Source organism: Sphingomonas sp. BK345, assembly GCF_014193845.1.
Classification (GTDB): domain Bacteria; phylum Pseudomonadota; class Alphaproteobacteria; order Sphingomonadales; family Sphingomonadaceae; genus Sphingomonas.
The window spans coordinates 1-56194 of sequence record NZ_JACHZX010000009.1; the positions used below are offsets into that span (position 1 = coordinate 1).

Genomic DNA, 56194 nt, shown 5'->3' on the forward strand with positions numbered 1-56194 from the left:
CGTGACACCACGTGCCGCGGGGTGGCCACCCCGCGGCACGCTCTCCAGCTCCGACAGCCTACACCACAATCCTGAGAGACAATCCTGAACTCGTTCCAGGATCCACGGATTCGCGAATACTGCACGCTTCGGCTTTGCAGCCCGGTGGATCCTGAAACGAGTTCAGGATGACGCTAAGCAATAGAGGGAAGGAGCGTCTTCGAAACGGACAGGCTATCCCACCTCCTCCTCCAGCCAGGCCAGGTAATCCAGCCCCGCCGCGACGATCGGCTGCGCCAGGATCTCGGGCACGGCGTAGCTGTGCAGCTCGCGGATGCATGCCGCGACCGCGTCGAAGCGGCGCGACAGCGTCTTGGCGGTGAGCAGCACCTCGTCGTCGCGCTGGGTCTCGCCCTCCCAGCGATAAACGCTCTCCACCCCGCAGAGCTGGACGCAGGCGGCGAGGCGGCGGTCGACCAGCACGTTGGCGATGGTCCGCGCCTGATCGCGCCCGGCGCAGGCGCAGCTGATCGTGATCGCCCCGCTCATCGCGCGAACCGCTCCGGCGCGTAGCGCGCCGCGTCGATCGCCGACGGCGGCGTGTCACCGAGCAGCAGCGCTGCGCCGACCGCCGCCGCCGCGGGCGCGGTCTGGATGCCGAAGCCGCCCTGCCCCGCGAACCAGAAGAAGCCGGGCTCGGCGAAGCCATAAACCGGCAGCCGGTCCGGCGCGAAGGAGCGAAGCCCCGCCCAGCTACGCTCGACGCGGCGCACGCGCCAATCGACCGCCGCCTCGAAGCGGTCGATCGCCACCGCCACGTCGAGTTCCTCCGCGGCGACGTCGTGCGGCACCACCGGATGCTCATCGTGCGGGCTAAGCCACAGCCGCCCGCCGGCTTCCGGCTTGAAGTAGAAGCCGCCGCCGGCGTGGATCACGAACGGCGTCGCCGCGGGCACCGGCGGGTCGGTGGCGAGCTGCGCGACGGTGCGACGATACGGGCGGATGTCGAGCGGGCGCGCGCCGGCGAGACGCGCGACCGGATCCGCCCAGGCGCCGGCAGCATTGACCAAGACAGCCGCCCGCATTTCGCGCCCGTCGGCCAGTGTCAGCCGCCAGCCGGCGCCGACCCGCTCCCCCGTAGCGAGCCGCGCCGCAGTCAGCAGCTTCGCCCCCGCACGACGTGCCGCACCGAGGTAATCGCCGTGAAGCCGCGCCGCGTCGATATAGGCGCAGCTCGGCTCGCGCACGCCGAGCGACCAGTCCTCGCGCAGTCCCGGCACGAGCGGGCGCGGGTCGACCGCGGTCAACTCCACGCTGCTGCCCGCGAACTCGGCGAGCAGCGCGTCGATCGCAGCCGCATCCTCGGCACGCCCGACATGGACCGCACCGAGCGGGTCGAGGTAGCCGCCCGCGCGCAGCGCCTCCTCCGACGCGGTGGTGAGCGGCTGGATCGCGGGGCCACCGTAGGTCTCCGACCAGAAAGCGGCGGAGCGCCCCGTGGCGTGATAGCCCGGCTGGTCCTCGCCCTCGAGCAGCAGGACACGCGCCCGGTCGCCGATCGCCGCGGCGAGGCTCGCGCCCGCGATGCCTGCGCCGACGATCGCGATGTCGGCGGTGAGAGCGTCCGCGCTCACGCCGCATGCTCGGCGAGGAAGGAGTCGATCGCGGCGAGCGCCCGGTCGCGCACGGCGTCGCGCTCGCGCAGCAGCTCGTGTGCCGCGCCCTCGCCGAAGCGTACCAGCGTGGCGCGCTTCAGCCGTGCCGCCACGCGACGCGACGCGCGTGCATCGACCAGCCGGTCGCCGTCCGCCACCAGCAGCAACACGGGCACGTCGAGCTTCGCCAGCGCGGGATCGCGCCGCAGGCGGGCGGTCGCAGCGAAGGCCTCGTCGAGCCACGCCCAGCTCGGCGGGCCGAGCCGCAGCGTCGGGTCGTGCTCATACCACCAGGCCTCGTCGGCGTAGCGCGCCGCGTCGCCGGTCAGCAGCCGCTGGCGCTGCGCAAAACCGGGACGCTCGCTCTTCCACGCCGCGCGCGCGGGATCGCCGTGCCGCCGCATCAGGTGCGCGACCCGCCCGCCGAGCCAGGCGCCCACCGGCGAGGCGAGCCCGAGCATCGGTGCCACCAGCACCGCCGCACGCGGACAGATCGCGCCGTCGAGCAGCGCGCGCAGCGCGAGATAGCCGCTCATCGAGTGGCCGACGATCACGCGCGGGCCGGGCAGCGCCGCGACCCAGTCGCGCCACTGTTCGGCAAGGTCCGTCAGCCAGGGCGCGAAATCGTCGCAATGGCCGACCTGCGCGTCGGCGCACAGCCGCCCGGAACCGCCCTGCCCGCGCCAGTCGAACGCCGCGACACTCCACCCCTGCGCGTGCCAGTGCGCGAACGACTCGAGATATTTCTCGAACATGTCGGCGCGCCCGGCCTGGAACAGGATCGTGCCCCGACCATCCCCCGGCCACTCGAAGCGGCGGAGCGACCAGCCGTCCGCGGCGCGCGCGATGGCGACTCGCGCCTCGGCGGGGATCAGGCGGCGGTTCATCGGCTGCAGCATCATCCCGATCATGGTTACGGTTTCTCAAACCCTGTCGTCTAGCACCGCCGATATGGGTCAATCTCTCCTCGCCTGGCTGCTCCCCGCGATCATGGGGGCGCTGCTGCTCTCCGCCGGCGTGGAGGACGCGCGCGTGCGCGAGATCGCCAATTGGAAGAACCTGGCGATCGCACTGCTCGCGCCGATGTGGTGGTGCGTGATCGGACTCTCTCCCTGGCCCGAGATGGCGCTGCAACTCGGTGTCGCGCTCGTGGTGTTCGCGCTGTTCATCGGCGCCTTCGCGATCGGGCAGATGGGCGGCGGCGACGTCAAGCTGATCGGCGCGCTGGCGTTGTGGCTGCCACCGATGCGGCTGCTCGACACGCTGCTGGCCATGTCGGTGCTGGGGGGCGTGCTCACGCTCGTCTTCGTGATCGAGCGCCGCTGGAAGCCGAGCGAGGCCGCGGTCGAGGTGCCGTACGGCGTCGCGATCGCGGTGGCCGGGCTGATCACTTTAGCCGAACCGCTTCTTAACCAATTTCGCCCATAATTTACGTCAAGTTGGCGCCGGCTGGCGCACTCAGAGGATGTTCTCCCCGATGGACAGTCGCAAGCTCATCATGCTGGTCGGCGCGCTGGTGGTCGCGGTGGTGACCGCGGTCGCCGCGCGGACCATGATCGCCGGCGCCGCGGCGCCCGAGGCGGCCGCGATCGCCGCGCCGGCCGTGCCCGCGGTCGACGGCCCCGAGGTGCTCGTCGCCACCCGCGCCCTGCCCGTAGGCACCATCCTCGATGCCACCGCGCTGAAGTTCCAGCCCTGGCCCAAGGAGCTGGTCGAGAACGCCTATTTCCAGAAGGACCAGACCGATCTGGCGAAGCTGCTCGGCACCGTCGTGCGGCTGCCGGTCACCGCCGGTCAGCCGGTGACGCAGGGCCAGCTGGTCAAGCCCGGCGATCGCGGCTTCCTGGCCGCGGCACTCGGCGCGGGCATGCGCGCGGTCACCGTGCCCGTGTCGGCGCAGACCTCGGTTGCGGGCTTCGTCTTCCCGGGCGATCATATCGACCTGATCCTCACCCAGTCGGTCGACGGCGGCGGTGACGGTCCCCCGCTGAAGGCGAGCGAGACGGTGATCCGCAACCTGCGCGTGCTCGCCACCGACCAGCGCACCGGCGACCAGAAGGACGCGAACGGCAACACGGTCGTGCAGACTTTCTCGAACGTCACCGTCGAGGCGACCCCGAAGATCGCCGAGCAGATCGCGGTGGCGCAGACGATCGGCACCCTGTCGCTGTCGCTGCGCTCGATCGCGGACAATGCCTCCGAGCTCGACCAGGCGATCGCCTCGGGCGCGATCAGCCCCGGCGACGCCAAGGATCCCAAGGCCGAGGAGGCGATGCTGAGCCGCCTCGCCAACACGCCGCAGGCGGGCGACAGCACCTATGCGGTCGGCGCTGACGTGTCGCGCTTCCAGCGCCGCACCGTGCCCGCCAAAACGGCCGCGCCGGCTGGGCCGGTCGTCCCCGGCGCCCCGATCGCCGCCGGCGCCGCGCCGTCGCCCGCCACGCCGATGGTGCGGATCGCGCGCGGCAACAATGTCACCGAAGTCTCCGTCGCAGGGAAGAACTGAGATGCGCCTCCACTCCCTCCTCGCGCGCGGTGTCGCGCTGGCCGCGCTGGCCGGCGTCGCGCTGCCCCCGGCGGGCGCCGCCCCCGCGACCCGCCGCACCATATCCGCGAGTGCGGCAGCGACCGGCCGGCCGGCGCGCACCGGCCTGCCCCCCGTCGGCGTCACCAAGCCGACGGTCGAGAAGTGGTTCTCGATCGGCGAGGGCGAGTTGATCACGCTGCCCTCGACCGTGAGCGAGGTGTGGACCTCCAACCCCGAGACGGCCGACGTCTATGTCGCCAATCCGCGACAGATCCACCTGTTCGGCAAGGCGTTCGGCGAGTCGACGGTGTTCGCGACCGATCGCAGCGGCGCCGTGGTGTTCTCGGCGAGCGTCCATGTCGCGCAGAACTCAACCTCGATCGACCGCGTGATGAAGGCGGCGATGCCGGGGGCGGACATCCACATCACCCAGGTCGGCCAGATCGCCGTGCTCAACGGCACCGTCGACTCGCCCGCCGACGCCGAGCAGGCGCAGCGGTTGGTCGCGGGGCTGCTCAACCCGGGCGTCGACACCAGCGCTGACAACGCGGTGCTGAAGATCGGCGTGGTGAACCGGCTGCGTACCGCGACGCCGCTGCAGGTCAATCTGCAGGTCAAGTTCGCCGAGGTGAGCCGCTCGTTCCTGAAGAACTTCGGCAACAACTTCATCACCCGCGACAAGAGCGGCGGCTTCACCTTCGTCGGTCAGTCGGGGCGCAACCCGGGCAGCATCTCCGACCTGGACACGTCCAACCTGCCGACCCTGGACGCCTCGTCGCTCTACGGCCTTCCCGCGGGCTCGATCTCGCTGCCGTTCGACCCGGTCAAGCGCCAGTTCGTCACCGGCGGCACGCAGTTCAGCACCACCAAGGACAATAGCGGCACGCGCACGACCCTGGGCCTCGCCGGACGTCTGCTCGGCATGGACGTGCTGTCCGCGATCGACCTCGGCGAGACGATGGGCCAGGTGACGACGCTCGCCAATCCGAACCTCACCGCGCTCTCGGGCGAGACCGGCACCTTCCTGGCCGGCGGCGAGATCCCGATCCCGGTGAGCCAGGCGCTCGGCACCACCACGATCGAGTACAAGCAGTTCGGCGTCAGTCTCGCCTACACGCCGACGGTGATGTCCGACGGGCGCATCTCGCTGCGCGTCCGCCCCGAGGTGTCGCAGCTCGACTATGCCAATGCCGTGACGGTCGGCAGCGGTCGCGTTCCCGCCCTCACCACGCGCCGCGCCGAGACGACGGTGGAGCTCGGCTCGGGCCAGAGCTTCATGATCGCGGGCCTGATGCAGAACACGCACAACAACACGTACGACAAGACGCCGGGCATCGCCGACCTGCCGGTGATCGGCGCGCTGTTCAAGTCGAACGGCTTCCAGCGCAACGAGACCGAGCTGGTGATCGTGATCACGCCGTATCTGGTGAAGCCGGTCAACGGCAACGACATCAAGCTGCCGACCGACAGCTATCGTGCGCCCAGCGATCTGGAGCGCGTGTTCGTCGGTTCGCTGGAGGGCGGCAACCGCGCCGCCGATCGACCGAAGCCGGTGATGCAGGCGCCGATCCCCGCGGCGGCGCCGACGGTCGGCGCGGTGGCGCCCGCCCCGGTCCTCCCGAGCCCGGCCCCCGCCCCCGCTACGCCGACCGAAGCCCCCGCCGACCGCAAAGCGGTCAAGCCGTCGAACCGCAAGGCCGCGACGCCCGCGCCCGGCTTCTCGATCAACTGAGGTCCCAGACGATGCTTCACCGCCCGCTCCTCCTCGCCGCACTCGCGCTCGCGGTGCCGCTCGCCGGCTGCAACAGCTACCGCGGCGTCGAGTCGATCCACCAGCCGGTGGTCTCGCGCAGCGACTATGCGCTCGACGTGCAGACGACATCCGACGGCCTCGCCCCGGGTGAGCCGGAGCGGCTGCGCGGCTGGCTCGATGCGCTGCGCTTGGGCTATGGCGACACCGTCGCACTCGACCAGGACGGCGCCGAGAACGGCGGCGCGCGCGCCGATGTCGCCGCCATCGCTGGTCGCTACGGCCTGCGCCTCGCCGAGGCGGCGCCGATCGCCGGCGCCGCGATCGCGCCGGGAACCGCCCGGGTGACGGTGAGCCGCACCACCGCGGCGGTGACGAGCTGCACCCCGCAGAGCAACCGCGGCATCCTCAACTTCGACTCGCATACCAGCGGCAATTACGGCTGCGCCGTCAACGGCAACCTCGCCGCGATGGTGGCCAACCCGAGCGATCTGGTGCGCGGCGTCGCCGACAGCAGCGGCTATGACAACGTGACCGGCGGCAAGGCCATCGCCGCGAGCCGCCGCGCCGTGCTCACGGGCGGCGGTGGCGCCGCGGTGAAATCCGAGTCGACGGGAGGCAAGTGAGATGAACGCACCCTGGAAGCCCGGCGTCGCCGGCAGCCGCGCTCCCTTCCTGGCCTTCGCCTGCGACGACGGCTCGGTCGAGGCACTGCGCCCGATCGCGGCCGAACTGGGTTGGCCGACCGAGAACGTCTACAAGGGTGGGCTGCGCAATGCGGTGCAGACGCTCTCGGTCACGTCGAGCCCACACGTGCTGTTCGTCGACCTCGCCGAGTCGAGCGATCCGCTAGGCGACATCAACGGTCTCGCGGAGGTGTGCGAGCCCGGCACGATCGTGATCGCGGCCGGTCAGGTCAACGACGTCCGGCTGTACCGCGACCTGCTCGCCAGCGGCATCCAGGACTATCTGCTCAAGCCACTGCACCCCGACGCGGTGCGTGACGCGCTCGGCCAGGCGCAGGCGATGCTCAACGCGCCCAAGCCAGTCGAGGTCTCGCTCGATCGACCGCACTGCTCGGTGGCGGTGATCGGCAGTCGCGGCGGCGCGGGTTCCTCCACCATCGCCACCTCGCTGGCGTGGCTGATGAGCGAGCGCGGCAAGCGCGCCACCGCCCTGCTCGATCTCGACGTGCATTTCGGCACCGGCGCGCTCGCACTCGATCTGGAGCCCGGCCGCGGCCTCACCGACGCGATCGACAACCCCAGCCGCATCGACGGCCTGTTCATCGAGCGCGCGATGGTCCGCGCGTCGGACAAGCTGTCGGTGCTCTCGGCCGAGGCGCCGATCAGCGCGCCGGTGATCACCGACGGCGCCGCATTCTACCAGCTGCAGGAGGAGATGCGCGCCGCCTTCGAGGCGACCGTGATCGACCTGCCGCGATCGATGCTGGTGCAGCACCCGCACCTGCTCGCCGACGTCAACGCCGCGGTGCTGGTCACCGAGCTGACCCTCGCCTCGGCACGCGACTCGATCCGGCTGCTGTCGTACCTGCGCAGCAACGCGCCGCAAGTGCAGGTGACGGTGCTCGCCAATCGCGTCCACGCCGGCGCGCAGCCCGAGATCTCTCGCAAGGATTTCGAAGGCTCGATCGAGCGCAAGATCGACCTCATCGTTCCTTTCGACCAGAAGCTGGCGGCGCAGGCGGCCAAGCTGGGCAAGCCGCTCGCCGAGGCGGGTAAGTCGAGCAAGACGGTCGCGCCGCTCGCCGAGCTGGCCGACCAGCTGCTGCGCAGCGCCGACGACGGCGAGATGCCGTCGGGGGCGCCGCGCGGCGGCTCGCTGCTGTCCAAGTTCGCCGACCTCAAGGGGCTGATCCCCAAGAAGGCGGCGAAGGCGAAGTGACCGCCTGCCCGATCGCACCGGAGCCGCCATGCCGATCCTGCCGCTGATCCTGCTGTTCGCGGGCGCCGCGCTGACGCTGCTGCTGCTCGTCGCCGCGCTCGCCGGGCCGTCGACGAACAAGGCGACGACGCGCCGGCTCGCCGCGCTGCGCGAGCGCCACACCGCCTCGCCGACCAATGCCATCGAGGCGCAGATGCGCCGGATCACCGGCAAGAGCGCGACCCGCGCCGATCTCGCCGCGATGCGGCTGCTGCCCAACGTGGCGCAGCTGCAGAAGCGGCTGTCGATGACGGGGAAGAGCTGGACGGTCGGCCAATATGGCGGGGCCACGGTCGGCGTCGCCGTGGTGGTGGCGCTGCTGCTGCTCCTCAAGGGCATGCCGCTGCTGCTGGCATTGTTCCTCGGTGTCGCGCTGGGCGGTCTGGTGCCGCATCTCGCCGTCGGCATGCTGATCAAGCGCCGCATCGCCGCCTTCACCGCCAAATTCCCCGATGCGATCGAGCTGCTGGTGCGCGGTCTGCGCTCAGGCCTGCCGATCTCGGAGACGATGCAGGTGGTCGGCGCCGAGATACCGGGGCCGGTCGGCGACGAATTCCGCTCGGTCTCCGACAAGATGAAGATCGGCCGCTCGATGGACGTTGCCTTGCAGGAGACCGCGGACAGGCTCGGGACGCCCGAGTTCCAGTTCTTCGTCATCACCATCGCGATCCAGCGCGAGACCGGCGGCAACCTCGCCGAGACGCTGCAGAACCTCGCCACGGTGCTCCGCCAGCGCGGGCAGATGAAGCTGAAGATCAAGGCGATGTCGTCCGAGTCCAAGGCCTCGGCCTATATCGTTGGCTCGCTGCCCTTCCTCGTCTTCGGCGTGATCTACATGATCAATGCGCCCTACATGCTGAACTTCTTCGTCGATCCCCGGCTGATGGTGGCGGGCGGTGGCGGGCTGATCTGGATGGGGATCGGCGCCTTCATCATGGCCAAGATGGTGAGCTTCGAGATCTGATATGGAACCTGCGCACCCCACCTTCTTCGGCATCGACGTGGTCTGGGCCGCGACCTTGCTCTCCGGCATCGCCGCCGCGGCGGTATTCGTCGCGATCTACGCCGCGCTCGGCGTCCGCGATCCGATGAGCAAGCGCGTGCGCGCGCTCAACGACCGGCGCGAGCAGCTCAAGGCGGGCATCACGGCCTCGACGAGCAAGCGCCGCGCCAAGCTCGTCCAGAAGAACGAGGCCGCCGACCGGATGCGCAACTTCCTGTCGTCGCTGCGCGTGTTGCAGGACGAGCAGCTCAAGATCGCGCAGCACAAGCTGATGCAGGCGGGCATCCGCAAGAAAGAATGGGCGGTCGCGGTCATCTTCGGCCGGCTGGTGCTGCCGATCGTCCTTGGCGGGCTGATGATCGTCTACGTCTACCTGCTCGACGCCTTTCCCGACTGGAGCCCGCTCAAGCGCTACGGCCTGGTCGCCTCGACTTTGGTGCTCGCCTACAAGGCGCCAGACCTGTTCCTGAAGAACAAGATCAACAAGCGCAGCGACGCGATCCGCAAGGGCCTACCCGACGCGCTCGACCTGCTGGTGATCTGCGCCGAGGCGGGCCTCACGGTCGACGCCGCCTTCCACCGCGTCTCGCGCGAGCTCGGCAAGGCCTATCCCGAGCTCGGCGAGGAATTCGCGCTCACCGCGATCGAACTGGGCTTCCTCACCGATCGCCGCCACGCCTTCGAGAACCTCGCCATGCGGGTCGATCTCGACGCGGTGCGCGGCGTGGTCACGACGATGATCCAGACCGAGAAATACGGCACGCCGCTGGCCAGCGCGCTGCGCGTGCTGTCGGCCGAGTTCCGCAACGAGCGCATGATGCGCGCCGAGGAGAAAGCCGCGCGGTTGCCCGCGATCATGACGGTGCCGCTGATCCTGTTCATTCTGCCGGTGCTGTTCGTCGTCATCCTCGGTCCGGCGGCCTGCTCGCTCAACGACTCCTTCATCAACGCCAAGTGACCAGACGCGGTGTTCCGGTGCCATCGAGTGCGCCGGAACACCGTGTCGGCGCCGGTCGTTGCTATGACGTTATGGAGGCACCGCGGGTGTCTCCGACGGCAGGGAGGATGCCATGCTGTTCACGACGTCGACGCAATATATCGCGCTCGCGGTGGCACTGATCGCAGGCTGGCTGTTCGGGCTGGCGAGCCACCCGGGCGGGCGCAAGTGGAAGACGCGCTACACCGCCGAGCGTGACGCGCACGCGGCCACCACCAGGCGCGTGGCCGAGCTGGAGCGCGATCACGGCCGCCTCGCGGAGCTGGAGCGCGACAACGCGCGGATCGGCGAGCTCGAGCGGGAGAACGCGCGCATCGCCGAACTCGAGCGCGAGAACGAGCGGCTGCGCGCGGCGCCGCCCGTCGTGGAGGAGCGCGTTGTGCGCGACGAGCGGCCGGTCCTGGGCGACCGGGCGGGCTACGACGAACGCGTCGTACGCGATGAGCGGGCTTTCCGCGACGAGCGCGACTTTCGCGACGAGGGCGTGGTGCCGCGCTCGTCCGCGGCGCCGGCGCATCCAACCGATCGCCGGATCATCTAAGCGACAGGAAGCTCTACCGTCACCCCGGCCTTGAGCCAGGATCCATGCTTCCGCGGAAGCGACGACGTACGGCTCATGCAGCACGATGGATCCCGGCTTAAGCCGGGATCACGTGAGGGGTTGTCAGGCGCATTGGGACGGCCTCCTCTCCGCCGTAGCCTCTCGCTTGGTCGCAGGGGGCGCTACCGCGCCGCGAGCGCCGCCTGCGCGGCCGCTAACCGCGCGATCGGCACGCGGTACGGCGAGGCCGAGACGTAATCCAACCCGACCTGCTCGCAGAAGGCGATCGAGGCCGGGTCGCCGCCATGTTCGCCGCAGATGCCGAGCTTGATCCCCGGTCGCGTCGCGCGCCCGCGCTCGGCCGCCAGCGTCACCAACTCGCCGACGCCCTCGACGTCGAGGCTGACGAACGGGTCGCGCGCGTAGATGCCCTGCTCCACGTACGCGCCGAGGAAGCGCGCCGCGTCGTCGCGGCTCACGCCCAGCGTCGTCTGGGTCAGGTCGTTGGTGCCGAACGAGAAGAACTCGCCGCTCTCGGCAATCTCGCCGGCCTTTAGCGCGGCGCGCGGCAGCTCGATCATCGTGCCGACGAGATACTCCACCCGCCGCCCGCGCTCCGCGAACACCGCCTCGGCGGCGCGGTCGACCACCGCCTTCATGAGGTCGAGCTCGCGCTTGGTCGCGACCAGCGGGATCATCACCTCGGGGATCGGCGCCTCCCCGCTCGTAGCGGCGACGTCGAGCGCGGCCTCGAAGATCGCGCGCGCCTGGGTCTCGTAGATCTCGGGATAGGTCACCCCGAGCCGGCAGCCGCGATGCCCCAGCATCGGGTTGAACTCGTGCAGCTCGGCGGCGCGGCGCTGGAGCACGTCCACCGCCACCCCGGCCGCCTCGGCGACCTCCGCGAACTCCTTCTCCTCATGCGGCAGGAACTCGTGGAGCGGCGGGTCGAGCAACCGCACCGTCACCGGCAGCCCCGCCATAACCTCAAAGATCGCGGTGAAGTCGGCGCGCTGCGCGGGCAGCAGTTTGTCCAGCGCGGCGCGGCGGCCGCGCTCGTCGCTCGCCAGGATCATCTGGCGCACCGCGGTGATGCGGTCGCTCTCGAAGAACATATGCTCGGTGCGGCACAGGCCCACGCCCTCGGCGCCGAAGTCGCGCGCGGTGCGGCAGTCCGCCGGCGTCTCGGCGTTGGCGCGCACCTTGAGGCGGCGCACCGCGTCCGCCCATTCCATCAGCGTGCCGAAGTCGCCCGCCAGCTCGGGCTGGATCGTCGCCACCGCGCCCGCCATCACCTCGCCGGTGGCGCCGTCGATCGTCAGCACGTCACCCTCGCGCAGCTCGCGCCCGCCGACGCGCGCCACCTTGGCACGGGCGTCGATCGAGAGCGCGCCCGCGCCCGAGACGCACGGCCGCCCCATGCCGCGCGCCACCACCGCGGCGTGGCTGGTCATGCCGCCCCGCGCGGTGAGGATGCCTTTGGCGGCGTGCATGCCGTGGATGTCCTCGGGGCTGGTCTCGGTACGCAGCAGGATCACCGCGCGCCCGTCGGCGGCCCAGCGCTCGGCGGTGTCGGCGTCGAACACCGCCGCCCCCGAGGCGGCGCCGGGCGAGGCGGGCAGTCCCTTGGTCAGCACGTCGCGCACCGCGGCGGGATCGAGCGTCGGGTGGAGCAACTGGTCGAGCGCGCTCGGGTCGACTCGCGCGATCGCCTCGTCGCGCGTGATCAGCCCCTCCTCCGCCATGTCGACCGCGATCTTGAGCGCGGCCTTGGCGGTGCGCTTGCCCGAGCGCGTCTGGAGCATCCACAGCACGCCCTGCTGCACCGTGAACTCGATGTCCTGCATGTCGCGGTAATGCGTCTCGAGCGTGTCGAACACGCGCGCCAGCTCGGCATAGACCGCGGGCAGCGCCTCCTCCATCGACAGCGGCTTGGCGCCGGCCCGCTCGCGCGCCGCGCGGGTGAGATATTGCGGCGTGCGGATACCCGCGACAACGTCCTCGCCCTGCGCGTTGATGAGGAACTCGCCGTAGTAGGCGCGCTCGCCGGTCGAGGGGTCGCGCGTGAACGCGACGCCGGTGGCGCTGGTGTCGCCCATGTTGCCGAACACCATCGCCTGGACGTTCACCGCGGTGCCCCAATCGCCCGGGATGTGGTTGAGCCGGCGGTACACCTTGGCGCGGTCCGACTGCCACGAGCCGAACACCGCGCCCATCGCGCCCCACAATTGATCGTGGACGTCCTGCGGGAAGGGCTTGCCCCAGAGCTGCTCGACCAGCTGCTTATACTCGGCGACCAGCCCGCGCAGGTCGTCCGCCGACAGCTCGGTGTCGAGCGTGTAGCCGCGGTCCTCCTTGGCGATCTCCAGCGCTTCCTCGAATGCGCCGTGATCGAGCTCGAGCACCACGTCGGCGTACATCTGGATGAAGCGTCGGTAGCTGTCCCAGGCGAAGCGCGCGTCGCCGCTCGCCGCCGTCAGCCCCTCGACCGTCGCGTCGTTGAGCCCGAGGTTGAGGACGGTGTCCATCATCCCCGGCATCGACACGCGCGCGCCCGAGCGCACCGAGACGAGCAACGGGTCGGCCGCGTCGCCGAAGATTTTGCCCGTGACGCCCTCAATATGCGCGATCCCGGCGGCGACCTCGGCGCGCAGTGAGTCGGGGAAGCGTTCGCCCTCCTCATAATAGCGCGCGCACATCGCGGTGGAGATGGTGAAGCCCGGCGGCACCGGCAGGCCGATCGAGGCCATCTCGGCAAGGTTCGCGCCCTTGCCGCCAAGCAGGTTCCGGTCGCCCGCCTTGCCCTCCGACACCCCGCCGCCGAAGCGATAGACGTACTGCTCGGTCATGCTTCCAAGTCCTTGTTTCGACGAGGGCGGGCGCGCGAATGTTGCGAAAGTTGAGTCGCTGGCGCGGTGTGACTCAACCTTCGATCTTGGCGAAATCGGCGACCGTATGGACCGCGGCGCGGACGCGCACGAGCAGCGTCAGCCGCGCCGCGCGTTTGGCGGGATCGGGATCGTTGACGGTCACGTTGTCAAAGAAGGCGTCGATCGGGGCGCGGAGCGTCGCGAGCGCTGCCATCGCGCCCTCGAAGTCCTCGCGCGCGACCGCGTCGGCGGCGGCGGGCTCGGCCGAGTCGAGCGCGGCGATGAGCGCGACTTCGTCCTTTTCCGGCGTGTAGGACAGGGGTGCGTTCGCCTTCGCCGGCCCTGCGTCGGCAATGCCCTCCTTCTTGAGAATGTTGGCGGCGCGCTTGTAGCCGGCGAGGAGGTTGGCACCGTCCTCGGTGCCGACGAACGACTGGAGCGCGCGCACCCGCGCGAGCAGCCGGACGAGATCGTCCTCGCCGCCGAGCGCGAAAACGGCGTCGATGAGGTCGTGGCGCACGCCCGCCTCGCGCTGCTGCACCTTGAGGCGGTCGGCGAAGAAGTCGAGCACGTCGCGCGACGCGACCTGGCCGAGCGGCAAGCGCAACCCGTTATCGAGGATCAGCGCGATCACGCCCAGCGCCGAACGGCGCAGCGCGAACGGGTCCTTTGAGCCGCTCGGGCGCAGGTCGGCTGCGAAGAATTGCGTGATGCTGTCGAGCTTGTCGGCGAGGCTCACCGCCACCGTCACCGGCGCGGTCGGCACGTCGTCGCCCTGCCCGACCGGCTTGTAATGGTCGCGCACCGCCTCGGCGATCGCGGCCGGCTCGCCCTGCGCCGCGGCGTAATAGCCGCCCATCAGCCCCTGGAGCTCGGGGAACTCGCCCACCATGCCGGTGACGAGGTCGGCCTTGGCGAGCCGTGCCGCGCGCTCCGCCGTGTCGGCAAGCGTCTTCAGATCCTCCCCCGAAAGGGGAGGGGGACCGCTCGCCGAAGGCGAGTGGTGGAGGGGGGCTTCCACAGGCGCTGCGCCATGAGGCGCGCGCCCTCCACCACCGGCCTGCGGCCGGCGGTCCCCCTCCCCGCGAGCGGGGAGGATCATTCCCTCTTCCACCAACCATCGCGCGAGCTTCGCCACGCGCTCCACCTTGTCGGCCACCGTGCCCAGCTTCTCGTGGAACACGATCTTGCCGAGCTTCTCCGCCTGCTGCGCGAGCGGCACCTTGAGATCGGTCTCGTAGAAGAAGCGCGCGTCGCTCAGCCGCGCCGCGAGCACCTTGCGGTTGCCGTCGACGATCCGAGCGCCGCCGTCGCTCGCGGCGATGTTAGCAGTGCAGACGAACGCGTCGGCGAGTCGCCCGTCTTGGTCGCGGCAGACGAAATACTTCTGGTTCACGCGCGCGGTGAGCTGGATCACCTCGGGCGGCACGTCGAGGAAGGCGGGGTCGAAGCGGCCGAGCAGCGGCACCGGCCATTCGGTCAGCCCGCCATTCTCCGCCACCAGCCCCTCGTCCTCGACCAGCACCAGCCCCGCCTCGGCCGCCAGCGCGGCGGCGTGGTCGCGGATCAGCGCGGCCCGCTCGTCCTGGTCGACGATGACGTGGCAGGCGCGCAGCTTCTCCACATAGTCCGACGCCGAGCCGATCGTGATCGCGCCGGGATGGTGGAAGCGGTGGCCGAGCGTCGCCGCCCCGCTCTCAACACCCGCGACGCTGACCGTCACGACCTGCTCGCCGAACAGCGCGACGATGCCGTGGAGCGGGCGGACCCAGCGCAGGCTCTCGGTCGAGCGCGACTCCGCGCCCCAGCGCATCGACTTGGGCCAGGGGAAGGCGCGGATCACCGCGGCGACCGCCTCGGCGAGCACGTCGGGTGTGGCGCGGCCGGGCCTCTCGCTGATCGCGTAGAGCACGCCGTCGCGCTCGGTGAGCTGCTCGCGGGTGAGCCCGGTCTTGCGCAGGAAGCCCTCGAGCGCCTGCGGCGGGGCGGAGGCGCGCGGGCCCTTGATCTCCTCCGACACGGCGGCGGTCGCCTCGGGCAGACCGCGCGCGATCAGCGCGAGCCGGCGCGGCGTGGCGTAGGTGACGGTCTCGCCCGCGGCGAGCCCGGCGCGCGCGAGCTCGGCGGCGAACAGGCGGGCGAGATCCTCGCGCGCCTTGACCTGCATGCGGGCGGGGATCTCCTCCGAGCGGAGTTCGAGCAGGAAGTCGGTCATATTACTCTCGATCCTCCCCAGCATGGGGAGGGGGACCGCCCGGCACAGCCGGGTGGTGGAGGGGGGTGGCCGCATACGCAGCGATCACCTGTGCCGCGGCGTCAGCGTCACGGAGGATCTCCGCCGCGGGGACGTGGAGAACGCGATAGCCGTTGGCGTATAAGAAGGCGTCGCGGCTCAGGTCGCGCTCAGGCCGCTCACCGCGGCCATGGGCCTCACCGTCGACTTCCACGACGGTGCGCGTGGCGGCGCAGTAGAAGTCGGCGACGTACGGCCCGACTGGGTGCTGACGCCGGAACTTCACGCCGGCCGCGGCACTCCGGACGCGCTGCCATAGCAGCACCTCGGGCAGCGTCATCGCGCGGCGCAGGCGGCGGGCGGTCGCTGACTCGGGGCGGAGCACTCGCGGCGATCCCCCTCCACCACGACGCTGCGCGTCGCGGTCCCCCTCCCCGTGCCGGGGAGGAGTTAATCCTCCCCGCTCGCGGGGAGGGGAACCAGCCGCAGGCTGGTGGAGGGGGGTATCCGCGGGCGACGCGCTCACCGTATCGCCCGGACCATCGCCGCGGGCTCTCACGCCGCCCACCCCTTCTTCTCCATCCACGCGCCGCACGCGCCCTTCGCCAGGTCGCGCACGCGGCCGATATACGCCTGGCGCTCCGCCACCGAGATCACGCCGCGCGCCTGGAGCAGGTTGAACGTGTGGCTCGCCTTGATCGCCTGCTCGTACGCCGGGATCGGCAGTCCGGCGGCGAGGCTGTTCTCGCACTCGGCGGCGGCCTTGCGGAAGGCGTCGAACAGCGCGTCGGTGTCCGCCACCTCAAAGTTCCACGCGCTCATCTGGCGCTCGTTCTCGAGGAAGACGTCGCCGTAGCTCACGCCCGCGTCGTTGAAGCGCAGGTCGTAGACGTTGTCGACGTCCTGGATGTACATCGCCAGCCGCTCGAGCCCGTAGGTCAGCTCGCCCGCCACCGGCTTCATGTCGAACCCGCCCATCTGCTGGAAATAGGTGAACTGGGTCACCTCCATCCCGTCACACCAGACTTCCCAGCCGAGCCCCCAGGCGCCGAGCGTCGGGCTCTCCCAGTCGTCCTCGACGAAGCGGATGTCGTGGACGCCCATGTCGACGCCGATCGCGGCGAGGCTGCCGAGGTACAGCTCCTGCAGGTCGGGCGGGCTCGGCTTCAGGATCACCTGATACTGGTAGTAATGCTGGAGGCGGTTGGGGTTCTCGCCGTAGCGCCCGTCGGTGGGGCGGCGGCACGGCTGGACGAAGGCGGCGTTCCACGTCTCCGGCCCCAGCGCGCGCAGCGTGGTGGCGGGGTGAAACGTGCCCGCGCCCATCTCCATGTCATAGGGCTGAAGGATCACGCAGCCGCGCTCCGACCAATAATGGTGGAGCCGCAGGATCATCGCCTGGAAGCTGAGCGGGCGGTTGGCGCTGGTGTCGGTCACCCTCGGCGCTGTGGCGGAAGCCCGGCGGGGAATCAAGCGAGTGGCGAAGCTCGGCGATGGCGATCGATCCAGTCCCGAACGGTCAAGTCGTTGACGATGTTAGCACAATAACGTCCGCCTCATCGTCAAGGATCAGCAGAGCGGCTCGCGCGGCGCGCAAGTCCAGTCGGCCGCGGTTCAGCCAGCCGCTGCTACCGCTCCTATCACCAGATCAACGAAAGGAGTGATCCTCTTGGCCTATCCCTTTCTTCTCACTGCGCTTCTGCTCGGCGTGTCGGCGGTGCCGTCGCCCTCCACCTCGCCCGTCGCGGCCGAGCGCGCGGCGCGCGCGCTTCCGGCATGTCGCCCGCTCGGGCTCGCCTCCGGCGTCGTGCCGGCGACCTCGGTGCTCGCAACGCGCGCGAACGTGCTCCAGGCGGACATCGCCACGGCGCGCAAGGCGCGCGCGCTGACTCAGCCGCAGGCCGACGCGCTGTGGCAGCAGGCCGACCAGGTGCGGCAGCGTGTCGCGGGCAAGGTGCGCCTCCCGGTCGCCACCCGCGCCGAGGCGCACCGCTCGCTCGAGGCGATCGCGGCTCAGCTCTGCCACCGCTGACGCCGCGCTTGGCGCCGCCGCCGCGCTTGCCCGGTGCGGCGCACGCGCCGATAGCGCACCCTTTCCTTCGCCGGGACGCCGCCGCATGAACGCTGCCATGAAGACCGCTCTTTCCGCCCTCGCGCTGCTGCTCGCGCTCCCCGCCTGCGCGCAGCAGGCCCCCGCCCCCGCCGCGCCGGCCGACGCCGATCCCGCTTTGTGGGTGGTGAGGGACAAGGACACGACGATCTACCTGTTCGGCACGATCCACGTGCTCAAGCCCGGCCTGTCGTGGTTCGACGAGGGCGTGAAGACAGCGTTCGACCGCTCGCAGACGCTGGTGCTCGAGATGGTCGAGCCCGACGCGCAGACCGCGCAGCAGATCGTCGCGGCCAAGGCCTTCGCGCCCGCGGGCAGCGCGCTGACGACGCAGCTGCCGCCCAATTATCGCCCCGCCTTCGCCAAGGCGATGAGCGAGGGCGGCGTCACTGCCCAGGCCTATGACAAGATGCGGCCGTGGTTCGCCGCGGTCACGCTGTCGCTGCTGCCGGTGCAGAAACTCGGCTACCAGGCCGCCAACGGCCCCGAGAAGGTGCTGACCGAGGCGGCGCGCACCGCGGGCAAGCAGGTGGTCGGGCTGGAGACGTTCGAGGGCCAGCTCGGCATCTTCGACACGCTGTCGCAGCCCGCCCAGCTCCAGCTGCTGGAGAGCACGCTCGACGAGCTGCCCACCGCCGAGCGCACCTTCGACCGGCTCGTCACCGCCTGGTCGAAGGGCGATCCCGACGGCGTGGCGAGCGAGATGAACGATTCGCTCAGGGACTCGCCCGAAGTCGCCAAGGCGCTGCTGGTCGATCGCAACAAGCGCTGGGCCGCCTGGATCGCCGAGCGGATGAAGCAGCCGGGCACCGTCTTCGTCGCGGTCGGTGCGGGGCATCTCGCGGGCGCGCAGAGCGTCCAGGCGCAGCTCGGCGCGTACCGGCTCAAGGCGGTGCGGGTGAACTACTGATTGCGTTCCGGGCGCGTCGCGGCTAAGCGCGCGCACTTCCGTCATGGTCATCCCTGGAGGCGTGGCGGGAGCATATCAGTCATCTTACGTTTCGGAGCACCAACATGAGCGATACCATCACGCTCGCGGCCGAGACGCGTGACCGGGTTGGCAAGGGAGCCTCCCGCTCGCTGCGTCGCGAAGGCCGCGTCCCCGCCGTGATCTACGGCCAGAACAAAGAGCCGTCGGCGATCCACCTCGAGGAGAAGGCGCTGGTCAAGGCATTGATGACCGGCCACTTCATGAACTCGGTGATCATGGTCGACGGGCAGCGCACGCTGGCCAAGGACGTCGCCTTCCACCCGGTGACCGACCGCCCGACGCACGTCGACTTCCTCCGCATCGCCGCCGACGCGACCGTCACCGTCGCGGTGCCGGTGGTGTTCGCCGACGAGGACAGCTCGCCGGGCCTGAAGAAGGGCGGCGTGCTCAACGTCGTGCGGCACGAGCTCGAGCTGGTGGTCGACGCCAGCAACATTCCGAGCGAGATCAGCGTCTCGGTCGCGGGCAAGGACGTCGGCGACTCGATCCACATCAGCGAGGTGACGCTGCCCGCCGGTGCGCACCCCGCGATCGAGGACCGCGACTTCACCGTGGCGACGCTGGTCGCGCCGTCGGCGCTGCGCTCGGAAGGCGCCGGCGACGAGGCCGAGGACGCCGCGACGACCGAGGGCTCGGACGAGGCCTGATCGTCTCGCTCCGCGTGAGCCGTACGGGGGCAGGGTGGCGGCGACGCTCCCCTGCCCCTTTCGTTTCTGTGGGGTGAGTGCGCTTATCCCCACATCCGTCATGCCGGGCTCGACCCGGCATCCGTGGTGCCGCGGGTGAACCGATCGCGACGTTTGCGGCGACATGGATCCCGGCTCAGCGCCGGGATGACGGAAGTGCGGACTTGCCGCTCGTTCGCCCCCCGTAGGAGACCAACATCGTGCAACTCTGGGTCGGCCTGGGTAATCCCGGCGCGCAATATGCGATGCACCGGCACAATGTCGGCTTCATGGCGGTGGACTCGATCGCCGAGGTGCACGGCTTCGCCGCGCCGGCCAAGAAGTTCCAGGGCTGGCTCCAGGAGGGGCGCGTCGACGGCGTCAAGGTGCTGCTGCTCAAGCCTGCCACCTTCATGAACGACAGCGGCCGCTCGGTCGGCGAGGCGCTGCGCTTCTACAAGCTCGGCGTCGAGGCGCTGACCGTGTTCCACGACGAGCTCGACCTCGCGCCGATGAAGGTGAAGGTGAAACAGGGCGGCGGCACCGCGGGTCACAACGGGCTGCGCTCGATCGACCAGCATCTCGGACCCGACTTCCGCCGCGTGCGGATCGGCATCGGCCACCCCGGCCACAAGGACCGCGTTACCGGCCACGTGCTCGGCAACTACGCCAAGAGCGAGATCGACCCGCTCAGCGACCTGCTCGGCGCGGTCGCGGGCGAGGCGGGATGGCTGGCTAAGCGCGACGACGTGCGCTTCATGAACGACGTCGCGCTGCGGCTGGGGGGGTGAGCAGGTCCTCCCCGCTCGCGGGGAGGGGGACCGCCGCGCGCCAGCGCGGTGGTGGAGGGGGCGGGCCGCGACGCTGCGTGGAATAAGCTTTCACGAGCGCTGCGCTGCGTGGCGAGCCCCCTCCACCACTCGCCTGCGGCGAGCGGTCCCCCTCCCCGTTCCGGGGAGGATTTCGCGCCGACCCAAGCTAAACTCCTGCCCCACAGCCTAGGACCCGCCATGCCGACCCGCCAGCTCTTCCCGACGCACTTCTACGAGGCGCGGCTCGACCAGCCCGCGCTGCTCGCCGACCTCGCCGACTCCTGCCGCGCGCTCGCCGCGGAGGACATTGCCGGCAAGCGCTGGTCCAAGGCGCACGGCTATCGCGGCTACACCAGCTACGCCTCGCTCGACGACCTGCCGCAGCGCGACCCCGCCTTCGCCGACCTCAAGCGCCTGCTCGACCGTCACGTCGCCACCTTCGCCACCGAGGCGGGGCTTGAGCTCGGCGGGCGCAGGCTCAAGCCCGACGGCCTGTGGGTCAACGTCATGAAGCCCGGCGGCACCCACTCGGGGCATCTGCACCCGCACAGCGCGGTGTCGGGCACCTTCTACGTCGCGGTGCCGCCGGGCTCAGGTGCGCTCAAGCTGGAGGATCCGCGGCTGCCCATGCTGATGGCGGCGCCGCCGCGCGACGGCACCTTCGTCTATGCCGAGCCCGCGCCGGGTACGCTCTTCCTGTGGGAGAGCTGGCTGCGCCATGAGGTGATGCCCAGCACCGCCAAGGAGGAGCGCGTCTCCGTCAGCTTCAACTATCGCTGGTAGCGTCGGCCGGGTAGTCGGCGCCGAGCGCGGCGTCGCGCTGCGCCTCGATCTCGGCGACACGCGCGCGCAGCCGCTCCGTCACCGCGTCATAGCCCCACTTGCCGAGCACCAGATGGCGCGGCGGCGTGTCGCGCTCGACCGCTTCGATCATCGCCTCGGCCGCACGGACCGGGTCGCCGGGCTGGTTGCCCGAGACACCCTTGGTAGAGGCCATCCGCGCCTTGGCAGTCTCGGCATAGTCGGCGATCGTGCTCGGCGTCTGGCGCAGCGAGCGGCCGGCCCAGTCGGTGCGGAACGGTCCCGGCTCGACGCAGGTGACCGCGATGCCGAGCGGCGCCACCTCGGCGGCGAGTGAGTCGGAGAAGCCCTCCACCGCGTGCTTGGAAGCGGCGTAATAGCCTGAGGACGGGAAGCCGACGAGGCCCGCGACCGAGGTCACGTTGACGATCGCGCCGGCGCGGCGCTCGCGCATGCCCGGCAGCACCGCGCGGGTCAGCGCGAAAAGGCCGAAGACGTTGGCGTCGAACTGCGCGCGGATCTCGTGATCCTCGCCCTCCTCGATGCTCGACTGATAGCCATAGCCCGCGTTGTTGACGAGCACGTCGATCCGGCCGAAGCGCGCGGTCGCGGTGCGGACCGCATCGTCGATCTGCGCCGGGTCCACCACGTCGAGCGACAGCGCGAGGGCGCGGTCGCCGTACTGCTCGACCAGATCGGCGACACGGTCCGAGTCGCGCGCGGTCACCACGGCCCGCCAGCCCCGCTCCAGCACCAGCCGCGCAAGCTCGCGCCCGAACCCGGTTGAGCAGCCGGTGATGAACCATACGGGGTCGTTGACGAGCGCCATGTCGCGTCTATCCTGCCGTGATAGGGAGAAAAGCGCCGAACGTCCCGGGTGCGGCGCCGTTCCCACTGGCATTTTTCCGCCATCGCGCCCATGTGCGCAGTCCTCATGGACTTTCCGAATCTTCCTGCCGCGCTGGGCAGCGCGCTCGCCGCGCGTGGCTATACCGCGCTCACTCCCGTCCAGTCCGAGGTGACGGCCGAGGCCGCGCACGGCCGCGACCTCCTCGTCTCCGCGCAGACCGGCTCGGGCAAGACCGTCGCCTTCGGGCTCGCCATGGCCGAGCAGCTGCTCGGCGAGGACGGCGCGCTGCCGCCCGCCGCGGCGCCGCTGGCGCTGGCGATCGCACCAACGCGCGAGCTCGCGCTCCAGGTCGCCAAGGAGCTGGCCTGGCTCTACGCCGATGCGCGCATCGCCACCTGCGTCGGCGGCATGGACGCCAGCCGCGAGCGCCGCGCGCTCAACCACGGCGCGCACATCGTCGTCGGCACGCCAGGCCGGTTGCGCGACCATGCCGAGCGCGGCGCACTCAAGCTCGGCCAGCTCCGCGTCGCGATCCTCGACGAGGCCGACGAGATGCTCGACATGGGCTTCCGCGACGATCTCGAGGCGCTGCTCGACCAGACTCCGACCGAGCGCCGCACCTTGCTCTTCTCCGCGACGCTGCCGCGCCCGATCGTCCAGCTCGCCAAGACCTATCAGCGCGACGCGCTGCGCATCTCCACCGTCAGCGAGCAGCGCGGCCACGGCGACATCGCCTATCGCGCGGTCACGGTCTCGCCGGCGGACATCGAGCATGCGGTGATCAACCTGCTGCGCTTCTACGAAGCGGAGACCGCGATGCTGTTCTGCGCGACGCGCGACAACGTCCGCCACCTCCACGCCGGGCTGGTCGAGCGCGGCTTCGCCGCGGTGGCGCTGTCGGGCGAGCATTCGCAGAACGAGCGCAACCAGGCGCTGCAGGCGCTGCGCGACCGCCGCGCGCGCGTCTGCGTGGCGACCGACGTGGCCGCGCGCGGCATCGACCTGCCGACGCTCAGCCTCGTCATCCACGTCGAGATGCCGCGCGACGCCGAGGTGCTTCAGCACCGCTCGGGCCGCACCGGCCGCGCGGGCAAGAAGGGCACCGCGGTGTTGATCGTGCCCTATCCGCGGCGTCGCCGCGTCGAGATGATGCTGCGCGGCGCGCGCATCGCGACCGAGTGGGGCGAGGTGCCGACTGCGGAGGAGATTCGCGCCAAGGACCGCGAACGCCTGCTCGAGACCTTGCTCGCGCCGGTCGAGGTCGACGACGACGACCGCGCGCTCGCCGCCGAGCTGTTGGCGCAGCGCTCGCCCGAGGACATCGCCGCCGCGCTGGTAGCGGCGCAGCGCGCCGCTTTGCCCGCGCCCGAGGAGCTCACCGGCCAGGCGCCGAGCGAGAGCGCGCAGAAGGGGCATCGCGACGGTTTCGACGACGTGGTGTGGTTCCGCATGAACATCGGTCGGCGCCAGAACGCTGACCCGCGCTGGGTGCTGCCGCTGCTGTGCCGCCGCGGTCACGTCACCAAGAGCGAGATCGGCGCGATCCGGATCGGGCCAATGGAGACCCAGTTCCAGGTGCCGCGCGCGCTGGCGGGGCGCTTCGCCGCGGCGGTGCGCGCCTCCGCCAACAGCGACGGCGAGGACGAGAACGGCGTCCGCATCGAGCCGATGGACGGCGCCGCGCCGCCGCGCGCCGCGCGCGTGCCACAGCGGCGGCCGGGTGGCGCCGCGTCCGGACCGAGGGGCCCGCGGCGGCGGTGAGGAGCGCAACTCGCAGGGACGTATAACCATCCCCGTCGGCCCGGCGGAGGCCGGGTCCTAGTTGGGAAGGCCGATGTGAGACCCACCAGCGTCCCCCACCCGGGCCCCGGCCTCCGCCGGGGCGACGTCGATGGAGCGGCACCGCGGATCAGTGACGCGCGCTTCCTTGCCGCTTAAACCTAGCACCTCCATCACCGAGGCGCTGCCATGACTTCTCTCCGCGCGCTCGCGCTCGCGCTCGTCACCCCGCCGACGCTCGCCGCGACCTCACCCTCCGCGATCGTCGCCAGCGAGTTCGTCGACCCCGCCCCGCCCTACCCGCAGGCGCACGCCTCGACGATCGTCCAACTCGCCGACGGCGCGCTCGCCGCGGCGTGGTTCGGCGGCAGCGGCGAGGGCCACGGCGACGTGCGCATCTGGTTCGCGCGCCGCACCGCCGCCGGCTGGGACACGCCGCGCGCGGTCGCTACCGGTGACGGTCAGCCGACGTGGAACCCGGTGCTGTTCCAGCCGCGGGGCGCGCCGCTCCAGCTCTACTACAAGGTCGGGCCGAACCCGCGCGACTGGTGGGGCATGGTGATCGAGTCGCGCGACGGCGGTCGCCAATGGGGGGCGCCGCGACGCCTGCCCGCCGGCGTGCTCGGCCCGATCAAGAACAAGCCGATCGTGGCGCGGGACGGCGCGTGGCTGGCGCCGTCGAGCCGCGAGGTCGGCAGCGCCGCGCACAACCGCTGGTACGCGTTGGTCGAGCGCTCCACCGACCGCGGGCGGACGTGGCGCGCGCTGCCCGCGATCGCTTCGCCGCGCGGGCTCGAGGCGATCCAGCCGAGCCTGCTGACGCTGCGCGACGGGCGGCTGCTGGCGGTGGCGCGGACGCGGCAGGGCGTGCTCGCGCAGAGCTGGTCGCGCGACGCGGGGCGGCACTGGTCGCCGCTGACCGCGCTCGCGCTCCCCAACCCCAATGCGGGGACCGACGCGGTGACGCTCGCCGACGGACGCCAGCTGCTGGTCTACAACGACAGCACCAACCACCCCGGCAGCGACACGGGCCCGCGCTGGCCGCTCGCGGTGGCGCTGTCCGACGACGGGGTGCGCTGGCGCAGGGTGCTGACGCTGGAGAGTGAGCCGCGGCCCGACGGCTATGCCTATCCGGCGGTGATCCAGGCGCGCGATGGGCTGGTGCACGTGACCTACACCTGGAACCGCGAGCGCATCCGCCACGTCGCGATCGACATACGACGGCTGCGCTAGCGCGCGTGTCGCGGGCTCGAATGGTTACGAGTTGTTCCCGCGAGCGAGATCGGTTTGTTATCGACGCGGCGCTACCAACCCCCGTCATCCCGGGCTCGACCGGGGATCCATCGTGCCTCGTACCCGCACGCGGTTGATCTTGCGGAAGCATGGATCCCGGCTCAAGGCCGGGACGACCGTGAAGCGATACCGACCAAGCTTGCTGGTCAGCCATAGGCGTAAGCCCCGCCCGCTGCGCAAGGACCTCCGCTCACCCCGGTTCGCTCACCGCCGCGTCTGGCAGCGTGATCCCCGGCCCTTCCTCGGCCGGCGCGCCCGGTGCAATCCACGCCGCGTGCGCATGCGCGCTGGCCACCGTCTCCCAACCGCTTTCGTCAGGCCACGAGCGAACGCGCACGAGCTGGCGCGCACTCGCGCGGTCGGGCTCCATCATCACCCAGGCGAGCGGGCGCTCCGGGGTCGCGTGCGCGCCCGCCGCGGCCATCGCTGAACGGACCCGGTCGGCGGTGGCCTCGGGCAGATACTGCCACACCACCGAGTGGAGCAGCACGCGCGTCACCCCCATCGCCTGCGGCTCGGCCAGACGCGCCTCGAGCCAGTCGGCGGCATCGGCGCGGTCGAGCGCGACGCCGTGCTCGCGGACCATCGCCACCGCCGCGCGCAGCCGCTCGAGCCGCTCGGGCGCCTCGGGCCACACATAGGACTCGAGCCGGCGCGCCTGTGCGGGGTCGCGCGCGTCGAGCGGGGCGACGTCGCAACCACGTGTCGCGACGATGTCGAGCGCGACCGGCGCGGGTGGGTCGCCGCGCCACTCGGGCCGGAGCGTCAGCGCCGCGTCGGCGGGGCCGACCGCCAATCCGCCGAGATCGAAGCGATAGCGATCGATCAGCAGGTTGAGGCCGGCGCTCGCGCCGATCTCCAGCGTCTCGAGCCGCGGCCCGAGGCATCGTGACACCGCGATCAGCCCGACCATCAACGCCGCCGCGCGCCCGGGCTCGTTGGTCTGCGGCGGTCCGTCGAGATACGGCAGCAGCCGCGCGGCGTGGCGCTCCAGCGTCGCGGCGAACACCGCGGCGATCGCGTCCGGCGCCGTCACCGCGCCCGCGAAGACCGCCGCCAGCGCGTCGTCGGCACGGTCGAGCACCAGCGCGTGCAGCCCGCCGATGAGCCGCAGCGGCAGCGCGTCGCGCGTCGGCTCGCCGGGCCAGTCGAGCACGCGCCGCGCTACCTCCCCGTCCCGCGCGAGCCTGTCGGCGATCACCTCGCACAGCCGCGCGTAGATCGGCGCGTCCATGCGCGCGCAGTAGAAGGCCTGGATCCGGAACGCCTCACGTACCGCCGCTTCGCTCATCGCCGCTTCCTCCTGCCTGCCCGTTGCTCCCACTCGGGTGCCGCCGTAAAGCCCCGCCATGTCCGAGCCCTCCGCCTCCTCCGAGCCGATCGTCATCGCGGTGCCCAAGGGCCGCATCCTGGGCGAGGCGCTGCCGCTGCTCGCCGCCGCCGGGATCGTGCCCGAGGCCGCCTTCGGCGACGAGAGCAGCCGCGCGCTGCGCTTCCGCACCGCCGATCCCAGTATAGAGCTGATCCGAGTCCGCGCCTTCGACGTCGCCACCTTCGTCGCGCACGGCGCGGCGCAGCTCGGCATCGTCGGCTCGGACGTGCTCGCCGAGTTCGCCTATCCCGAGCTGTACGCGCCGGTCGACCTCGACATCGGCCATTGCCGCCTCTCGGTCGCCGAGCCGGCCGAGCTGGCCGCGCGCGACGACCCGCGCGGCTGGAGCCACGTCCGCGTCGCGACCAAATACCCGCACGTCACCGCGCAGCATTTCGCCCGCCGGGGCGTGCAGGCCGAGTGTATCAAGCTCAACGGCGCGATGGAGCTAGCGCCCACGCTCGGGCTCGCCGCGCGCATCGTCGACCTCGTCTCCTCGGGGCGGACGCTTCAGGAGAACGGGCTGGTCGAGGTCGAGCCGATCATGGCGGTCTCGGCGCGGCTGGTCGTCAACCGCGCCGCGATGAAGACGCGCGCGCACGTCTTCCCGCTGGTGGAAGCGTTCCGCGCCGCAGTGGGGAAGAAGGCGGCATGATCCGGCTCGACACAAGCGACGGCGACTTCGCCGCGCGTTTCGACGCCTTGGTCGACGCGCGCCGCGAGACGGCGGTGGACGTGGCGCGCGACGTCGCCACGATCGTGCGCAGCGTGCGCGACGAGGGCGACGCCGCGCTCCACGCCTTCACGCAGAAGCTCGACCGCCACGACCTCGACCGGACTGGCTGGCGCGTCGACCGCGCCGCCTGCGCCGCGGCGTTCGACGCGCTCGAGCCCGAGCTGCGCGTCGCGCTCGAGCTCGCCGCGGCGCGTATCCGCACCTATCACGAGAAGCAGCGGCCGACCGACACCGATTTCACCGACGCCGCGGGCGTGCGGCTCGGCGCGCGCTGGCGCGCGGTGGACGCCGCGGGGGTGTACGTGCCGGGCGGCCGCGCCGCTTACCCCTCGACGCTGCTGATGAACGCGATCCCCGCCAAGGTCGCCGGCGTCGAGCGGCTGGTGGTGGTGACGCCGACGCCCGACGGCGCGATCAACCCGCTGGTGCTCGCCGCGGCGCATCTCGCCGGCGCGGACGAAGTGTGGCGCGTCGGCGGGGCGCAGGCGATCGCGGCGCTCGCCTATGGCACCGAGCGGATCGCGCGGGTGGACGTCGTCACCGGGCCGGGCAACGCCTGGGTCGCCGAGGCCAAGCGCCAGGTCTATGGCGTCGTGGGCATCGACATGGTGGCGGGGCCGAGCGAGATCGTCGTCGTCGCCGACGGGGCCAACGACCCTGAGTGGATCGCCGCCGACCTGCTCAGCCAGGCCGAGCACGACACCACCACCCAGTCGATCCTGTTCACCGACGACGGCGCGTTCGCCGAGCGCGTCGCCGAGGCCGTGGAGCGCCAGCTCACCGCTTTGCCGACCGAGGCGGTGGCGCGTGTCGCGTGGGAGGACAATGGCGCGATCGTGGTGGTGCCGACGCTGGCCGAGGCGATGCCGCTGGTCGACCGGCTCGCGCCCGAGCATGTCGAGCTCGCCTGCGACGACCCGCGCGCCCTGTTCGACCTGCTGCGCCACGCCGGCTCGGCCTTCCTCGGACGGCACACGCCCGAGGCGATCGGCGACTATGTCGCGGGGCCGAACCACGTGCTGCCGACCGGGCGGCGCGCGCGCTTCGCCAGCGGGCTGGGCGTGACCGACTTCATGAAGCGCACCAGTTTCCTCCAGCTCGACGAGAGCGCGCTGAACGAGCTCGGGCCGGCGACAATCGCGCTGGCGCGCGCGGAAGGGTTGCCGGCGCACGCGCAATCGGTGGCGCTGCGGATCCGGACGAACCGGTGAGATGCTCTCACTCGCCCGCTTCAGAAGAGCGCGAGTCGCTTGAGTGATACAAATCCTCCCCGCTCGCGTGGAGGGGGACCATGCGAAGCATGGTGGAGGGGGGCTTCTGTAGGCGCTGCGCTGTGAGGAGAGCCCCCTCCACCACCGGCCTGCGGCCGGCGGTCCCCCTCCCCGCAAGCGGGGAGGATCTAAGTTCTACGCACGCTCGACGGGCGCGCCCCTCAACACCAGCTCAGAACGCCAGCCCCATCGCGGTCTTGACGCCCGGCAGCGCCTTGACGCGCGCGAGCAGCTCGGCGTCGACCGGCTGGTCGACCGAGAGCAGCAGCACCGCCTCGCCGCCTGCCTGGCGCCGCCCGAGGTGGAAGGTGCCGATGTTGACGCCCGCCTCGCCCAGCAAGGTACCAATGCGGCCGATGAAGCCCGGCGCGTCCTCGTTGACGACGTAGAGCATCGCGCCGGTGAGATCGGCCTCGACCTTGATCCCGAACAGCTCGACGAGGCGCGGCGCCGAGTCACCGAACAGGGTACCCGCGACCGAGCGCTCGCCGTCGGCGGTGCGCACCGCGACGCGCAGCAGCGTATGATAGTCGCCCTCGCGCTCGGTGCGGATCTCGCGCACTTCCATGCCGCGGTCGCGCGCCAGCACCGGCGCGTTGACCATGTTCACCGTGTCGGTCTGCTGGCGCAGGAAGCCGGTGAGCACCGCGCTGGTCAGCGGCTTGGGGTTGAGGTCCGCCGCGGCTCCCTCACGGTGGATCGACACGCGATCGATCGCGCCGGTGGCGAGCTGGCCGACGAGCGAGCCGAGCTTCTCCGCCAGACCCATGTACGGGCGCAGCTTGGGCGCCTCCTCGGCCGAGAGGCTTGGCACGTTGAGCGCGTTGGTGACGCCGCCCGAGACGAGATAGTCCGCCATCTGCTCGGCCACCTGGATCGCGACGTTGACCTGCGCCTCCGTCGTCGACGCGCCGAGGTGCGGGGTCGAGACGAAATTGGGCGTGCCGAACAGCGGGCTGTCCTTGGCGGGCTCGGTCACGAACACGTCGAGCGCGGCGCCGGCGATATGGCCCGAGTCGAGCCCGGCCTTGAGCGCCGCCTCGTCGATGAGCCCGCCACGCGCGCAATTGACGATGCGCACGCCCTTCTTGGTCTTGGCGAGGTTCTCGGCCGACAGGATGTTGCGCGTCTGGTCGGTCAGCGGCGTGTGCAGCGTGATGAAGTCGGCGCGTGCGAGCAGCTCGTCGAGCGTCACCTTGGTCACACCCAGCTCGACCGCGCGCTCCTCGGTGAGGAACGGATCGAAGGCGACGACCTTCATCTTCAGCCCGAGCGCGCGGTCGGCGACGATCGAGCCGATGTTGCCCGCACCGATCAGCCCCAGCGTCTTGCCGGTGACCTCGACGCCCATGAAGCGGTTCTTCTCCCACTTGCCCGCCTGGGTCGAGGCGTCGGCCTCGGGCAGCTGGCGGGCGAGCGCGAACATCAGCGCGATGGCGTGCTCGGCGGTGGTGATCGAGTTGCCGAACGGCGTGTTCATCACCACCACGCCCTTGGCCGAGGCGGCGGGGATGTCGACATTGTCGACGCCGATGCCGGCGCGGCCGACCACCTTGAGGTTGGTGGCGTGCTCGAGGATGTCCTTGGTCACTTTGGTCGAGCTGCGGATGGCGAGCCCGTCATACTGGCCGATGATCGCCTTGAGCTCGTCCGGGGTCTTGCCGGTGATCTCGTCCACCTCGACGCCGCGCTCGCGGAAGATCTCGGCGGCGCGGGGGTCCATCTTGTCGGAAATGAGTACCTTGGGCATGGGTATTTCCTTGCGTTACCAGCCGTCATCCCCGCGGAGGCGGGGATCCAGAGCCGCTGACGGTGCGGCCCTTGCGACGACCTGCGTGTCTGGATCCCCGCCTTCGCGGGGATGACGACGTGGAGGCGGGATGACGATCGGGGGGCGGTTAAGCCGCCGCCTTGGCGGTGGCGTAGGCCCAGTCGAGCCACGGGCCGAGCGCCTCGATGTCGGCGGTGTCGACGGTCGCGCCGCACCAGACGCGCAGCCCCGGCGGGGCATCGCGATAGCCGCCGATGTCATAGGCGGCGTGCTCCGCCTCGAGCAGGGACACCATCTTCTTGATGACACCCTCGTCGGCGTCGACCGTGAGGCAGACGCTGGTCTTCGACCGCGACGCCGGATCGGCGGCGAGGTGCCCGAGCCAGTCGCGCTCGGCGACGACCGCGTCGAGCGCGGCGGCGTTGGCGTCCGAGCGCGCGATCAGCCCGCCCTGCCCCAGCGACTTGGCCCATTCGAGCGACCAGATCGCGTCCTCCACCGCCAGCATCGACGGCGTGTTGATCGTCTCGCCCTTGAACACGCCATCGGTCAGCTTGCCCTTGGAGACCAGGCGAAAGACCTTGGGCAGCGGCCACGCCGGGGTGTAGCTCTCCAGCCGCTCGACCGCGCGTGGGCCGAGGATCAGCACGCCGTGGGCGCCCTCGCTGCCCAGCACCTTCTGCCAGGAGAAGGTGGCGACGTCGATCTTGTCCCACGGCAGGTCGTAGGCGAACACGCCGCTGGTGGCGTCGGCGAAGCTCAGCCCCTCGCGGTCGGCGGGGATCCAGTCGCCGTTGGGCACGCGCACGCCGCTGGTGGTGCCGTTCCAGGTGAACAGCACGTCGTTCGACCAATCGACCTGCGCGAGGTCGGGCAGCTGGCCGTAGTCGGCGCGGATCACGTTGGAATCAATCTTGAGCTGCTTGACCGCGTCGGTCACCCAACCCTCGCCGAAGCTCTCCCAGGCGAGCGCGGTGACCGGGCGCGCGCCCAGCATCGTCCACATCGCCATTTCAAAGGCGCCGGTGTCGGAGCCGGGGACGATGCCGATCCGGTGCGTGTCGGGCAGGTTGAGCAGCTCGCGCATCAGGTCGATGCAATATTGCAGCCGCTGCTTGCCGAGCTTCGAGCGGTGCGAGCGTCCGAGGACGTCGGTGGCGAGCTTGGCGGGATCGTAGCCGGGCGGCTTGGCGCAGGGACCGGACGAGAAATGCGGGCGGGCCGGCCGGGTGGCGGGCTTCGCGGGCGCGAGGGTGGCGTCGGCGGCGGTCGTATTGGTCATGTCTGACTCTCCTCACAGAGAGCACGCGCGGCGTTGGGACCGCGTGGCCCGTCGACCGCGCTACAGACGCTCGAAGCCGCTGGCAAGCCGGATGATCGTCGAACGCGCGATCCGGCCGGCGGATGAGGCGCAGCAGCGATCAACGCCTTTAGCTCGCCGGCACACGACGCTACACGGGGGCGATGACGTCGTGGCGTAACCACCGTTCCCGAACGCTCCTCGTCGCGCTGCTGCTCGCCGGCTGCGGCCGGGTCGAGCGCCCTGCGCCGCCGAGCACGCGCGGCGAGGTGGAGGGGCCGAGCCTGCGCGAGACCCGCCAGTGTTTGGCCGACCTGCGCGCGCTCGGGGTCGACTTCCAGCCGCTGCCCGACAAGCAATATGGCGGCGGCTGCGCGCTGATCGGCACGGTCAAGCTGCTCGACATCGGCGTGCCCACCGCCAACCTCGGCGCGGTGCGCTGCGGCGAGGCGCGCGCCTATGCTGCCTGGGCACGCAACGGCGTCGCGCCCGCGGCCTATCAGATCCTCGGCTCCGAGCTGTCGCGCATCGTCAGCATGGGCAGCTACGCCTGCCGCAACACGATCGGCACCAAGGGACCGGCGCGGCGCTCGGGCCACGCGCTCGCCAACGCGATCGACATCGCCGCCTTCGAGCTCAAGGACGGCCGCCGGATCTCGATCCTGAACGACTGGCGCTCGCCCGATCCCGCGGTGCAGCAATTCCTGCGCACCGTCCACGCCTCCGCCTGCCGCCGCTTCGGCACGGTGTTGTCGCCCGATTACAACGCGGTGCACCGCGACCATCTGCATCTCGAGGACGATGGCGCACGCTTCTGTCGCTGACGCGCGCCATGTTCTTGCGACCGTCATCATCCCGGCCTATCGATCCGCGATGACAGATACCCGCGTACCCAGCCGCGTCTTCCCGCGCGCTTCACAGGATGCCGAGGTCGCCAAGACCAACGTCTCCACCCCGCAGACCGAGAGCCCTGCCTACAAGCTCGCTTTCCAGGACATGGACTTCCTGCTGCGCGAGGACCTGCGCCCGGTCCGCTTCCAGCTCGAGCTGCTCAAGACCCAGCTGATCTTCGAGGAAGCGCATATCGGCTCGACCTTCGTCTTCTACGGCTCGGCGCGCATCCCCGAGCCCGCCAAGGCGCAGGCGCTGCTCGATCTCGCCACCGACGAGAAGAGCCGCCGCGTCGCCGAGCGGCTGGTCGCCAAGAGCAAATATTACGACATGGCGCGCGAGCTGGCGCAGCTCTGCTCCAACTTCCCGCGCGACGAGGCGGGCAAGCGCCACTTCGTGGTCTGCTCGGGCGGCGGTCCCTCGATCATGGAGGCGGCCAACCGCGGTGCGGCGGACGTCCACGCCGAGTCGATCGGGCTCAACATCGTGCTGCCGCACGAGCAGGCGCCCAACCCCTATGTCACCCCGTCGCTGAGCACGCAGTTCCACTATTTCGCGCTGCGCAAGATGCACTTCCTGCTCCACGCGCGCGCGCTGGCGGCCTTCCCGGGCGGCTTCGGCACGTTCGACGAATTGTTCGAGCTGCTGACGCTGATCCAGACCGGCAAGGTCGAGCCGATCCCGGTGCTGCTGTTCGGGCGCGAGTTCTGGGAGCGCGTGATCAACTTCGAGGCGCTGGTGGAGGAAGGCGTGGTGTCCGAGCGCGATCTCGGTATCTTCCGCTACGTCGAGAGCGCGGCCGAGGGCTGGGCGGTGGTGCAGCAATTCTACCGCGACCGCCACGAGAAGGGCGACCTGCCGCGCTGATGCGCACGGCAGGGAGGGCGGCGGGCTCTCCCGCTCGTCCGCCATCCCCGCTGACGCTGCGCTTCTTATCACGCCGTACAGCGCGTCTGGATCCCTGCCTTCGCAGGGATGACGGAGTTGGGATCAGAGAACGCCCGCCGTCGCTGCCGCATGGAGCGACCTCTGCTCACCCACCCACCCCGGCGCGGGATCTCGCACCGCGGCGTGGATAAGCCAGAGCAGCGCCACGGCACGGACGCAGGCGGCGACGAGGACGTCCGCCTGCGTCGCCGAGACGTTCGCCCCCTCCCAGCCGGCGAACAGCCAGAACTCGGCGAAATAGGCGGCCAAATCCCCGAGCAGGAACAAGGCAAGCGGGCGAACGCGTGTCGCGGTGAGCACCAGCAGCGGCCATAGCCACAGGTCGAATTGCGGCGAGTACACTTTGTTGGTCAGCAAGAACCAGGCGAGCAAGGGGGTGAACAGCAGCCACGGCCGCGCGCCGTGGCGGCGCCAGCCGACCCCGACGATCGCCGCTGCACCGCCGAGGAACGACAGCAGCGACCACAGGTTGCGCGCCGCCACGTCGGTCCGCCACCAGCCGAACTGCGCCAGCAGCTCCCACACGCTGGCCGCGGTGCCGCCGCGCTCGCTCGAGAAAGCGTAGAACTCGCGCCAATTCTCGAAAGCGAACCAGGCAACCGGCAGGTTCACCGCGCCCCAGGCGCCCACCGCCACGGCGACCAGCAACGCCGCGCGAGACACGCGCGCCGGGAGTGCGCCGCGACCGAACAGCGCGCCGAGACCCAGGAGCGGTAGCAGCAGCACCGGGAACAGCTTGGCCGCGCCGCCCAATGCCGCGAGCGCGGCCGCGCGCGGCACCTGCTCGCGCGCAGCCGCCCGCAAGGCCGCGACCGCGAAGGTGGCGGCGAGCAGGTCCCAATTGTGCCCCAGGTAGAGCACGAGCGGCGGCGCGAGTGCCCAGGCATATTGACGCCGCAGACTCGCGCCGGCGCCGCGGATCAACTCCAAGATCACGAAGGCGAGAAGAGCGTTGGCGAACGTCACCGACACCAGGAAGTCGGCCGCGCCGGCGCGCGCGCCCTTGACGAGATGGACGAAGAGCGCCTCGAGCCAGATCAGCCCGCCGGTGAGCACGGGATATTCCATCCGCGCTTGGAAGTACGGCACCTCGCCCGCGGCGAGACCGCGCAGCCCCCAGAAGGGCACCGCGTCGCTGTAGCAGCCGGTGACATATTGCTCGCTGCCGCTCCACGCGGCGCCGCAATGCGCCTTGAAGCCCCAGCCGAGCAGGCAGGTCAGTGCCAGCGCGAGATAGGGACCGTTGGGTCCGAGCCGATCGATGATCCTGCGCACGGGACTGATCCATGGCAGGTCGCTTCGCCCTCGACAAGGCGCCGAAGTGAACATACATCGAACACATGGCGCAGCTCGACGTCCGCCAGAAACTGGAAATCCTCGCCGACGCGGCGAAGTATGACGCGTCGTGCGCGTCGTCCGGTACCTCGAAGCGCACCTCGGCCGATGGCAAGGGGCTCGGCTCGACCGAGGGCATGGGCATCTGCCACGCCTATGCGCCCGATGGCCGTTGCATCTCGCTGCTGAAGATCCTGCTGACCAACAGCTGCGTGTTCGATTGCCATTATTGCATCAATCGCAAGAGCTCGAACGTACGCCGCGCGCGCTTCAGCGCGCAGGAAGTGGTGAACCTCACCCTTTCCTTCTATCGGCGCAACTACATCGAAGGGCTGTTCCTCTCCTCCGGCATCATCAAGTCGTCGAATTATACGATGGAGCAGCTGGTCGAGGTCGCGCGCTCGCTGCGCGAGGACCATCATTTCCGCGGCTATATCCACCTCAAGACAATTCCAGATGCCGATCCCGAGCTGGTTCACCAGGCCGGGCTCTACGCCGATCGCGTCTCGATCAACGTCGAACTGCCCACCGTCGGCGGACTGCGCCGGCTCGCGCCCGAGAAGGACGGCGCGCGGATCGAGGGTGCGATGGGGGAGATGAAGGCGGCGATCACCGACACCGCCGACGCCCGCACCCGCTACAAGTCCGCGCCACGCTTCGCGCCGGCGGGGCAGTCGACCCAGATGATCGTGGGCGCCGACGCCGCGACCGACGGCGACATCGTCCGCAAGGCATCGACCTTGTACGACCGCTTCGGGCTGCGGCGGGTCTATTATTCGGCGTTCAGCCCGATCCCCGACGCCTCCGCGGTGCTGCCGCTGCAGCGCCCCCCGCTGATGCGCGAGCATCGTTTGTACCAGTCAGACTGGCTGATGCGCTTCTACGGTTTCTCGACCGACGAGGTCGTCGCCGCCGCGGACGAGGCGACGGGCATGCTGCCGCTCGACATGGATCCCAAGCTCGCCTGGGCGCTCAAGTTTCGCGATCGCTTCCCGGTCGACGTCAATCGGGCGCCGCGCGAGCTGCTGTGGCGCGTGCCGGGGCTCGGCACCAAGGCGGTGAAGAGCATCCTGGCGGCGCGGCGCTGGCGACGGCTGCGGCTGGACGACGTGGCTCGCTTGACGGTGTCGATCGCGCGGGTGCGGCCGTTCATCGTCTGCGAGGACTGGCGGCCGGTGGTGCTGGCCGACCGCGCCGAGCTCAGGCCGCTGGTCGCGCCCAAGGTGAAGACGCAACAGCTGGAGCTGTTCGCCGCGTGAGAGTGACTCGCGGGTGAAACGGATCGCCGCGGTGGCGCGCTGTGGCGGGGTGATCGTCCGACGTGGCCCAGCGATAAAGTGCTCTTCCTCCCTGCCCTTCAGGGGAGGGGTTGGGGGTGGGGCGTTTCCGCCTACGCCGCGTGCGCGGAGAGCCCCCACCCCAACCCCTCCCCTGAAAGGGAGGGGCTTGTTAGTGCACTAACCTTGCGCGTCGTCACCCTCTCGGCGCCCGACGACGTCGATGGCTGGCGCGACGCCGCGCGCGGGCTGCTCGCCGACCACGTCGCGCCCGACGCCGTCGTATGGCAGGTTGGCGACGCCGCGACCGATCTCTTCGCCGCGGCAGTCGCGGAGCCACCCCCCGCCCCGCGTCGCGACGGCGACACGCCCGCCATGCGCGTGCCGCGCGCCTTCCTCGATCTCGCCAACAGCGCCGCACTTCACCGCGACCTCGAGCGTTTCGCGCTCCTCTACGCGATGCTGTGGCGGCTGCGCGACACGCCGCGGCTGACCGACGACCATGCCGACCCGCTCGTGCGTCGGATCGAGACTCTGGCCAAGTCAGTACGGCGCGACATCCACAAGATGCGCGCCTTCGTGCGCTTCCGCTCCGTCAGTGACGACGCGGGCGAGCGCTACGTCGCGTGGTTCGAGCCCGAGCATCATATCGTTCGCGCGAACGCGGCGTTCTTCGTCAACCGCTTCGCCAGCATGCGCTGGTCGATCCTGACCCCCGAGGTGTCGCTCCACTGGGACGGCGCCGCGCTCCAGGAGGGGCCGCCGGCGGAGCGCGGTGACGCGCCCGAGGGCGACCCGATCGAGGAGGTGTGGAAGACCTATTACGCCAGCATCTTCAACCCGGCGCGCGTCAAGGTCGGCACGATGCTGCGCGAGATGCCGCGGAAATACTGGAAGAACATGCCGGAGACGGCGCTGGTGCCGCAGCTGCTGGCGACCGCGCAGGCACGGGAGAGCGGGATGATCGACAAGGCGCGCGCGCGGGAAAGCGCGGTCGGCGACAATGCGCAGGCGGCGTGGGAAGCGCTGCGCGACGAGGCGTCGGCCTGCACCCGCTGTCACCTCTACAAGCCGGCGACGCAGACGGTCTTCGGCGAGGGGCCGGTCGACGCGACGATGATGTTCGTCGGTGAGCAGCCCGGCGATCAGGAGGATCTCGCCGGCCACCCCTTTGTGGGACCGGCGGGGCAGGTGTTCGACCGTGCGCTCGCGGCCGCGGGGATCACCCGCGCGGAGACCTATGTCACGAACGCGGTCAAGCACTTCAAGTTCGAGCCGCGCGGCAAGCGGCGGATCCACGCCAAGCCCGACGCGGGCGAGATCGAGGCGTGCCGCTGGTGGATAGAGCAGGAGCAGATGCTGCTGCGACCGAAAGTGACGGTCGCGCTCGGCGCCACCGCGGCGCGTAGCCTGTTCGGCAAGGTGATGACGATCGGTCGCGAGCGCGGCCGGGGGCTTCGCCTGCCCGACGGCGGCGCGGCATGGATCACGGTCCACCCGAGCTACCTGCTCCGGCTTCCCGACGAGGCCGCCCGGGTAAGCGAGTTCGAGCGCTTCGTCGAGGATCTAAAGATGGCGCATGCGGCGATCGGGTAAGCAGCGCCACGGCCGACCGCCGTCTCGGCCATGCTCTCCCAGCGGGTGCCCCATCCTCCTCGCATCGCTCGCTGATCGAGGCAGCGTGATGCTCGCTCTCACCGGCCAGCGACACGGCTTACCGGGCGCCACCACGCCGAGCCACCTTTCCTAACCCTCGCGCGCCAGCGCCTTCAGCCTATACAAGGTGTCGAGCGCCTCGCGCGGCGTCAGCGCGTCGACGTCGAGCGCCTCGACCTCGGAGCGGATGGCGTCGCACTGTGCCTCCTCCGCCTGCGCCGCGGCGGCGAACAGCGGCAGGTCGTCGAGCCCCGCCGCCAGCCCGCCGGTCCTGGCGCGCCCCGCTTCCAGCTTCGCCAGTACCGCCTTGGCGCGCTGCACCGTCGCGGGCGGCATGCCCGCCAGCCGCGCCACCGCCAAGCCGTAGCTGCGATCCGCCGGCCCGTCCGCGACCTCGTGGAGCAGCACCAGCTCGCCCTTCCACTCGCGCGCGCGGACATGATGGAGCGACAGCGAGTCGCACCGCTCCGCCAGCCGCGTCAGCTCATGATAATGCGTGGCGAACAGGCAGCGGCAGCGGTTGTCCTCGTGGATCGCCTCCACCACCGCCCAGGCGATCGCGAGCCCGTCATAGGTGCTCGTCCCGCGCCCGACCTCGTCGAGGATGACGAGACTGTCCGGCGTCGCCTGCGCCAGGATCGCCGCCGTCTCGACCATCTCGACCATGAAGGTCGAGCGGCCGCGCGCGAGGTTGTCCGACGCACCCACCCGGCTGAACAAGCGATCGACCAGCCCCAGCCGCGCCGCCGCGGCGGGGACATAGGCGCCCGCCTGCGCCAGCACCGCGATCAGCGCGTTCTGCCGCAGGAAGGTCGACTTGCCGCCCATGTTGGGCCCGGTGACGAGCCACAGCCGCGCCGCCGCGCCGCCGAGCGCGCAATCGTTGGCGACGAAGCGGTCGCCGCTCTTCGACAGCGCTGCCTCGACCACCGGGTGGCGCCCCTCGCGCACGTCGAAACATGCCTCCGCGGCGAAGCTCGGTCGAGCCCAGCCGCCCTCGGCCGCGCGCTCCGCCAGCCCGGCGGCGACGTCGAGCCGGGCGAGCGCGTCCGCGGTCGCGGCGATCGCCTCGCGACCGGCGAGTGCGGTGGCGGTGAGCTCTTCCAGATGCGCCGCCTCCGCCGCGAGCGCGTGCGCCCCCGCCTGGGTGACGCTCGCCGCCACCTCGTGCAGCTCGGGCGCGTTGAAGCGCACCACCCCCGCGAGCGTCTGGCGATGCGTGAAGCCCGAATCCGCGCGCATCAGCGGGTCGGCGACACGCGCAGGTACCTCGATGTGGTAGCCGAGCACGCCGTTGTGGCGGATCTTCAGCGCGGCGATCTTGGTGCGCTCGCGGAAGCTCGCCTCCAGCGCGGCGATCGCGCGACGACCACCGCTCCCGGTCTCGCGCAGCGCGTCGAGCGCGGCGTCATAGCCAGCGGCGATAAAGCCACCGTCGCTCGCCTCGATCGGCGGCGCGGGGACGAGCGCGCGCTTGAGCAGGTCGATCAGCGCGCCATGCCCGCGCAGCCGCGGCGCCAGCTCGCGCAACAAAGCGGGCGCCGGCTCCAGCGCGCCGAGCCGCTCACCGATGGCCCAGGCACCGTCCAGCCCGTCGCGCAACTGGCCGAGGTCGCGCGGGCTCCCACGCCCTGCCGCCAGTCGCCCCAGCGCGCGCCCGATGTCGGGCAGCGCGCGCAATGCGGCACGCACCCGCTCGCGTAAGCCGGCGTCGTCGTGGAGCAATTGGACGAGATCGAGCCGCGCCTCGATCGCGTCGCACGCCATCAGCGGCGCACCCAGGTCGGCGGCGAGCAGCCGCGCGCCGGCGCCGGTGACGGTTCGGTCGACCGCGTCGAGCAGGCTGCCCTTGCGCTGTCCGGCCGCGGTGCACGTCAGCTCGAGGCTCTCGCGCGTGGCGGCGTCGATTGCCATTGCGTCGCGCGCGGCCGCCAGCACCGGCGGGCGAAGGAAGGGCAGCTGCCCCTTGGCGGTATGGTCGAGATAGGCGACCAGCCCGCCCGCCGCGGCGAGCGCGGCGCGGCCGAACTGGCCGAAGCCGTCGAGCGTCGCCACGCCGAACAGCCGCTTGAGCCGCGCCTCGCCCGCGCCGCTGTCGAACTCGCCGCGCGGGCGCCGTACCGTGGCGGGGGCATCGCTCTCCTCCGCGGCGATCACCTCGGCGGCGCCGAGCCGGGCGAGCTCGGCGTTGAGTCCGGCGCGGTCACAGGCGATCACCTCGAAGCGGCCGGTGGAGACGTCCGCGGCGGCGAGCGCGACCTCGCCCGCGGCCTCGCCGACCGCGACGCACCAATTGGCGGCGCGCGAGTCGAGCAGCGTCTCCTCGGTCAACGTGCCGGCGGTGACGACGCGGACGATCGCGCGCTCGACCAGCGCCTTGGAGCCGCGCGCCTTGCGCGCCGCCTCGGGCGTCTCGGTCTGCTCGGCGATGGCGACGCGGTGGCCGGCCTTGATGAGGCGCTGGAGATAGCCGGTCGCGGCATGGATCGGCACGCCGCACATCGGGATCTTCTCGCCCGCGTGCTCGCCGCGCGCGGTGAGCGCGATGTCGAGCACCTGCGCGGCGATGCGCGCGTCGTCGAAGAACAGTTCGAAGAAGTCGCCCATGCGGTAGAACAGCAGGCAGTCCGCCGCCTCCGCCTTGAGCGCGAGATATTGCGCCATCATCGGCGTGGGGGCGGTCATGGGTTCTGGTCCGGGCGGCGGGCGCCGTGTCGGATCGAGCGGATGAAGACCGTCTCCTCCTCGATTTCATAGCGCAGGATGTAGGGCGGCACAGTCGTCATCTCGCGACAGCCGGCGCAAGTGGGTCCGCCGCGGCGCGGGAAAGCGCGCAGGCTCTTACCAAACGCGATCAGCCGCTCCGCGACGAGACGGGCGGCCTGATTGCCATGGGTAGCGATGAAGGGGAAGATGCGGTCGAGATCTTCGAGCGCCGCATTGCACCAGATGACCCTAGCCATCCCAAGCGGCGAGCCACTCTCCGCATGGTTTGCGCTGCGGCGTGCCCCAGCTCGCGGGCCACAGGAGCATTACACGCTGTTCGACGCCCGCACCGGCGGCATAGCTGGTGCGCGCGCGCGGGATTGCCTGCGACAGCGGCTCGTCGTCGATCCAGCTGTGATCGGTCATGGCGGGACTCGTCATCCGAGCGAACATAGCCGCGCGGCGCACGCGCTGCCAGTCGGCTACTCGATTGGCAGCGCGTCGACATGATCTTCTGCATCAGATCCGATCCCCTTAGGTTTTGACCGCAATCGGCGGGATGCACGCCACCGCCGCGCCCGCTAGACCTGCTGCCATGCTCTACCGCACCACCACGGACTCGCCCGTCGGCACGCTCACCCTGGTCGCCAGCGACGCGGGGCTCGTCGCGGTGCTGTGGCCCGACGACTCGCCCAGGCGCGTCCGCCTCGCCGCCGCCGAGGAGCGCGCCGACCATCCCGTGCTCGCCACCGTCCGCGCCCAGCTCGACGAGTATTTCGCCGGCCGGCGCCGCGACTTCGACCTGCCGCTCGCCCCCGTCGGCAGCGCCTTCCAGCGCGCCGTCTGGGCCGCGCTCATCGCCATCCCGCACGGCGAGACGCGCAGCTACGGCGACATCGCTCGCGCCATCGGCCGACCTACCGCCAGCCGCGCGGTCGGCGCCGCCAACGGGCGCAACCCGCTGTCCATCGTGGTGCCGTGCCACCGCGTGATCGGCGCCTCGGGCAAGCTCACCGGCTTCGCCGGCGGCCTGGCGGCCAAGCAACAACTGCTCGCGCACGAGCGACGTTAGCGATGGTTTTCAAACGCGCCTGCCTTCCCTAGAGGAAGGTCATGACCGACGATCGCACCGCCACCGAGACGCGCCACGACCAGTTCTCCGAGCGCGAGGCCCTGCTGTTCCACTCGGAGGGGCGCCCCGGCAAGATCGAGATCATCGCCTCCAAACCCATGGCAACGCAGCGCGATCTCGCGCTCGCTTACTCGCCCGGCGTGGCCGTGCCGGTGCAGGCGATCGCGGACGATCCCGCCACCGCTTATGATTACACCGCCAAGGGCAATCTGGTCGCCGTCATCTCGAACGGCACCGCGATCCTCGGCATGGGCAATCTCGGTGCGCTCGCCTCCAAACCGGTGATGGAAGGCAAGGCGGTGCTGTTCAAGCGCTTCGCCGACGTCGATTCGATCGACATCGAGCTGAAGACCGAGGACGTCAATCGCTTCATCGACGCGGTCGAGCTGATGGAGCCGAGCTTCGGCGGCATCAACCTCGAGGACATCAAGGCGCCCGAGTGTTTCATCATCGAGCAGACGCTGCGCGAGCGGATGAACATCCCGGTCTTCCACGACGACCAGCACGGCACCGCGATCATCTGCGCCGCCGGCCTCATCAACGCCTGCCTGCTCACCGGGCGCCAGCTCTCCTCGGTCAAGGTCGTCGTCAACGGCGCCGGCGCCGCCGCGATCGCCTGCACCGAGCTGATCAAGGCGATGGGCGTGCGTGCCGACAACGTGCTGATCTGCGACCGCACCGGCGTGATCTACCAGGGCCGCGACGACGTCAACCAATGGCAGTCGGCACACGCCGCCAACACCGACCGGCGCACCCTGACCGAGGCGCTGCACGGCGCCGACGTGTTCCTCGGCCTCTCCGCCGCGGGCGCGCTCAAGCCCGAGATGGTCAAGGACATGGCGCCTGCGCCGATCATCTTCGCCATGGCCAACCCCGAGCCGGAGATCCGCCCCGAACTCGCCAAGGCGGCGCGCCCCGACGCCATCGTCGCCACCGGCCGGTCGGACTATCCCAACCAGGTCAACAACGTGCTGGGCTTCCCCTTCATCTTTCGCGGCGCGCTCGACGTGCGCGCCACGGGCATCAACGACGAGATGAAGATCGCCGCCGCCAACGCCATCGCCGAGCTGGCACGCGATCGCGTGCCCGAGGAGGTCGCCGCCGCTTATGGCACGCGCCACACCTTCGGCCCGGACTATATCATCCCCGCGCCGTTCGACCCGCGGCTGATGGAGATGGTGTCGGTCGCGGTCGCGCAGGCGGCGATAGACTCGGGCGTCGCCACCAAGCCGATCACCGACATGAACGCCTATCGCGAGACCCTGCGCGCGCGGCTCAACCCCACCACTGCGGTGCTGAGCCTCGCCTATGAGGGCGCCAAGGCCAACCCCAAGCGCGTGCTCTTCGCCGAGGGCGAGGAAGAGGTGGTGCTGCGCGCCGCGATCGCCTTCAAGGAGGGCGGCTACGGCATCCCCGTGCTGGTCGGGCGCGAGGACGTGTACGACAATCTGCGCGCGCTCGGGATCGACAACCCCGAGGAGTATGAGCTGCACAACAGCCGCGTCTCGCCTTTGGTCCCGAAGATGGTCGACTTCCTCTACCAGCGCCTCCAGCGCCGCGGCTTCCTGCGCCGCGAGGTCGAGCGGATGATCAACCAGGACCGCAACATCTTCGGCGCGGTGCTGCTCCAGCTCGGCGCGGCGGACGCGATGATCACCGGCGTCACCCGCCCCTGGGCGCAATCGATGCGCGAGATCAAGCGCGTGATCGATCCCGCGCCGGGCCGCACCGCCTTCGGCATCCACGTGCTGGTGGGCCAGTCGCACACCGTCTTCATCGCCGACACGACGGTGAACGAACGCCCCAACGCGGAGGAGCTGGCCGACATCGCCGAGCAGACCGCGACCGTGGCGCGCCAGATGGGGCACGAGCCGCGCGTCGCCTTCCTGAGCTATTCCACCTTCGGCAACCCGACCGGCCAGTGGCTCGACAATATCCGCGAGGCGGTCCACGTGCTCGACCAGCGCGAGGTCAGCTTCGAATATGAGGGCGAGATGGCGCCCGACGTCGCGCTCAACCCCAAGCAGCTGGCGAACTATCCGTTCGCGCGGCTGTCGGGGCCGGCCAACATCCTCGTCATGCCGGGGCTGCAATCGGCCAACATCTCCGCCAAGCTGCTGCGCGAGCTCGGCGGCGACGACATGATCGGGCCGATGCTGGTGGGCATGGAGAAGCCGGTACAGATCGCGCCGATGACCTCCACCGCGAGCGAGCTGGTGACGCTGGCGGTGCTCGCCGCGGGCGGCATCGCGCGCTGAGGCGCGACGCCGGCGCGCGGGGCGCGCCGGTCGTGGAGCCTGCGGCGAGGCCCGTCGATCATGCTCGAGCGCCGGGAGACCGGTGCTGGCGCGATCCAGCTAGCGGTGCCGGTCGTTGGCGCTGCGGCGCGTCGAGGCGACTCAACGTTCGCGCCGGATCGGTGCGCCCGGCTCCAGCATGACTCAACATTCGCGCCCGGTCGGCTCGCGACGCTCCAACGTGACTCAACGTTCGCGCGGTCCCGCTTGCGACCGAACACACATATCAAGGGTCTGCCGTCGCAGTCTTTCGCCCGTGACGCCCGTGTCACGGCCGCACGCGAATGTTGCGAATGTTGAGTCGCTGACGCGTTTGCGGCGACGCGCGCGGCGATTGTCATGGTACCGGGCGCCGACGCACGCGCCGGCGATGAGACAGAGCGTCGATGTTTCTGCCACACGGCTACCGGCGTAGGACAGCCCGCTGCCGCCGATAGCGTCAGGTGCCGCTCTTCCTCTACTCTCGGAACCTGCCCCTGCGCACGCCGGCCCGTCACGGCCTGCCCCTATGGCAGCAGCAGCGACCCGTCCCCGTAGCTGTAGAAGCGATACCCTCGCTCGATCGCGTGCGCATAGGCCGACTGCATCCGCTCCAGCCCCATCAGCGCCGATACCAGCATGAACAGGGTCGAGCGCGGCAGGTGGAAGTTGGTCATCAGCCCGTCGATGCCGCGGAAGCGATAGCCCGGCGTGATGAAGATCGCGGTGTCGCCCTCGAACGGGCGGACGACGCCATCCTCGCCCGCGGCGCTCTCGATCAGCCGCAGCGAGGTGGTGCCAATCGCGATCACGCGTCCGCCGCGCTCGCGCACCGCGTTGAGCCGGTCGGCGGTGGCCTGATCGATCCGCCCCCATTCGGCGTGCATCCGGTGGTCGGCGGTGTCCTCCGCCTTGACCGGCAGGAAGGTGCCTGCGCCGACGTGGAGCGTCAGCGTGGCATGCTCCACCCCCGCCGCGGCGAGCCGCTCGAGCAGCGCGGGCGTGAAGTGGAGCGCCGCGGTGGGCGCCGCGACCGCGCCCGGCTCGGCGGCGAACATCGTCTGGTAATCGTCGGCGTCGCGCGCGTCGGCGGCGCGCTTGCCCGCGATATAGGGCGGCAGCGGCATCCGCCCGGCGCGCTCGAGCAGCAGCTCGACCGGCTCGTCGCCGGCGAAGTCGAGCGCCCAACTGCCGTCTTCGCCGCGGTCACACGCGGTGGCGCTCACGCCCGCGCCGAAGTCGATCGGGTCGCCGACGCGCAGCCTTCTGGCGTTGCGAACGAAGGCACGCCAGCGGCGCGGCCCCTCGCGCTTGTGCAGCGTGGCGCCGATCCGCGCCTCGCCGCGCGTACCCTCGAGCTGCGCGGGGATCACGCGCGTATCGTTGAACACGAGCAGGTCGCCCGCGCGCAGCACCTCGGGCAGATCGGCGACGATGCGGTCATCAAGTCCGTCGCCGCGCACCACGAGCAGCCGCGCGGCGTCGCGCGGGCTCGCCGGGCGCAGCGCGATCCGCTCGGGCGGCAGGTCGAAGTCGAAGAGGTCGACGTTCATCGGCGTCGCGCGCGCCGGCTCAGCGGCGGCGCGGCGCCGGCTTGGCGCGCGGCGCCGGTGCAGTGGGGGCGGCAGGCGGCGTCGCCGCACCCGCGCCCGTCCCGGGCAGCGTCGGCGTGGTACCCGGCAGCGTCGGCAGCGTCGCCGGCGCGGCGGCGGGCAGCGGCTGGTAGGCCGGCGGGTTGTCGGAGGCGATATAGGCATGGACAATGCGCGACGGGTTCGCCGGCGGTTCGCCGCGCTCGATCGCGTCGACGTAATTCATTCCCGACATTACGCGGCCGAACACGGTATACTTCTTGTCGAGCGAGAAGCGCGGCTGGAAGACGATGTAGAACTGGCTGTTCGCGCTATCCTCTTTCTCGGCGCGCGCGGCCGCGACCGAGCCGCGCACGTGCGGCAGATAGTTGAACTCGGCGGGCAGGTCCGGGAGCGTGCTGCCGCCGGTGCCGTCGCCCTTGGGATCGCCGCCCTGCGCCATAAAGCCGTCGATCACGCGGTGGAACACGAGACCGTCGTAGAAATGCTGGCGGGTGAGCTGCTTGATCCGCTCGACCATCTTGGGCGCGACGTCCGGGCGCAGCGCGATCTCGACCCGCCCGCCGGTGGAGAGGTCGAGCAGCCAGATGTTGGTCTTGTCGCCCAGCGGCGGCGGCGCGAGCCGCTCCTGTGCCGCGACGGGGGCGGCGGTGAGCACGGCGGCGGCGAAGAGGGCGGACAGGAGGGCGGACGGGCGCATCGGTGCTTTCGGGTCTGTCGGGAGAGTGTCAGCGGCGGCGTCTAGACCAGATTCACGCTTGCGCCAAACTGAATGGGGGGATGGGGTGCGGCTGCTCGGCGCGGAGCTGTACCGTCGCCATCCCATCCACTTCCGTCATCCCGGACTTGTTCCGGGATGCACCGTTCCGTGCACTCACCGAGCGCTAGGTACGCGGTGAGGTGGATCCCGGAACAAGTCCGGGATGACGGAAAAAGAGAGTGGGATGACGGGAGAAGAGGTCGCGAGAACGGCAGAACGGCAGAACGGGATGCCGTGATGCGGTGAGAGCCCCGTCCCTCACCCCCCGCGTCGCCCGACCAGCGCGACCCGGTCGACCACTTCCTGGCACACCGCGGCGGTGACGAACTTGCGGATGTCGCCGCCGAACAGCGCGATCTCCTTGACCAGCTTGGACGCGATCGGCTGTAGCCCGACGTCGGCCATCAGGAAGACGGTCTCGATCCGGTCGTTGAGCTGCTGGTTCATCCCCGCCATCTGATATTCGTACTCGAAGTCGGCGACGGCGCGCAGCCCGCGCACGATCATCGTCGCGCCCTCGCGCTCGGCGAAGTCCATCAGCAGCGAGTCGAACTCCACCACGTGGATCTCGCCGCCGATCGCGGCGACCTCGCGCTGCACCATCGCCATGCGCTCGGCGACGCTGAACATCGGCGACTTGCTGGGATTGGTGGTGACCCCGATCACCAGCCGGTCGACCAATTTGGCGCCGCGGCGGATGATGTCCATGTGGCCGAGCGTGATCGGGTCGAACGTGCCCGGATAGACGCCGACGCGCGCGCCCATGCCGCTCACCCGCGCCGCTCGGTGACGAAGCGCGCGATCGCACGCAGCAGCTCGGCCTCGTCACCGTAGCTGCGCAGGTGGTCGATCGCCTGGTCGACGAGCATCTGCGACTGCTGCTTGGCGCGCTCGACGCCGAGCAGCGAGACGAACGTCTCCTTGCCCGCCTCGCCGTCCTTGCGCAGCTTCTTGCCGGCGAGCTGCTCGTCGCCCTCGACGTCGAGCAGGTCGTCGACGATCTGGAAGGCGAGGCCGAGGTCGTGCGCGTAGCCACGCAGGTGGCGGCGCCCCTCGGGCGGCACGCGGCCGAGGATCGCGCCCGCCTCTACCGCCGCGCCGATCAGCGCGCCGGTCTTCATCTGCTGGAGCCGCGTGACGGTGCCGAGGTCGAAGGCGGCGCCGTCGGCCTTGAGGTCCATCGCCTGCCCGCCCGCCATGCCGCTCGGGCCCGAGGCGCGCGCGAGATCGGCGACCAGCTCGGCGCGGACGAACGGGTCGGCATGGGTGGCGGGATCGGCCAGCACCTCGAAGGCGAGCGCGTGAAGGCAGTCGCCCGCCAGGATCGCGGTGGCCTCGTCGAACGCCTTGTGGACGGTGGCCTTGCCGTGGCGCAGGTCGTCGTCGTCCATCGCCGGCAGATCGTCGTGGATCAGCGAGTAGGCATGGATCGCCTCGAGCGCGACCGCGGCGCGCGCCGCACCGTCGCGCGCCACGTCGAACAGCCGCGCGGTGGCGAACACCAGCAGCGGGCGCAGCCGCTTGCCGCCCCCGATCGTGGCGTGGCGCATCGCGCGGTAGAGATCGGCGCGGGGATCGTCCGGGACCGGGAGCAGCGCGTCGAAGCGACGGTCCATCTCGGCCGCGACTTCCTTGAGCGCGGCCTGCAACCTGGGCGACGCGGTGGCGGTGATGGTCATCCCGCGGCGAAGGGCTCGGTGGCGGCGGGGCGGCCGTCGGCGCCGAGCCTGATCGCCTCGATCCGCGCCTGCGCGGAGTCGAGCCGGTCGGCGCAGCGCTGCCGCAGCGCGCTGCCGCGCTCGTAGAGCCGGATCGCCTCCTCCAGCGGGGTATCGCCCGACTCGAGCCTGGCGACGATCGTCTCCAGCTCGCGTAGGCCGGCCTCGAACGACAGCGTCTCGATGTCCTGCTCCATCAGCCGGCTATGCGATGGGGGGTGCGCCGGGTCAAGAAGATGGGGTGGCGGGTGCATGGGGGGTGGCCGGGGCGCGGGGCTCACCCTCGCCATCCTGCGTCCCACTCCTTCCTGCGTCATCCTGAGCTTGTCTCAGGATCCACCGGTCCGCTCACCCATGCGCGGTCGGATATGCGGCACGGTGGATCCTGAGACGAGCTCAGGATGACGGAGGTGAGGTAAGGTGAGGTTTCGTTCCCTCATCCCCGTTCGTGCTGAGGAGGCACTGAGCTCGTCGACGTGCCGTCTCGAAGCACTTGCCGGCAACCGCGTGGCCACGCTTCGAGACGAGGCTTCGACAAGCTCAGCCTCTCCTCAGCGCGAACGGTGATAGGACGAGCCGACCGCCGATCTACCGCCGCCACTTCTTCACCGCCGCCGCATAGGCGTCCGCCGCCCGCTGCCGCGCCGCCTCCAGCCGCGCTCGTTCGCGCTCGTGCCGCCGTCCCGCCTCGCGGCGCTCGCGGTCGAGCGCGGCCTGGCGCTCGGCCAGCGCCTTATCCTCGTCGCGGCGGCGCGCGTCCTCCTGCTCGAGCGCGGCCTCGGCCGCCTCCAGCTCGGCGCGGCTCGGGCGTGGGGCGGGCGGCTTCGTCGCAGCCTTGGATCGCGCCGTCCTCGACCGCGGCGCCTCCTCCTCTGCCGCACGCGCCCGCTTCGGCCGATCCGGGGGCAGTGCGGCGAGCTGCTCGGCCGCGCTGCCGCGCGAGCGCCGCACCACCTCGCCGGGGCGCGCCAGCGGCTCCTCCATCAGCGCCGCGTCGGTCACCTCCTCGGCCACGCCGCGCGCGAACAAGTCGGCGTCGGCGCCCCAGGCGGCCAGCGCGGCCTTGCGACTCGGCGCCGCGACATAGGCGTCGTGGAACCCTGCGGGGGTGCGGAACACCTTGAGCTTGCGCGCCATCCCTCCGCCTCTCCGGACGTCCCCGCGCCCGTGGCCACAATCGCTTACGCGCGTGCGCCGTTCCACCCTTCCCCGCCCGGCGCCCCGCTGCTATCGCCCGCGGCGATCGAGAGTTTCGCCCGCACCCGCGCGCACGCGGCCGTGCCGCATCGCCGCGGGCGCGAGGCTCCCACGAGGAAGGACAGCTGCCCATGACGGCCATCGGCCACGACACGCTCAACGCCCGCACCACGCTGACGGCCGGGGGCAAGACCTACGATTATTTCGCGCTCAAGGCGGCGGAAACGAAGTTCGGCGACATCTCGCGCCTGCCCTTCTCGATGAAGGTGCTGCTGGAGAACATGCTGCGCTTCGAGGACGGCGTGACCGTGACCGAGGCGGACGTGAAGGCGATCGTCGACTGGCAGCAGGAGCGCCGCAGCGACCGCGAGATCCAGTATCGCCCCGCGCGCGTGCTGATGCAGGACTTCACCGGCGTGCCCTGCGTGGTCGACCTCGCCGCGATGCGCGACGCGATCACCAAGCTCGGCGGCGACGCCGCCAAGATCAACCCGCAGGTGCCCGTCCACCTCGTGATCGATCACTCGGTGATGGTCGACGAGTTCGGCACCCCCAAGGCGTTCGAGGATAACGTCGACCTCGAGTACGCCCGCAACGCCGAGCGCTACGAGTTCCTCAAGTGGGGCTCCAAGGCGCTCGACAATTTCAAGGTGGTGCCGCCGGGCACCGGCATCTGCCACCAGGTGAACCTGGAATATATCGGCCACGCGGTGTGGGCGTCGGAGGAGACGGGTGAGCACGCCAAGAGCGGCGCGACGATCGCCTATCCCGACACGCTGGTCGGCACCGACAGCCACACCACGATGATCAACGGCCTGGGCGTGCTCGGCTGGGGCGTCGGCGGGATCGAGGCGGAGGCGGCGATGCTCGGCCAGCCCGTCTCGATGCTGATCCCCGAGGTGGTCGGCTTCAAGCTCACCGGTTCCCTGCGCGAGGGCATCACCGCGACCGACCTGGTGCTGACCGTGACGCAGATGCTGCGCGCCAAGGGCGTGGTCGGCCGCTTCGTCGAGTTCTACGGCCCCGGGCTCGACCAGATGACGCTCGCCGACCGCGCGACGATCGCCAACATGGCGCCCGAGTACGGCGCGACCTGCGGCTTCTTCCCGGTCGACGACAAGACGATGGACTATATGCGCCTGACCGGCCGCCCCGACGAGGTGGTCGCGCTGACCGAGGCCTATGCCAAGGCACAGGGCATGTGGCGCTACGCCGACAGCCCCGACCCCGTCTTCACCGACACGCTCGAGCTCGACATGGGCACCGTGGTGCCGTCGCTCGCCGGGCCGAAGCGCCCGCAGGACAAGGTGAGCCTCGACACCGTCGACGAGGTGTTCAACGGCGACCTGTTCAAGCTCTACCACAAGGAGAAGCCGGCGCGCGTCGCGGTCGACGAGCGCGGCCATGACATCGGCGACGGCGACGTCGTGATCGCGGCGATCACGAGCTGCACGAACACCTCCAACCCCTCGGTGCTGGTCGCCGCGGGTCTGGTCGCGCGCAAGGCGAACGCGCTGGGGCTGAAGCCGAAGCCGTGGGTGAAGACGTCGCTCGCACCGGGCTCGCAGGTGGTGACCGACTATCTCGACAAGGCCGGGCTGTCCGAGGACCTCGACGCGATCGGCTTCAACCTGGTCGGCTACGGCTGCACCACCTGCATCGGCAACTCGGGCCCGCTCGCCGCGCCGATCAGCAAGGCGATCAACGAGAACGACCTGGTCGCCGCCTCGGTGCTGTCGGGCAACCGCAACTTCGAGGGCCGCGTCTCGCCCGACGTGCGCGCCAACTTCCTCGCCTCGCCGCCGCTGGTGGTCGCCTATGCGCTCAAGGGCACGGTGACGACCGACATGAACGAGACGCCGATCGGCCAGGGCAAGGACGGCGGCGACGTCTACCTGCGCGACATCTGGCCGACCAACCAGGAGGTCGCCGACCTCATGGCGGCCAACATCGACGACGGCATGTTCCGCGCGCGCTACGGCAACGTCTACGCCGGCGACAGCAAGTGGCAGGCGATCGACGTCACCGGCTCGGACACCTACGGCTGGATCGCCGGCTCGACCTATGTCGCCAACCCGCCCTATTTCGACGGCATGGAGATGACGCCCAAGCCGACGACCGACATCGTCGACGCCAAGCCGCTGGCGATCCTGGGCGACTCGATCACCACCGACCACATCTCGCCGGCCGGCTCGATCAAGGCCGACAGCCCGGCGGGGACGTGGCTGCAGGAGCACCAGGTCTCGCGCCAGGACTTCAACAGCTACGGCGCGCGTCGCGGCCACCACGAGGTGATGATGCGCGGCACCTTCGCCAACATTCGCATCAAGAACGAGATGGTGCCGGGCGTCGAGGGCGGGATGAGCCGCTATGACGGCGAGGTCATGCCGATCTACGACGCGGCGATGCGCCACAAGGCCGATGGCACGCCGCTCGTCGTGGTCGCGGGCAAGGAGTACGGCACGGGCTCGTCGCGCGACTGGGCGGCGAAGGGCACCAACCTGCTCGGCGTGCGCGCGGTGATCGCGGAGAGCTTCGAGCGCATCCACCGCTCGAACCTGGTCGGGATGGGCGTGCTGCCGCTGCAGTTCGCCGAGGGCGTGTCGCGCCAGTCGCTCGGGCTGACCGGCGACGAGACGTTCACGATCGAGAACGTGGCGGCGCTGCGCCCGCGCCAGAACGTGACGGTGACGCTGAAGCGCGCCGACGGCTCGACCGAGACGTTCGAGACGCGCTGCCGGATCGATACCGTCAACGAGCTGGAGTATTTCCTCAACGGCGGCATCCTCCAATATGTGCTGCGCAAGCTCGCCGCCTGAGGCGGGCGTCCGTGAGCGCATGAGAGAGGGAGGGTTCCGCGAGGAGCCCTCCCTTTTTCTATGGTCGACGAGAACCGTGAGCCAATTCTCCCCGGAACGGGGAGGGGGACCAGCCGCAGGCTGGTGGAGGGGGCTTTCCGCTGCCGCTGAGCTTCGTGGAGAGCCCCCTCCACCACCGCGCTACGCGCGGCGGTCCCCCTCCCCGCGAGCGGGGAGGATGTTGTTCGGAAAGATACTTGCCCCACTTCTCAACCACTTCCCCCTCCTAACCTAGAGCAAGCCCGGCCACTCCCGGATCGCGCCTCGTAACGGAACGTTGCCCGCGAACCCTCCCGCGGAGCCCGGAGCACATGGCCACGCTCGCCCCCACCCGTCCGGCGCCGCCGGAGGCCGCGCCGCACCCGCCCGGTCGCGCGCTCGACGCGCTCAACTTCTTTCTCGCCGATGTGCGTGACGGGCTCGGGCCCTATCTCGCCATCTATCTCGTCGCGGTGCGCGGGCCGACGCACGGGTGGAACGAGGCCACCGCTGGCCTGGTGCTCACCATCGCGGGCATCGTCGGCCTGCTCGCGCAGACCCCGGCGGGCTGGCTGATCGACCGCTCGACGCGCAAGCCCGCGATCGTCATCGCCGCCGCGCTGGTGGTGACGCTCGGCAGCGTGTCGCTCCCCTTCGTCCACGGCTTCGGCCCGGTAGTCGTGACGCAGTCGCTCGCCGCCGCGGCGGGCGCGCTGTTCGCGCCGGCGATCGCGGCGATCACCCTGGGACTCTTCGGCGCGCGCGCCTTCTCCGCTCGGGTCGGGCGCAATGAGGCGTTCAACCACGCCGGCAACGCGGTCTCGGCCGCGCTGGCGGGCGTGCTGGCGTGGCGCTTCGGCCCGGTCGTGGTCTTCTACCTGATGGCGGGGCTGACGGTAGCGAGCGTCCTCGCCGCGCGGCGGATCGACTCGCGCCAGATCGACGATGAAGTGGCGCGCGGGCTCGACTGCGCACCCGACGAAACCGCTGCCGCGTGCGAGGCCGAACCCGGATGGCGGGTGCTGCTCGAGCAGAAGGCGCTGCTGCTGTTCGCAGCGCTCGCCTTCCTGTTCCACCTCGCCAACGCGGCGATGCTGACCTCGGTGAGCCAGCTGCTCGCGCGCACCGTGGGGAAGGATCAGGCGACCTCGCTCACCGCGGCCTGCATCGTCGCGGCGCAGCTGGTGATGGTGCCGATGGCGCTGCTGGTCGGGCGCAAGGCCGACGCCTGGGGGCGCAAGCCGCTGTTCCTCGCGGCCTTCGCGGTGCTGGCCGCGCGCGGAGCGCTGTACACCGTGTCGCGCGATCCATGCTGGCTGGTGGCGGTGCAGGCGCTCGACGGCGTCGGCGCCGGGATCTTCGGCGCGCTCTTCCCGATCGTGATCGCCGACCTGACGCGCGGGAGCGGGCGCTTCAACGTGGCGCAGGGCGCGGTGGCGACCGCGCAGGGGCTCGGCGCGGCGCTGAGCGCGACGCTGGCGGGCACGATCATCGTCGGCGCGGGCTATGCGCCGACCTTCCTCACGCTCGCGGCGATCGCGGGCGGCGGCCTGACGCTCTACGCTCTGGCCATGCCGGAGACTCGTGAACGATCTAGCTGATCGAGAGCAAGTTACTGGTTCGCAACGGAACTTTGCCACGCGCGCGCCGCTCTCGCGGGAGTTCGACGTGGGAGAAACGATGATGATGGCCACTACCCGCCTGCTGCTCGGCGCCGCGCTGTTCGCCGCGCCGGCGATTGCCAGCGCGCAGACGCCCCCGCCGCCGCCCCCGGCCGAGGCGAAGACGACAGCCGACGCGTATGTCGCCGGGGCGGGCAAGAGCGACCTGTACGAGATCAACTCGAGCCAGGTCGTGTTGCAGAAGTCGCAGAACGCGGGCGTGAAGAAGTTCGCGCAGATGATGATCGACCATCATCAGAAGACCACCGCGGCGACGGTGAAGGCGGCGCAGAAGGCCGGGCTGAACCCGCCGCCGCCCGCGCTCGACCCGGGCGCGACCGCCTCGATCAACGAGCTGCAGGCCGCCTCGCCCGCCGACATCGACCGCCTGTACCTCGGCCAGCAGCTGCCCGCCCACCAGGCCGCGCTCGACCTGCACCAGAGCTATGCGTCGGGTGGCGACAAGGCGCCGCTCAAGGCCTCGGCCAAGGCGGCGGTGCCGATCGTCAAGCGTCACATCGCCGAGGCGACCAAGTTGCAGGGCAGCGCGAGCGCTGCCGGGATGTGAGAGACGGCACACGCCAAGGCCCAAGTATCCTGAGTGACATGGGAGCTGCTCGCGACGAGACCAGCGTGTAGTTCCCCGGCGAAGGCCGGGGCCCAGTCGGGGGGAGCGGCGGTGTGTTTCGCCAGCGTTCCCCAACTGGGCCTCGGCCGTCGCCGCGGAGAAGTAGTGGTAAGGAGCCGCCGCTTATCCCCTTCTTCGCGTCGTCGCGTCTTCGCGTGCCCGCTCTACGCCGCCGCCGCGATCGCCGCGCGGCGGCGCCCCCACAGCAGGTAGACCGCCAGGCCGAACAGGTTCCACAGCAGAAAGTAGAGCTGTGTCCGCTGCGGCAGGCTGAAGAAGAGGTAGGCGCAGCCCAGCACGCCGATCGCGCCCACCAGCGGCGCGGCCGGCGTGCGGAAGCGCCGCTCGGCGTCGGGCGCGCGCCGCCGCATCACCAGCATGCACACGCACACCGCGACGAACGCCGCCAGCGTCCCCGCGTTGGCGAGTGCGGCGATGGCGTCGATCGGCATCACCCCCGCGATCACCGCTACCAGTATGGCGGTCAGCATCGTGATCCGCACCGGCGTACCGCGCTTCGACACCTTGGCGAGCGCCTGCGGCAACAGCCCGTCGCGCGCCATCACGAAGAAGATGCGGCTCTGCCCGAACAGGAAGCCGAGCAGCACGGTCGGCAGCGCGATCACCGCGCTCGCGGCGAGGAAGGTGGCGAAGCCGGGCCGGCCGATCCCGCGCAGGATCAGCGCGAGCGGCTCGGGCGAGTCGGCGAAGCGGGAGAAGTGGAGCGCGCCCACCGCCGCGACCGCGACGCCCATGTAGATCACCACGCACGCCAGCATCGAGCCGACGATCCCGATCGACAGGTCCCGCCCCGGGTTCTTGGTCTCCTCCGCCGCGGTGGAGATCGCGTCGAAGCCGTAGAAGGCGAAGAAGATGATCGCCGCCGCCGCCATCACGCCGCGCTCGCCGCCGTCCGCGCTCACCGACTTGGCGAAGCCGTAGGGCATGAAGGGCTCTAGATTGGCGGCGTCGAAATGCGGCACCGCCACCGCGACGAACACCGCGAGCGCGACGAGCTTGATACCGACCAGCACCGCGTTGAGCGTCGCGCTCTCCTTGGTGCCGAGCGACAGCAGCCCGGCGACCACCGCGATGATGAACACCGCGGGCAGGTTGACCACGCCGCCGAGCTCCGGCCCCTGGGTGAGCGCGACGGGGAAGCCCAGCGGGGTGAGCAGCGCCGAGGCATAGCCCGACCAGCCCACCGCCACGGTCGACACCACCAGCGAATACTCGAGGATCAGCGACCAGCCGATCACCCAGGCGATCACCTCGCCCAAGACGACGTAGCTGTAGGTATAGGCGCTGCCCGAGGCGGGAATCATCGTCGCCATCTCGGCATACGCCAGCGCGGCGCAGGCGCAGATCGCGCCGGCGATGACGAAGGAGAGGATCACCGCCGGCCCGGCGCGCTCGGCGCCGACGCCGATCAGCGTCAGGATGCCGGTGCCGACGATCGCGCCGACGCCGAGCGCGACGAGGTGCGGCCAGGACAGAGTGCGCGCGAGCACGGTGCCGCCGCGGTGATCGATCGCGACCGGCTTGCGCCGGAACAATGTGGACATGAACCCTCCCTCTCGTGCCCCGGGTCGTAACAGAGGCGCTGATGCGCAGCGAGGGGCGGCGTGCGCGGCAATGGCCATTCGTCCACGACCGATTCGCCCCGCACGGCGCAGGTCATACCAATGTATGGTCGATCTCGCCCTTTCGGCGAGCGCCTCTCCCATCATTGCCGCGGCGCCTAGCGCCTCAGTGGGATAGTTACCCGGCGACCATGCGAGCACATGGCTCAGGTGGCGGAGGCGCCCGCACCCGACGCCATTTCGCCGTGATAAAGGGAGAGCACCGTGACACGCATGTTCGCCGTCGCCCTGGCCGCCGCCGCCTCGATCTGCTCGCCGACGGCGAAGGCCGCCGACTTCTTCTTCGAGGGAGTTTTCCACAACGACGATGACGCGCAGCGCATCCTCTTCTCGCTCGCCCAAACGTCGACTGTCACCTTTCGCAGCTACTCCTACGCCGGCGGTACGACCGACACAGGCCATGTGGTCGCCGCGGGCGGCTTCGATCCAATTTTCCTGCTGTACGACCTCACGGCGGGCACCGGGATCGATCAGCAGGACGACTCGGCCTTTGCCCCGGCCGATCCGGTCACCGGCGCCCGGTTCGACATACGGTACGAGCGCGAGCTCGGACCTGGCGACTATGCCGCCTATGTCACTCAGTATGACAATTTCGGCGGCGGCTCGCTGGGCACCTTCGTCAGAACGGGGCAGCCCGGCTTCACCGCGGTCAATTGTCCGGGCCGCGATCCGCTGCCCGGCGGCGAC

At 70.7% G+C, this 56194-nt stretch carries 49 protein-coding genes (1 of these 49 cut by a window edge); 27 read left to right on the top strand and 22 right to left on the bottom strand.

Going from position 1 to position 56194, the window contains the following annotated elements; genetic code table 11:
- Nucleotides 1-213: 213 nt before the first annotated feature.
- The 3 genes from cutA to FHY03_RS19265 are packed head-to-tail and all read right to left on the bottom strand — an operon-like array spanning nt 214 to nt 2545.
- Nucleotides 214-528 carry a divalent-cation tolerance protein CutA gene (cutA, locus tag FHY03_RS19255; protein WP_183920983.1) on the bottom strand — a complete coding sequence of 105 codons (315 nt, stop codon included), beginning with the start codon at nt 526-528 and terminating at the stop codon, nt 214-216.
- On the bottom strand, nt 525-1613 hold the full coding sequence (locus tag FHY03_RS19260; protein ID WP_183920984.1) for an FAD-binding oxidoreductase: 1089 nt from the start codon (nt 1611-1613) through the stop codon (nt 525-527). Before FHY03_RS19260 ends, cutA begins: the two co-directional genes overlap by 4 nt.
- Nucleotides 1610-2545 carry an alpha/beta hydrolase gene (locus FHY03_RS19265; protein ID WP_311722400.1) on the bottom strand — a complete coding sequence of 312 codons (936 nt, stop codon included), beginning with the start codon at nt 2543-2545 and terminating at the stop codon, nt 1610-1612. Before FHY03_RS19265 ends, FHY03_RS19260 begins: the two co-directional genes overlap by 4 nt.
- Nucleotides 2546-2585: 40 nt before the next feature.
- Here FHY03_RS19265 and FHY03_RS19270 point away from each other — a divergent pair, with 40 nt between their 5' ends.
- From FHY03_RS19270 to FHY03_RS19305, 8 genes are all read left to right on the top strand, one after another.
- Entirely contained in the window at nt 2586-3062 is a 477-nt protein-coding gene (locus FHY03_RS19270) for a prepilin peptidase (protein ID WP_183932109.1), read from the top strand.
- Between the two features lie 49 nt (nt 3063-3111).
- Nucleotides 3112-4140, top strand: a complete 1029-nt coding sequence (gene cpaB, locus FHY03_RS19275; protein WP_183932110.1) for a Flp pilus assembly protein CpaB — start codon at nt 3112-3114, stop codon at nt 4138-4140.
- A 1-nt stretch (nt 4141) separates the two neighbouring features.
- On the top strand, nt 4142-5893 hold the full coding sequence (locus tag FHY03_RS19280) for a type II and III secretion system protein family protein (RefSeq protein ID WP_183932111.1): 1752 nt from the start codon (nt 4142-4144) through the stop codon (nt 5891-5893).
- A gap of 11 nt (nt 5894-5904) precedes the next feature.
- Nucleotides 5905-6537: a CpaD family pilus assembly lipoprotein gene (locus FHY03_RS19285; protein WP_183920988.1), complete on the top strand. Its 633-nt coding sequence runs from the start codon at nt 5905-5907 to the stop codon at nt 6535-6537.
- A gap of 1 nt (nt 6538) precedes the next feature.
- Nucleotides 6539-7816, top strand: coding sequence for a pilus assembly protein CpaE (locus FHY03_RS19290; RefSeq protein WP_183932112.1), 1278 nt, complete (start codon nt 6539-6541; stop codon nt 7814-7816).
- A gap of 28 nt (nt 7817-7844) precedes the next feature.
- Nucleotides 7845-8819 carry a type II secretion system F family protein gene (locus FHY03_RS19295; RefSeq protein ID WP_183920990.1) on the top strand — a complete coding sequence of 325 codons (975 nt, stop codon included), beginning with the start codon at nt 7845-7847 and terminating at the stop codon, nt 8817-8819.
- Between the two features lies 1 nt (nt 8820).
- A complete protein-coding gene (locus FHY03_RS19300) occupies nt 8821-9816 on the top strand; it encodes a type II secretion system F family protein (protein WP_183920991.1) in 996 nt (331 codons plus the stop codon).
- A gap of 112 nt (nt 9817-9928) precedes the next feature.
- Nucleotides 9929-10396: a hypothetical protein gene (locus FHY03_RS19305; protein ID WP_183932113.1), complete on the top strand. Its 468-nt coding sequence runs from the start codon at nt 9929-9931 to the stop codon at nt 10394-10396.
- A 182-nt stretch (nt 10397-10578) separates the two neighbouring features.
- On the opposite strand, the gene ppdK is transcribed toward FHY03_RS19305, so the two are convergent.
- The 4 genes from ppdK to FHY03_RS19325 all read right to left on the bottom strand — a co-directional run bounded on the left by ppdK (nt 10579) and on the right by FHY03_RS19325 (nt 16894).
- Nucleotides 10579-13245, bottom strand: coding sequence for a pyruvate, phosphate dikinase (gene ppdK / locus FHY03_RS19310; RefSeq protein WP_183932114.1), 2667 nt, complete (start codon nt 13243-13245; stop codon nt 10579-10581).
- Between the two features lie 73 nt (nt 13246-13318).
- Nucleotides 13319-15481 (bottom strand): glycine--tRNA ligase subunit beta, encoded by a 2163-nt coding sequence (gene glyS, locus FHY03_RS19315; RefSeq protein ID WP_183932115.1) that lies wholly within the window; start codon nt 15479-15481, stop codon nt 13319-13321.
- A gap of 1 nt (nt 15482) precedes the next feature.
- Nucleotides 15483-15884: an endonuclease domain-containing protein gene (locus FHY03_RS19320; protein WP_183932116.1), complete on the bottom strand. Its 402-nt coding sequence runs from the start codon at nt 15882-15884 to the stop codon at nt 15483-15485.
- A 170-nt stretch (nt 15885-16054) separates the two neighbouring features.
- Nucleotides 16055-16894, bottom strand: coding sequence for a glycine--tRNA ligase subunit alpha (locus FHY03_RS19325; protein ID WP_183932150.1), 840 nt, complete (start codon nt 16892-16894; stop codon nt 16055-16057).
- Between the two features lie 274 nt (nt 16895-17168).
- On the opposite strand from FHY03_RS19325, the gene FHY03_RS19330 reads away from it, so the two are divergent.
- The 5 genes from FHY03_RS19330 (at nt 17169) to FHY03_RS19350 (ending at nt 20860) form a co-directional block, all read left to right on the top strand.
- Entirely contained in the window at nt 17169-17531 is a 363-nt protein-coding gene (locus tag FHY03_RS19330) for a hypothetical protein (protein ID WP_183932117.1), read from the top strand.
- A 97-nt stretch (nt 17532-17628) separates the two neighbouring features.
- Complete coding sequence (locus FHY03_RS19335) at nt 17629-18519, top strand: TraB/GumN family protein (RefSeq protein ID WP_260159475.1); 891 nt, start codon at nt 17629-17631, stop codon at nt 18517-18519.
- 104 nt (nt 18520-18623) lie between these two features.
- Nucleotides 18624-19247, top strand: coding sequence for a 50S ribosomal protein L25/general stress protein Ctc (locus FHY03_RS19340; protein WP_183920998.1), 624 nt, complete (start codon nt 18624-18626; stop codon nt 19245-19247).
- Between the two features lie 239 nt (nt 19248-19486).
- Nucleotides 19487-20056, top strand: a complete 570-nt coding sequence (pth, locus tag FHY03_RS19345; RefSeq protein ID WP_183932119.1) for an aminoacyl-tRNA hydrolase — start codon at nt 19487-19489, stop codon at nt 20054-20056.
- Between the two features lie 219 nt (nt 20057-20275).
- The gene (locus FHY03_RS19350) at nt 20276-20860 is read left to right on the top strand and encodes a TIGR02466 family protein (RefSeq protein WP_183932120.1); all 585 of its coding nucleotides are present in this window, start codon (nt 20276-20278) and stop codon (nt 20858-20860) included.
- Here FHY03_RS19350 and FHY03_RS19355 read toward each other — a convergent pair.
- Nucleotides 20844-21707, bottom strand: a complete 864-nt coding sequence (locus FHY03_RS19355; protein ID WP_183921001.1) for an oxidoreductase — start codon at nt 21705-21707, stop codon at nt 20844-20846. The genes FHY03_RS19350 and FHY03_RS19355 overlap by 17 nt on opposite strands.
- 105 nt (nt 21708-21812) lie before the next feature.
- Between FHY03_RS19355 and FHY03_RS19360 the strand changes: the two genes are divergently transcribed.
- Together FHY03_RS19360 and FHY03_RS19365 are read left to right on the top strand one after the other, a co-directional pair.
- A complete protein-coding gene (locus FHY03_RS19360; protein WP_183921002.1) occupies nt 21813-23489 on the top strand; it encodes a DEAD/DEAH box helicase in 1677 nt (558 codons plus the stop codon).
- A 207-nt stretch (nt 23490-23696) separates the two neighbouring features.
- Complete coding sequence (locus FHY03_RS19365; protein WP_183932121.1) at nt 23697-24740, top strand: exo-alpha-sialidase; 1044 nt, start codon at nt 23697-23699, stop codon at nt 24738-24740.
- A 250-nt stretch (nt 24741-24990) separates the two neighbouring features.
- Here the strand turns inward: FHY03_RS19365 and FHY03_RS19370 are convergent, their stop codons facing one another.
- Nucleotides 24991-26187, bottom strand: a complete 1197-nt coding sequence (locus FHY03_RS19370) for a DUF2332 domain-containing protein (protein WP_260159476.1) — start codon at nt 26185-26187, stop codon at nt 24991-24993.
- Between FHY03_RS19370 and hisG the strand changes: the two genes are divergently transcribed.
- A complete protein-coding gene (gene hisG, locus FHY03_RS19375; protein WP_183921004.1) occupies nt 26150-26827 on the top strand; it encodes an ATP phosphoribosyltransferase in 678 nt (225 codons plus the stop codon). The two genes, FHY03_RS19370 and hisG, sit on opposite strands and share 38 nt — an antisense overlap.
- Nucleotides 26824-28119, top strand: coding sequence for a histidinol dehydrogenase (hisD, locus tag FHY03_RS19380; protein ID WP_183932122.1), 1296 nt, complete (start codon nt 26824-26826; stop codon nt 28117-28119). Before hisG ends, hisD begins: the two co-directional genes overlap by 4 nt.
- 232 nt (nt 28120-28351) lie before the next feature.
- Here hisD and serA read toward each other — a convergent pair whose 3' ends face one another.
- Both serA and FHY03_RS19390 read right to left on the bottom strand, forming a co-directional pair.
- Complete coding sequence (gene serA, locus FHY03_RS19385) at nt 28352-29929, bottom strand: phosphoglycerate dehydrogenase (protein WP_183921006.1); 1578 nt, start codon at nt 29927-29929, stop codon at nt 28352-28354.
- A gap of 148 nt (nt 29930-30077) precedes the next feature.
- Nucleotides 30078-31232, bottom strand: coding sequence for a phosphoserine transaminase (locus FHY03_RS19390; RefSeq protein ID WP_183932123.1), 1155 nt, complete (start codon nt 31230-31232; stop codon nt 30078-30080).
- 182 nt (nt 31233-31414) lie between these two features.
- Between FHY03_RS19390 and FHY03_RS19395 the strand changes: the two genes are divergently transcribed.
- Together FHY03_RS19395 and FHY03_RS19400 are read left to right on the top strand one after the other, a co-directional pair.
- Nucleotides 31415-32074: an extensin family protein gene (locus FHY03_RS19395; RefSeq protein ID WP_183921008.1), complete on the top strand. Its 660-nt coding sequence runs from the start codon at nt 31415-31417 to the stop codon at nt 32072-32074.
- Between the two features lie 49 nt (nt 32075-32123).
- Complete coding sequence (locus FHY03_RS19400; RefSeq protein ID WP_183932124.1) at nt 32124-33008, top strand: LOG family protein; 885 nt, start codon at nt 32124-32126, stop codon at nt 33006-33008.
- A gap of 123 nt (nt 33009-33131) precedes the next feature.
- Here the strand turns inward: FHY03_RS19400 and FHY03_RS19405 are convergent, their stop codons facing one another.
- Complete coding sequence (locus FHY03_RS19405; RefSeq protein ID WP_311722414.1) at nt 33132-34364, bottom strand: hypothetical protein; 1233 nt, start codon at nt 34362-34364, stop codon at nt 33132-33134.
- Between the two features lie 65 nt (nt 34365-34429).
- Here FHY03_RS19405 and FHY03_RS19410 point away from each other — a divergent pair, with 65 nt between their 5' ends.
- Both FHY03_RS19410 and FHY03_RS19415 read left to right on the top strand, forming a co-directional pair.
- Entirely contained in the window at nt 34430-35683 is a 1254-nt protein-coding gene (locus FHY03_RS19410; RefSeq protein WP_183921010.1) for a putative DNA modification/repair radical SAM protein, read from the top strand.
- A 204-nt stretch (nt 35684-35887) separates the two neighbouring features.
- Nucleotides 35888-37297: a UdgX family uracil-DNA binding protein gene (locus FHY03_RS19415; protein ID WP_183932125.1), complete on the top strand. Its 1410-nt coding sequence runs from the start codon at nt 35888-35890 to the stop codon at nt 37295-37297.
- Nucleotides 37298-37447: 150 nt separating this feature from the next.
- On the opposite strand, the gene mutS is transcribed toward FHY03_RS19415, so the two are convergent.
- From mutS to FHY03_RS19430, 3 genes are read right to left on the bottom strand one after another with little or no spacing between them, the layout of a single operon-like run.
- Nucleotides 37448-40024, bottom strand: a complete 2577-nt coding sequence (gene mutS / locus FHY03_RS19420; protein ID WP_183932152.1) for a DNA mismatch repair protein MutS — start codon at nt 40022-40024, stop codon at nt 37448-37450.
- Between the two features lie 14 nt (nt 40025-40038).
- Nucleotides 40039-40320, bottom strand: coding sequence for a type II toxin-antitoxin system RelE/ParE family toxin (locus tag FHY03_RS19425; protein ID WP_183932126.1), 282 nt, complete (start codon nt 40318-40320; stop codon nt 40039-40041).
- Nucleotides 40313-40504 carry a hypothetical protein gene (locus FHY03_RS19430; protein ID WP_183932127.1) on the bottom strand — a complete coding sequence of 64 codons (192 nt, stop codon included), beginning with the start codon at nt 40502-40504 and terminating at the stop codon, nt 40313-40315. The genes FHY03_RS19425 and FHY03_RS19430 overlap by 8 nt, the downstream gene beginning before the upstream one ends.
- A gap of 154 nt (nt 40505-40658) precedes the next feature.
- Between FHY03_RS19430 and FHY03_RS19435 the strand changes: the two genes are divergently transcribed.
- Nucleotides 40659-41135: a methylated-DNA--[protein]-cysteine S-methyltransferase gene (locus tag FHY03_RS19435; protein ID WP_183932128.1), complete on the top strand. Its 477-nt coding sequence runs from the start codon at nt 40659-40661 to the stop codon at nt 41133-41135.
- 41 nt (nt 41136-41176) lie between these two features.
- Complete coding sequence (locus tag FHY03_RS19440; RefSeq protein WP_183921014.1) at nt 41177-43453, top strand: NADP-dependent malic enzyme; 2277 nt, start codon at nt 41177-41179, stop codon at nt 43451-43453.
- A 545-nt stretch (nt 43454-43998) separates the two neighbouring features.
- Here FHY03_RS19440 and queA read toward each other — a convergent pair.
- The 6 genes from queA to FHY03_RS19470 all read right to left on the bottom strand — a co-directional run bounded on the left by queA (nt 43999) and on the right by FHY03_RS19470 (nt 48678).
- Entirely contained in the window at nt 43999-45024 is a 1026-nt protein-coding gene (gene queA, locus FHY03_RS19445) for a tRNA preQ1(34) S-adenosylmethionine ribosyltransferase-isomerase QueA (protein WP_183932129.1), read from the bottom strand.
- Between the two features lie 19 nt (nt 45025-45043).
- Complete coding sequence (locus FHY03_RS19450) at nt 45044-45763, bottom strand: peptidylprolyl isomerase (protein WP_183932130.1); 720 nt, start codon at nt 45761-45763, stop codon at nt 45044-45046.
- 318 nt (nt 45764-46081) lie between these two features.
- The gene (gene coaD, locus FHY03_RS19455) at nt 46082-46588 is read right to left on the bottom strand and encodes a pantetheine-phosphate adenylyltransferase (RefSeq protein ID WP_183921017.1); all 507 of its coding nucleotides are present in this window, start codon (nt 46586-46588) and stop codon (nt 46082-46084) included.
- A gap of 5 nt (nt 46589-46593) precedes the next feature.
- Nucleotides 46594-47502 (bottom strand): polyprenyl synthetase family protein, encoded by a 909-nt coding sequence (locus FHY03_RS19460; protein ID WP_183921018.1) that lies wholly within the window; start codon nt 47500-47502, stop codon nt 46594-46596.
- Nucleotides 47499-47738, bottom strand: coding sequence for an exodeoxyribonuclease VII small subunit (locus FHY03_RS19465; protein WP_183921019.1), 240 nt, complete (start codon nt 47736-47738; stop codon nt 47499-47501). The genes FHY03_RS19460 and FHY03_RS19465 overlap by 4 nt, the downstream gene beginning before the upstream one ends.
- A 391-nt stretch (nt 47739-48129) precedes the next feature.
- Nucleotides 48130-48678 (bottom strand): hypothetical protein, encoded by a 549-nt coding sequence (locus FHY03_RS19470; protein WP_183932131.1) that lies wholly within the window; start codon nt 48676-48678, stop codon nt 48130-48132.
- Nucleotides 48679-48869: 191 nt separating this feature from the next.
- On the opposite strand from FHY03_RS19470, the gene acnA reads away from it, so the two are divergent.
- The 3 genes from acnA (at nt 48870) to FHY03_RS19485 (ending at nt 53804) form a co-directional block, all read left to right on the top strand.
- Nucleotides 48870-51557, top strand: coding sequence for an aconitate hydratase AcnA (gene acnA, locus FHY03_RS19475; RefSeq protein ID WP_183932132.1), 2688 nt, complete (start codon nt 48870-48872; stop codon nt 51555-51557).
- 350 nt (nt 51558-51907) lie between these two features.
- A complete protein-coding gene (locus FHY03_RS19480; protein ID WP_183932133.1) occupies nt 51908-53176 on the top strand; it encodes an MFS transporter in 1269 nt (422 codons plus the stop codon).
- A 79-nt stretch (nt 53177-53255) separates the two neighbouring features.
- Nucleotides 53256-53804, top strand: a complete 549-nt coding sequence (locus FHY03_RS19485; RefSeq protein WP_260159480.1) for a DUF4142 domain-containing protein — start codon at nt 53256-53258, stop codon at nt 53802-53804.
- Nucleotides 53805-54028: 224 nt separating this feature from the next.
- On the opposite strand, the gene FHY03_RS19490 is transcribed toward FHY03_RS19485, so the two are convergent.
- The gene (locus FHY03_RS19490; RefSeq protein ID WP_183921023.1) at nt 54029-55429 is read right to left on the bottom strand and encodes an amino acid permease; all 1401 of its coding nucleotides are present in this window, start codon (nt 55427-55429) and stop codon (nt 54029-54031) included.
- A 291-nt stretch (nt 55430-55720) separates the two neighbouring features.
- Here FHY03_RS19490 and FHY03_RS21245 point away from each other — a divergent pair, with 291 nt between their 5' ends.
- Nucleotides 55721-56194, top strand: partial view of a DVUA0089 family protein gene (locus FHY03_RS21245; protein ID WP_260159481.1) — the 5' portion only. The gene runs 204 nt beyond the window's last position; 474 of the gene's 678 nt are visible here — the first part of the coding sequence; its start codon is at nt 55721-55723; the stop codon falls past the right edge of the window.

Excerpts from the sequence above, each read along its gene's own strand:
- cutA (WP_183920983.1), bottom strand. The coding sequence starts at position 528 with ATGAGCGGGGCGATCACGATCAGCTGCGCCTGCGCCGGGCGCGATCAG.
- FHY03_RS19265 (WP_311722400.1), bottom strand. The coding sequence starts at position 2,545 with ATGATCGGGATGATGCTGCAGCCGATGAACCGCCGCCTGATCCCCGCC.
- FHY03_RS19270 (WP_183932109.1), top strand. The coding sequence starts at position 2,586 with ATGGGTCAATCTCTCCTCGCCTGGCTGCTCCCCGCGATCATGGGGGCG.
- cpaB (WP_183932110.1), top strand. The coding sequence starts at position 3,112 with ATGGACAGTCGCAAGCTCATCATGCTGGTCGGCGCGCTGGTGGTCGCG.
- FHY03_RS19280 (WP_183932111.1), top strand. The coding sequence starts at position 4,142 with ATGCGCCTCCACTCCCTCCTCGCGCGCGGTGTCGCGCTGGCCGCGCTG.
- FHY03_RS19285 (WP_183920988.1), top strand. The coding sequence starts at position 5,905 with ATGCTTCACCGCCCGCTCCTCCTCGCCGCACTCGCGCTCGCGGTGCCG.
- FHY03_RS19290 (WP_183932112.1), top strand. The coding sequence starts at position 6,539 with ATGAACGCACCCTGGAAGCCCGGCGTCGCCGGCAGCCGCGCTCCCTTC.
- FHY03_RS19295 (WP_183920990.1), top strand. The coding sequence starts at position 7,845 with ATGCCGATCCTGCCGCTGATCCTGCTGTTCGCGGGCGCCGCGCTGACG.
- FHY03_RS19300 (WP_183920991.1), top strand. The coding sequence starts at position 8,821 with ATGGAACCTGCGCACCCCACCTTCTTCGGCATCGACGTGGTCTGGGCC.
- FHY03_RS19305 (WP_183932113.1), top strand. The coding sequence starts at position 9,929 with ATGCTGTTCACGACGTCGACGCAATATATCGCGCTCGCGGTGGCACTG.
- ppdK (WP_183932114.1), bottom strand. The coding sequence starts at position 13,245 with ATGACCGAGCAGTACGTCTATCGCTTCGGCGGCGGGGTGTCGGAGGGC.
- glyS (WP_183932115.1), bottom strand. The coding sequence starts at position 15,481 with ATGACCGACTTCCTGCTCGAACTCCGCTCGGAGGAGATCCCCGCCCGC.
- FHY03_RS19325 (WP_183932150.1), bottom strand. The coding sequence starts at position 16,894 with ATGATCCTGCGGCTCCACCATTATTGGTCGGAGCGCGGCTGCGTGATC.
- FHY03_RS19335 (WP_260159475.1), top strand. The coding sequence starts at position 17,629 with ATGAAGACCGCTCTTTCCGCCCTCGCGCTGCTGCTCGCGCTCCCCGCC.
- FHY03_RS19340 (WP_183920998.1), top strand. The coding sequence starts at position 18,624 with ATGAGCGATACCATCACGCTCGCGGCCGAGACGCGTGACCGGGTTGGC.
- FHY03_RS19350 (WP_183932120.1), top strand. The coding sequence starts at position 20,276 with ATGCCGACCCGCCAGCTCTTCCCGACGCACTTCTACGAGGCGCGGCTC.
- FHY03_RS19355 (WP_183921001.1), bottom strand. The coding sequence starts at position 21,707 with ATGGCGCTCGTCAACGACCCCGTATGGTTCATCACCGGCTGCTCAACC.
- FHY03_RS19360 (WP_183921002.1), top strand. The coding sequence starts at position 21,813 with ATGGACTTTCCGAATCTTCCTGCCGCGCTGGGCAGCGCGCTCGCCGCG.
- FHY03_RS19365 (WP_183932121.1), top strand. The coding sequence starts at position 23,697 with ATGACTTCTCTCCGCGCGCTCGCGCTCGCGCTCGTCACCCCGCCGACG.
- hisG (WP_183921004.1), top strand. The coding sequence starts at position 26,150 with ATGTCCGAGCCCTCCGCCTCCTCCGAGCCGATCGTCATCGCGGTGCCC.
- FHY03_RS19370 (WP_260159476.1), bottom strand. The coding sequence starts at position 26,187 with ATGACGATCGGCTCGGAGGAGGCGGAGGGCTCGGACATGGCGGGGCTT.
- hisD (WP_183932122.1), top strand. The coding sequence starts at position 26,824 with ATGATCCGGCTCGACACAAGCGACGGCGACTTCGCCGCGCGTTTCGAC.
- serA (WP_183921006.1), bottom strand. The coding sequence starts at position 29,929 with ATGCCCAAGGTACTCATTTCCGACAAGATGGACCCCCGCGCCGCCGAG.
- FHY03_RS19390 (WP_183932123.1), bottom strand. The coding sequence starts at position 31,232 with ATGACCAATACGACCGCCGCCGACGCCACCCTCGCGCCCGCGAAGCCC.
- FHY03_RS19395 (WP_183921008.1), top strand. The coding sequence starts at position 31,415 with ATGACGTCGTGGCGTAACCACCGTTCCCGAACGCTCCTCGTCGCGCTG.
- FHY03_RS19400 (WP_183932124.1), top strand. The coding sequence starts at position 32,124 with ATGACAGATACCCGCGTACCCAGCCGCGTCTTCCCGCGCGCTTCACAG.
- FHY03_RS19410 (WP_183921010.1), top strand. The coding sequence starts at position 34,430 with ATGGCGCAGCTCGACGTCCGCCAGAAACTGGAAATCCTCGCCGACGCG.
- mutS (WP_183932152.1), bottom strand. The coding sequence starts at position 40,024 with ATGATGGCGCAATATCTCGCGCTCAAGGCGGAGGCGGCGGACTGCCTG.
- FHY03_RS19425 (WP_183932126.1), bottom strand. The coding sequence starts at position 40,320 with ATGGCTAGGGTCATCTGGTGCAATGCGGCGCTCGAAGATCTCGACCGC.
- FHY03_RS19430 (WP_183932127.1), bottom strand. The coding sequence starts at position 40,504 with ATGACGAGTCCCGCCATGACCGATCACAGCTGGATCGACGACGAGCCG.
- FHY03_RS19435 (WP_183932128.1), top strand. The coding sequence starts at position 40,659 with ATGCTCTACCGCACCACCACGGACTCGCCCGTCGGCACGCTCACCCTG.
- FHY03_RS19440 (WP_183921014.1), top strand. The coding sequence starts at position 41,177 with ATGACCGACGATCGCACCGCCACCGAGACGCGCCACGACCAGTTCTCC.
- queA (WP_183932129.1), bottom strand. The coding sequence starts at position 45,024 with ATGAACGTCGACCTCTTCGACTTCGACCTGCCGCCCGAGCGGATCGCG.
- FHY03_RS19450 (WP_183932130.1), bottom strand. The coding sequence starts at position 45,763 with ATGCGCCCGTCCGCCCTCCTGTCCGCCCTCTTCGCCGCCGCCGTGCTC.
- coaD (WP_183921017.1), bottom strand. The coding sequence starts at position 46,588 with ATGGGCGCGCGCGTCGGCGTCTATCCGGGCACGTTCGACCCGATCACG.
- FHY03_RS19460 (WP_183921018.1), bottom strand. The coding sequence starts at position 47,502 with ATGACCATCACCGCCACCGCGTCGCCCAGGTTGCAGGCCGCGCTCAAG.
- FHY03_RS19465 (WP_183921019.1), bottom strand. The coding sequence starts at position 47,738 with ATGGAGCAGGACATCGAGACGCTGTCGTTCGAGGCCGGCCTACGCGAG.
- FHY03_RS19470 (WP_183932131.1), bottom strand. The coding sequence starts at position 48,678 with ATGGCGCGCAAGCTCAAGGTGTTCCGCACCCCCGCAGGGTTCCACGAC.
- acnA (WP_183932132.1), top strand. The coding sequence starts at position 48,870 with ATGACGGCCATCGGCCACGACACGCTCAACGCCCGCACCACGCTGACG.
- FHY03_RS19480 (WP_183932133.1), top strand. The coding sequence starts at position 51,908 with ATGGCCACGCTCGCCCCCACCCGTCCGGCGCCGCCGGAGGCCGCGCCG.
- FHY03_RS19485 (WP_260159480.1), top strand. The coding sequence starts at position 53,256 with ATGATGATGGCCACTACCCGCCTGCTGCTCGGCGCCGCGCTGTTCGCC.
- FHY03_RS19490 (WP_183921023.1), bottom strand. The coding sequence starts at position 55,429 with ATGTCCACATTGTTCCGGCGCAAGCCGGTCGCGATCGATCACCGCGGC.